Source organism: Actinoplanes sp. NPDC049681 (genome assembly GCF_044465265.1).
In the GTDB taxonomy this organism is placed as follows: Bacteria; Actinomycetota; Actinomycetes; order Mycobacteriales; family Micromonosporaceae; genus Actinoplanes.
In genome coordinates this window covers 1-55580 of the sequence record NZ_JBITLP010000008.1, presented here as the reverse complement: position 1 = coordinate 55580, position 55580 = coordinate 1, and the positions used below count along the sequence as shown (strand labels likewise).

At 73.8% G+C, this 55580-nt stretch carries 56 protein-coding genes and 1 riboswitch (1 of these 57 running past the window's edge); of the genes, 17 read left to right on the top strand and 39 right to left on the bottom strand.

Annotation, left to right across the window (positions count from 1 at the left end; translation table 11 throughout):
- On the bottom strand, positions 1 to 1680 hold the 5' portion of the coding sequence (locus ACIBO8_RS27855; protein ID WP_396118280.1) for a galactose oxidase-like domain-containing protein. Its footprint begins 675 nt before the window's first position; only the first 1680 of its 2355 coding nucleotides appear in the window; it begins with the start codon at positions 1678 to 1680; its stop codon lies beyond the left edge, outside the window.
- Between the two features lie 18 nt (positions 1681 to 1698).
- Positions 1699 to 2496, bottom strand: coding sequence for an MBL fold metallo-hydrolase (locus ACIBO8_RS27850; protein WP_396118279.1), 798 nt, complete (start codon positions 2494 to 2496; stop codon positions 1699 to 1701).
- Positions 2497 to 2614: 118 nt separating this feature from the next.
- Here ACIBO8_RS27850 and ACIBO8_RS27845 point away from each other — a divergent pair, with 118 nt between their 5' ends.
- Positions 2615 to 3379 (top strand): SigB/SigF/SigG family RNA polymerase sigma factor, encoded by a 765-nt coding sequence (locus tag ACIBO8_RS27845; RefSeq protein WP_396118278.1) that lies wholly within the window; start codon positions 2615 to 2617, stop codon positions 3377 to 3379.
- Between the two features lie 10 nt (positions 3380 to 3389).
- Here ACIBO8_RS27845 and ACIBO8_RS27840 read toward each other — a convergent pair whose 3' ends face one another.
- Positions 3390 to 3626, bottom strand: coding sequence for a hypothetical protein (locus ACIBO8_RS27840; RefSeq protein WP_396118277.1), 237 nt, complete (start codon positions 3624 to 3626; stop codon positions 3390 to 3392).
- Positions 3627 to 3673: 47 nt separating this feature from the next.
- Positions 3674 to 5323, bottom strand: coding sequence for a glycosyltransferase family 39 protein (locus ACIBO8_RS27835; protein WP_396118276.1), 1650 nt, complete (start codon positions 5321 to 5323; stop codon positions 3674 to 3676).
- Positions 5324 to 5358: 35 nt separating this feature from the next.
- Between ACIBO8_RS27835 and ACIBO8_RS27830 the strand changes: the two genes are divergently transcribed.
- The gene (locus ACIBO8_RS27830) at positions 5359 to 5628 is read left to right on the top strand and encodes a DUF2277 domain-containing protein (protein ID WP_396118275.1); all 270 of its coding nucleotides are present in this window, start codon (positions 5359 to 5361) and stop codon (positions 5626 to 5628) included.
- Between the two features lie 2 nt (positions 5629 to 5630).
- Here ACIBO8_RS27830 and ACIBO8_RS27825 read toward each other — a convergent pair whose 3' ends face one another.
- Positions 5631 to 6350 (bottom strand): hypothetical protein, encoded by a 720-nt coding sequence (locus ACIBO8_RS27825; protein ID WP_396118274.1) that lies wholly within the window; start codon positions 6348 to 6350, stop codon positions 5631 to 5633.
- An 82-nt stretch (positions 6351 to 6432) separates the two neighbouring features.
- Between ACIBO8_RS27825 and ACIBO8_RS27820 the strand changes: the two genes are divergently transcribed.
- From ACIBO8_RS27820 to ACIBO8_RS27810, 3 genes are all read left to right on the top strand, one after another.
- A complete protein-coding gene (locus tag ACIBO8_RS27820; protein WP_396118273.1) occupies positions 6433 to 6795 on the top strand; it encodes an ArsR/SmtB family transcription factor in 363 nt (120 codons plus the stop codon).
- Entirely contained in the window at positions 6792 to 7427 is a 636-nt protein-coding gene (locus ACIBO8_RS27815) for an SRPBCC family protein (protein WP_396118272.1), read from the top strand. Before ACIBO8_RS27820 ends, ACIBO8_RS27815 begins: the two co-directional genes overlap by 4 nt.
- A 76-nt stretch (positions 7428 to 7503) precedes the next feature.
- Positions 7504 to 7890 carry a VOC family protein gene (locus tag ACIBO8_RS27810; protein WP_396118271.1) on the top strand — a complete coding sequence of 129 codons (387 nt, stop codon included), beginning with the start codon at positions 7504 to 7506 and terminating at the stop codon, positions 7888 to 7890.
- Between the two features lie 7 nt (positions 7891 to 7897).
- Here ACIBO8_RS27810 and ACIBO8_RS27805 read toward each other — a convergent pair whose 3' ends face one another.
- From ACIBO8_RS27805 to ACIBO8_RS27785, 5 genes are all read right to left on the bottom strand, one after another.
- Complete coding sequence (locus tag ACIBO8_RS27805) at positions 7898 to 8674, bottom strand: YcnI family protein (protein WP_396118270.1); 777 nt, start codon at positions 8672 to 8674, stop codon at positions 7898 to 7900.
- A gap of 92 nt (positions 8675 to 8766) precedes the next feature.
- Positions 8767 to 10125, bottom strand: a complete 1359-nt coding sequence (locus ACIBO8_RS27800; RefSeq protein WP_396118269.1) for a sensor histidine kinase — start codon at positions 10123 to 10125, stop codon at positions 8767 to 8769.
- A 2-nt stretch (positions 10126 to 10127) separates the two neighbouring features.
- Positions 10128 to 10787 (bottom strand): response regulator transcription factor, encoded by a 660-nt coding sequence (locus tag ACIBO8_RS27795; protein ID WP_366152209.1) that lies wholly within the window; start codon positions 10785 to 10787, stop codon positions 10128 to 10130.
- Between the two features lie 68 nt (positions 10788 to 10855).
- Positions 10856 to 11137 carry a hypothetical protein gene (locus ACIBO8_RS27790; protein WP_396118268.1) on the bottom strand — a complete coding sequence of 94 codons (282 nt, stop codon included), beginning with the start codon at positions 11135 to 11137 and terminating at the stop codon, positions 10856 to 10858.
- Between the two features lie 104 nt (positions 11138 to 11241).
- Positions 11242 to 12810 carry a methyl-accepting chemotaxis protein gene (locus ACIBO8_RS27785; protein WP_396118267.1) on the bottom strand — a complete coding sequence of 523 codons (1569 nt, stop codon included), beginning with the start codon at positions 12808 to 12810 and terminating at the stop codon, positions 11242 to 11244.
- Between the two features lie 133 nt (positions 12811 to 12943).
- Here ACIBO8_RS27785 and ACIBO8_RS27780 point away from each other — a divergent pair, with 133 nt between their 5' ends.
- From ACIBO8_RS27780 to ACIBO8_RS27770, 3 genes are read left to right on the top strand one after another with little or no spacing between them, the layout of a single operon-like run.
- Entirely contained in the window at positions 12944 to 14086 is a 1143-nt protein-coding gene (locus tag ACIBO8_RS27780; protein ID WP_396118266.1) for an outer membrane lipoprotein carrier protein LolA, read from the top strand.
- Positions 14083 to 15015 (top strand): ATP-binding cassette domain-containing protein, encoded by a 933-nt coding sequence (locus ACIBO8_RS27775; protein WP_396118265.1) that lies wholly within the window; start codon positions 14083 to 14085, stop codon positions 15013 to 15015. The genes ACIBO8_RS27780 and ACIBO8_RS27775 overlap by 4 nt, the downstream gene beginning before the upstream one ends.
- A complete protein-coding gene (locus ACIBO8_RS27770; RefSeq protein WP_396118264.1) occupies positions 15002 to 15841 on the top strand; it encodes an ABC transporter permease in 840 nt (279 codons plus the stop codon). The genes ACIBO8_RS27775 and ACIBO8_RS27770 overlap by 14 nt, the downstream gene beginning before the upstream one ends.
- Before the next feature lie 38 nt (positions 15842 to 15879).
- Here the strand turns inward: ACIBO8_RS27770 and ACIBO8_RS27765 are convergent, their stop codons facing one another.
- Genes ACIBO8_RS27765 through trpB form a run of 4 tightly spaced genes read right to left on the bottom strand, consistent with a single transcriptional unit; the run spans position 15880 to position 19076 of the window.
- The gene (locus ACIBO8_RS27765; RefSeq protein WP_396118263.1) at positions 15880 to 16335 is read right to left on the bottom strand and encodes a hypothetical protein; all 456 of its coding nucleotides are present in this window, start codon (positions 16333 to 16335) and stop codon (positions 15880 to 15882) included.
- A 53-nt stretch (positions 16336 to 16388) separates the two neighbouring features.
- On the bottom strand, positions 16389 to 17195 hold the full coding sequence (locus ACIBO8_RS27760; protein WP_396118262.1) for a GntR family transcriptional regulator: 807 nt from the start codon (positions 17193 to 17195) through the stop codon (positions 16389 to 16391).
- Complete coding sequence (trpA, locus tag ACIBO8_RS27755; RefSeq protein WP_396118261.1) at positions 17098 to 17895, bottom strand: tryptophan synthase subunit alpha; 798 nt, start codon at positions 17893 to 17895, stop codon at positions 17098 to 17100. The genes ACIBO8_RS27760 and trpA overlap by 98 nt, the downstream gene beginning before the upstream one ends.
- Entirely contained in the window at positions 17892 to 19076 is a 1185-nt protein-coding gene (trpB, locus tag ACIBO8_RS27750; protein WP_396118260.1) for a tryptophan synthase subunit beta, read from the bottom strand. The genes trpA and trpB overlap by 4 nt, the downstream gene beginning before the upstream one ends.
- A 103-nt stretch (positions 19077 to 19179) precedes the next feature.
- Here trpB and ACIBO8_RS27745 point away from each other — a divergent pair, with 103 nt between their 5' ends.
- Positions 19180 to 20121, top strand: coding sequence for a hypothetical protein (locus ACIBO8_RS27745; protein ID WP_396118259.1), 942 nt, complete (start codon positions 19180 to 19182; stop codon positions 20119 to 20121).
- On the opposite strand, the gene ACIBO8_RS27740 is transcribed toward ACIBO8_RS27745, so the two are convergent.
- Positions 20118 to 20735: a tyrosine-protein phosphatase gene (locus tag ACIBO8_RS27740; RefSeq protein ID WP_396118258.1), complete on the bottom strand. Its 618-nt coding sequence runs from the start codon at positions 20733 to 20735 to the stop codon at positions 20118 to 20120. The genes ACIBO8_RS27745 and ACIBO8_RS27740 overlap by 4 nt on opposite strands.
- A gap of 144 nt (positions 20736 to 20879) precedes the next feature.
- Between ACIBO8_RS27740 and ACIBO8_RS27735 the strand changes: the two genes are divergently transcribed.
- Positions 20880 to 21272, top strand: a complete 393-nt coding sequence (locus ACIBO8_RS27735; protein ID WP_396118257.1) for an SCO5389 family protein — start codon at positions 20880 to 20882, stop codon at positions 21270 to 21272.
- 190 nt (positions 21273 to 21462) lie between these two features.
- Here ACIBO8_RS27735 and ACIBO8_RS27730 read toward each other — a convergent pair whose 3' ends face one another.
- Positions 21463 to 22500 (bottom strand): tetratricopeptide repeat protein, encoded by a 1038-nt coding sequence (locus ACIBO8_RS27730; RefSeq protein WP_396118256.1) that lies wholly within the window; start codon positions 22498 to 22500, stop codon positions 21463 to 21465.
- Positions 22497 to 23696: an AAA family ATPase gene (locus tag ACIBO8_RS27725; protein ID WP_396118255.1), complete on the bottom strand. Its 1200-nt coding sequence runs from the start codon at positions 23694 to 23696 to the stop codon at positions 22497 to 22499. The genes ACIBO8_RS27730 and ACIBO8_RS27725 overlap by 4 nt, the downstream gene beginning before the upstream one ends.
- 168 nt (positions 23697 to 23864) lie before the next feature.
- On the opposite strand from ACIBO8_RS27725, the gene ACIBO8_RS27720 reads away from it, so the two are divergent.
- Complete coding sequence (locus ACIBO8_RS27720) at positions 23865 to 25310, top strand: diguanylate cyclase domain-containing protein (protein ID WP_396118254.1); 1446 nt, start codon at positions 23865 to 23867, stop codon at positions 25308 to 25310.
- Positions 25311 to 25366: 56 nt separating this feature from the next.
- Positions 25367 to 26707 (top strand): M1 family metallopeptidase, encoded by a 1341-nt coding sequence (locus ACIBO8_RS27715; RefSeq protein ID WP_396118253.1) that lies wholly within the window; start codon positions 25367 to 25369, stop codon positions 26705 to 26707.
- Positions 26708 to 26770: 63 nt separating this feature from the next.
- Here ACIBO8_RS27715 and ACIBO8_RS27710 read toward each other — a convergent pair whose 3' ends face one another.
- The 3 genes from ACIBO8_RS27710 to ACIBO8_RS27700 all read right to left on the bottom strand — a co-directional run bounded on the left by ACIBO8_RS27710 (position 26771) and on the right by ACIBO8_RS27700 (position 29353).
- On the bottom strand, positions 26771 to 27760 hold the full coding sequence (locus ACIBO8_RS27710; protein WP_396118252.1) for an NlpC/P60 family protein: 990 nt from the start codon (positions 27758 to 27760) through the stop codon (positions 26771 to 26773).
- 14 nt (positions 27761 to 27774) lie between these two features.
- Positions 27775 to 27909, bottom strand: a riboswitch (cyclic di-AMP (ydaO/yuaA leader).
- A gap of 158 nt (positions 27910 to 28067) precedes the next feature.
- Positions 28068 to 28988, bottom strand: a complete 921-nt coding sequence (locus tag ACIBO8_RS27705; RefSeq protein ID WP_396118251.1) for a M56 family metallopeptidase — start codon at positions 28986 to 28988, stop codon at positions 28068 to 28070.
- Complete coding sequence (locus tag ACIBO8_RS27700) at positions 28985 to 29353, bottom strand: BlaI/MecI/CopY family transcriptional regulator (RefSeq protein WP_396118250.1); 369 nt, start codon at positions 29351 to 29353, stop codon at positions 28985 to 28987. Before ACIBO8_RS27700 ends, ACIBO8_RS27705 begins: the two co-directional genes overlap by 4 nt.
- Before the next feature lie 76 nt (positions 29354 to 29429).
- Here ACIBO8_RS27700 and ACIBO8_RS27695 point away from each other — a divergent pair, with 76 nt between their 5' ends.
- From ACIBO8_RS27695 to cydC, 3 genes are read left to right on the top strand one after another with little or no spacing between them, the layout of a single operon-like run.
- The gene (locus tag ACIBO8_RS27695) at positions 29430 to 30812 is read left to right on the top strand and encodes a cytochrome ubiquinol oxidase subunit I (RefSeq protein WP_396118249.1); all 1383 of its coding nucleotides are present in this window, start codon (positions 29430 to 29432) and stop codon (positions 30810 to 30812) included.
- Positions 30813 to 30822: 10 nt separating this feature from the next.
- On the top strand, positions 30823 to 31803 hold the full coding sequence (gene cydB / locus ACIBO8_RS27690; RefSeq protein ID WP_396118248.1) for a cytochrome d ubiquinol oxidase subunit II: 981 nt from the start codon (positions 30823 to 30825) through the stop codon (positions 31801 to 31803).
- Positions 31800 to 35093: a thiol reductant ABC exporter subunit CydC gene (gene cydC, locus ACIBO8_RS27685; protein ID WP_396118247.1), complete on the top strand. Its 3294-nt coding sequence runs from the start codon at positions 31800 to 31802 to the stop codon at positions 35091 to 35093. Before cydB ends, cydC begins: the two co-directional genes overlap by 4 nt.
- Positions 35094 to 35124: 31 nt before the next feature.
- On the opposite strand, the gene ACIBO8_RS27680 is transcribed toward cydC, so the two are convergent.
- From ACIBO8_RS27680 to ACIBO8_RS27610, 15 genes are all read right to left on the bottom strand, one after another.
- Positions 35125 to 37128, bottom strand: a complete 2004-nt coding sequence (locus ACIBO8_RS27680; RefSeq protein ID WP_396118246.1) for a protein kinase — start codon at positions 37126 to 37128, stop codon at positions 35125 to 35127.
- Between the two features lie 286 nt (positions 37129 to 37414).
- Positions 37415 to 38014 (bottom strand): HAD-IA family hydrolase, encoded by a 600-nt coding sequence (locus ACIBO8_RS27675; protein WP_396118245.1) that lies wholly within the window; start codon positions 38012 to 38014, stop codon positions 37415 to 37417.
- On the bottom strand, positions 37993 to 38559 hold the full coding sequence (locus ACIBO8_RS27670; RefSeq protein WP_396118244.1) for a GNAT family N-acetyltransferase: 567 nt from the start codon (positions 38557 to 38559) through the stop codon (positions 37993 to 37995). Before ACIBO8_RS27670 ends, ACIBO8_RS27675 begins: the two co-directional genes overlap by 22 nt.
- A complete protein-coding gene (locus ACIBO8_RS27665; protein ID WP_396118243.1) occupies positions 38556 to 39116 on the bottom strand; it encodes a helix-turn-helix domain-containing protein in 561 nt (186 codons plus the stop codon). Before ACIBO8_RS27665 ends, ACIBO8_RS27670 begins: the two co-directional genes overlap by 4 nt.
- A gap of 25 nt (positions 39117 to 39141) precedes the next feature.
- A complete protein-coding gene (locus ACIBO8_RS27660) occupies positions 39142 to 39552 on the bottom strand; it encodes a ChaB family protein (RefSeq protein WP_396118242.1) in 411 nt (136 codons plus the stop codon).
- Positions 39553 to 39581: 29 nt separating this feature from the next.
- Positions 39582 to 40550 carry a DNA topoisomerase IB gene (locus ACIBO8_RS27655; RefSeq protein WP_396118241.1) on the bottom strand — a complete coding sequence of 323 codons (969 nt, stop codon included), beginning with the start codon at positions 40548 to 40550 and terminating at the stop codon, positions 39582 to 39584.
- Complete coding sequence (locus ACIBO8_RS27650) at positions 40534 to 41466, bottom strand: glycosyltransferase family 9 protein (protein ID WP_396118240.1); 933 nt, start codon at positions 41464 to 41466, stop codon at positions 40534 to 40536. The genes ACIBO8_RS27655 and ACIBO8_RS27650 overlap by 17 nt, the downstream gene beginning before the upstream one ends.
- Positions 41463 to 42143 (bottom strand): SDR family oxidoreductase, encoded by a 681-nt coding sequence (locus ACIBO8_RS27645; RefSeq protein WP_396118239.1) that lies wholly within the window; start codon positions 42141 to 42143, stop codon positions 41463 to 41465. The genes ACIBO8_RS27650 and ACIBO8_RS27645 overlap by 4 nt, the downstream gene beginning before the upstream one ends.
- Positions 42144 to 42145: 2 nt before the next feature.
- The gene (locus ACIBO8_RS27640) at positions 42146 to 43543 is read right to left on the bottom strand and encodes a PfkB family carbohydrate kinase (protein ID WP_396118238.1); all 1398 of its coding nucleotides are present in this window, start codon (positions 43541 to 43543) and stop codon (positions 42146 to 42148) included.
- Positions 43540 to 44154, bottom strand: coding sequence for an SIS domain-containing protein (locus ACIBO8_RS27635; protein WP_396118237.1), 615 nt, complete (start codon positions 44152 to 44154; stop codon positions 43540 to 43542). Before ACIBO8_RS27635 ends, ACIBO8_RS27640 begins: the two co-directional genes overlap by 4 nt.
- On the bottom strand, positions 44154 to 45380 hold the full coding sequence (locus ACIBO8_RS27630) for a glycosyltransferase (RefSeq protein ID WP_396118236.1): 1227 nt from the start codon (positions 45378 to 45380) through the stop codon (positions 44154 to 44156). Before ACIBO8_RS27630 ends, ACIBO8_RS27635 begins: the two co-directional genes overlap by 1 nt.
- The gene (locus ACIBO8_RS27625; protein WP_396118235.1) at positions 45365 to 46300 is read right to left on the bottom strand and encodes a glycosyltransferase; all 936 of its coding nucleotides are present in this window, start codon (positions 46298 to 46300) and stop codon (positions 45365 to 45367) included. The genes ACIBO8_RS27630 and ACIBO8_RS27625 overlap by 16 nt, the downstream gene beginning before the upstream one ends.
- Positions 46297 to 47871, bottom strand: a complete 1575-nt coding sequence (locus ACIBO8_RS27620; protein ID WP_396118234.1) for an HAD-IIIA family hydrolase — start codon at positions 47869 to 47871, stop codon at positions 46297 to 46299. The genes ACIBO8_RS27625 and ACIBO8_RS27620 overlap by 4 nt, the downstream gene beginning before the upstream one ends.
- A complete protein-coding gene (locus ACIBO8_RS27615) occupies positions 47868 to 48866 on the bottom strand; it encodes a glycosyltransferase family 2 protein (protein ID WP_396118233.1) in 999 nt (332 codons plus the stop codon). Before ACIBO8_RS27615 ends, ACIBO8_RS27620 begins: the two co-directional genes overlap by 4 nt.
- Positions 48863 to 50506 (bottom strand): carbamoyltransferase, encoded by a 1644-nt coding sequence (locus ACIBO8_RS27610; RefSeq protein ID WP_396118232.1) that lies wholly within the window; start codon positions 50504 to 50506, stop codon positions 48863 to 48865. The genes ACIBO8_RS27615 and ACIBO8_RS27610 overlap by 4 nt, the downstream gene beginning before the upstream one ends.
- A gap of 130 nt (positions 50507 to 50636) precedes the next feature.
- Between ACIBO8_RS27610 and ACIBO8_RS27605 the strand changes: the two genes are divergently transcribed.
- Entirely contained in the window at positions 50637 to 52043 is a 1407-nt protein-coding gene (locus ACIBO8_RS27605) for an aldehyde dehydrogenase family protein (RefSeq protein WP_396118231.1), read from the top strand.
- A gap of 6 nt (positions 52044 to 52049) precedes the next feature.
- Here the strand turns inward: ACIBO8_RS27605 and ACIBO8_RS27600 are convergent, their stop codons facing one another.
- The 3 genes from ACIBO8_RS27600 to ACIBO8_RS27590 form a co-directional block, all read right to left on the bottom strand.
- On the bottom strand, positions 52050 to 52916 hold the full coding sequence (locus ACIBO8_RS27600) for a glycosyltransferase family 2 protein (RefSeq protein ID WP_396118230.1): 867 nt from the start codon (positions 52914 to 52916) through the stop codon (positions 52050 to 52052).
- A gap of 101 nt (positions 52917 to 53017) precedes the next feature.
- Positions 53018 to 53437 carry a hypothetical protein gene (locus tag ACIBO8_RS27595; RefSeq protein WP_396118229.1) on the bottom strand — a complete coding sequence of 140 codons (420 nt, stop codon included), beginning with the start codon at positions 53435 to 53437 and terminating at the stop codon, positions 53018 to 53020.
- A gap of 46 nt (positions 53438 to 53483) precedes the next feature.
- Positions 53484 to 53993 (bottom strand): YbhB/YbcL family Raf kinase inhibitor-like protein, encoded by a 510-nt coding sequence (locus tag ACIBO8_RS27590; protein ID WP_396118228.1) that lies wholly within the window; start codon positions 53991 to 53993, stop codon positions 53484 to 53486.
- A gap of 67 nt (positions 53994 to 54060) precedes the next feature.
- Here ACIBO8_RS27590 and ACIBO8_RS27585 point away from each other — a divergent pair, with 67 nt between their 5' ends.
- Entirely contained in the window at positions 54061 to 54480 is a 420-nt protein-coding gene (locus tag ACIBO8_RS27585; RefSeq protein WP_396118227.1) for a MarR family winged helix-turn-helix transcriptional regulator, read from the top strand.
- Here ACIBO8_RS27585 and ACIBO8_RS27580 read toward each other — a convergent pair whose 3' ends face one another.
- Positions 54481 to 55437: a TIGR03557 family F420-dependent LLM class oxidoreductase gene (locus ACIBO8_RS27580; protein WP_396118226.1), complete on the bottom strand. Its 957-nt coding sequence runs from the start codon at positions 55435 to 55437 to the stop codon at positions 54481 to 54483.
- Positions 55438 to 55580 lie beyond the last annotated feature (143 nt).

The window sequence follows — 55580 nt, the reverse complement described above, 5'->3', positions numbered from 1 at the left end:
CTCGTCGTGCATGTCGGACGGCCCGCCGCCGATCAGCATGACGCGCTGGTCCTGCGCCGGGGGCAGGAGCACGCTCGCCGCCTGGTTGCGCCGGCCCGGGTCGGGCAGCACGCCGGCGACGTCCGTGACGGTGCCGGCCGCGAGGTCCCACAGGGCCGGCCGTACGCCGTTGTTGCCGCCGTACTGACCGCCGCTGTAGTAGATGCGGCCGTCGGCGAGGACGAACAGGTGGGCGTACATCGGCCAGTTCGACGGTGAACGCGGCAGCGCGTTCCAGCCGGACCCGTCGGTGTAGATCTCCGGGACGACGTTGAGCCGGCTGGTCTCGTCCAGGCCGGACACCGCGAGGATCCGGCCGTCCGGCAGGGCCGTCAGGGTGGGATACCAGCGACCGCCCGCCATGGCGGGCTGGGCCGTCCACCCTGCACCCGGGTCGAACGTGACCGCCTGGCGCAGGCCGATGAACGGATCGTATTGTTCCGTGCCCCCGGCCGCCAGCAGGCGGCCGTCGGGCAGGAACGCGTGCCCGCAGCAGAACAGGTCGGCGGGGGTCGGCGGGGTGCTCACCAGCGGCTCCGGATAGTGCCACACCGCGGTCGCATACCGCTGCTCCCGGTGCCGGTCGACGTCGTTGCCCGATCCGGAGAAGAACAAGACGTCTCCGGTACGCAGCAACGCGGCGTGCACCGGGTTGACGCGGGAGTCGGTCTCGAGCAGCCGCCAGACACCCGCCTCCGCGGCCATCGCGAGGTCGGTCATCAGGTCCAGGACGCGGTACCAGGCGTCGTTGCGCCCCGGAGGGTTGTCGACGGTCAGCACCACCAGATGGGGCATCCCGCGGGCGCCGAGCGGTACGACCGCCGCCCCGGCATCCTGTCCCTCCCAGAAGCGCCAGTCCGGTACGGCCTCCCACGGGCCCCACCCGTCGGCGGGCCGTCCGCCGGCCAGCCGCCAGCCGACGCTGTAGTAGCCGCCGTTGCGCCCGGGTGGGCTGTCCACGGCCAGCACCACGAGTTCGGGCGTACCGTCGCCGTCGAGGTCGGCGACCGCGATCCCCGCACCCTGGTTGTCCTCGAACCGCCAGTCGGGCACCGCGGCCCACGGACGCCACTGCGGCACGGTGCCGTCGGCCCGCAGCGGGCCGCTGCGGTAGTAGCCCTGGTTCCGGCCGATCGGCGCGTCCACCATGAGCACCACCAGGTCCGGGCGCCCGTCGCCGTCCACATCGGCCACGGTGATGTCGGCGCCGGCATTCGCCCACGGGAACCAGTCGGGTACGGCCTGCCACGGTGACCATCCGCCGACCCGCCCGTCCACGCCGAGATCCCAGCCGATGCGGTACCAGCCGGCGTTGGCGCCGCCCGGGACACCGTCCACCATGAAGATCACCAGGTCCGGACGCCCGTTGCCGCTCACGTCCGCCACGGCGACGCCGGCGCCCTCGTTGACCCAGGTGGTCCAGTCCGGCACCGCCGCCCACGCGGTCCATGCGCCGACGGTGCCGTCGTCGTCGGTGCCGCGCCCGACGCGGAAGAAGGCGGCGTTGCGCTCCGGCAGGTCGTCCACCCGCAGCACCACGAGATCCGGGAAGCCGTTGCCGTCGAGGTCCGCGACCGCGATCCCGCCACCCGCGTTCTGGTCGGCCGTCCAGTCCGGTACGGCACGGAAGTCGGTGTCCATCACCCCATGCTGGCCGCGTCAGACGCGAACGGGAAGCTCCAGGGTCTCGCCCCGGGTGACCGGCCGGATCCCGGTGAGGCCTTCCTCGCGCGCCCGCTTCAGGTACGTGGACAGCGGCATCTTCTGGACCTTGTAGTCGTCGTTGTGGATGGGCACCGTCAGCCCGGGCCGGATCAGGCGGGTGGTCGCGACCCCCTGCCGGTCGTCCATCGTGAGCAGCATCCCGAGCACCCGGGTGCCGCCGAGGTGGATGAGCATCGCGTCGATCTCGCCGCACCGGCGCGGGATCTCGCTGAGGTGCGGGCCGTGGAGCGTGTCGCCGGTGACGTACAGCCGCAGGCGGCACCGGCCGTCGACCTCCAGTTCGGCCACCGAGCCCATCACGTCGGGCAGCAGCTTGTCGACGATCCCCGGGCCGTGCCTACCGGGCACCGCGGTGACCCGCAGGCGCTGCGTACCGCGACGCCACTCGGTGCTGTCCCAGGTGGGCAGGCCCTGGGCGGCGGTGAAGCGGAAACGCCTCAGCCGGCGCTGCGCCTGGACGGTGGTGACGATCGGGATCTCGTTCGGCAGGTCCCGGCGCGCGACGCGGTCGAAGTGGTCGCCGTGCAGGTGCGACAGGAGGACGGCGTCGAGCGCCCCCGCGTCGACCACCTCCAGCGCCGGGTCCACCAGCCGCCGGGTCCACATGCCCTTGCCGAGGTACACGCGGCTGCCCGCCGGCCCGAACGCCGGGTCGGTGAGCAGGGTGAACTCGCCGAGCCGAAGCACGGTGGTCGCGTTGCCGACGAAGGTGACGCTGGCGCTCACGGTCATGGATCGCGCGTACCCGACCGGCGCCGAATCATGCCCGGCGCGAGTTGCGTCGATTCTTGCGTCGTTTATTGTGTCAGGAGGCGGGTAGACACCGTGCGCGTCGGCGAAAGGATGCGTAATGACGACCATGACCACGCGGGTGCCGCGAAACGGCGGCGAGGTGCTGCAGCAGATGGTCGCGGCTACCGCCGGGCCGCGCCGGGCGGCGCTGCGGGACGAGGCCGTGCGGGCCTGGCTCCCCCTCGCGCAGCACCTGGCCCACCGCTACAGCGGCCGCGGCGAACCGGACGACGACCTGCTCCAGACCGCCACGGTGGGGCTCATCAAGGCGATCGACCGGTTCGACCCGGACCGCGGCGTCGAGTTCGCCGGGTTCGCGATCCCCACCATCCTCGGCGAGATCCGCCGGCACTTCCGCGACCGCACCTGGTCGGTCCGGGTGCCGCGGCGGCTGCAGGAGCTGCGGATGGCGATCACCGAGGCGAGCAACGCCCTCGTGCACACGCTGGGCCGCTCACCCACGGTCGCGGACATCGCGGCTCACCTGAACACCACCGAGGAGGAGGTGCTCGAGGGCCTCGAGGGAGCCCGCGCCTACAGCGCGAAGAGCCTGTCGACGCCGGTCACGGAGGACGGCGCCACCTCGCTGGGCGACATGCTCGGCGAGGACGACCACGACATGGAGCTGGCCGAGCTGCGGGTGGCCCTGGGGCCGGCGATGGCCTCGCTCGACGAGCGCGAGCGCACCATCCTGTCGCTGCGCTTCTTCGGCAACATGACGCAGTCGGACATCGCCGACCGGATCGGCGTCTCGCAGATGCACGTGTCCCGGCTCATCGCCCGGGCCCTGAGCAAGCTGCGGGCGGAGCTCACCGCGGGCTGAGCCGGCCGGCTCAGCGCCGTCCGCGCTCGGGTGCGGGGTCGCCGAGGCCCCGTGCCCGGTCCGCGATGTCCCGCGCCGTGTCGGTCATCGAGTCGGCGAGGCGGTGCAGCCGCTGCGCCGACGCGGGGTCGGCCCGGTCGTCGGCGTTGTCGTGCAGGCTCCGCTCGGTCTCCTCCAGCGCCATGGCGTTGAGGTGCATGAGGTCCGACGCGCGTTCCGTACGATCGCCGGGTCGTTCACCACTCATGCCGGTGGATTACCCGGACGATCTTGCGCCAATCCCACCTGCCGGGATCACGGGCGGCGGAAGATGCTGATCGAGTGACCGACCTCGTCGATCGGCTCGCCGCTGGCGCCCAGCAGCGTCGCCAGCCGGCCGGTCGCCTTGGCGATCGAGCTGTCCGAGACCACGAGCAGGCCGTGCACGTCGCCCGCCGGCACCCGTAGCGGATCGCGGGCCTGGATCCCGTACGCCCGCGGCACCCCGGCGCCCTTGTAGACCAGCCACACCGGCTCGCCCGGATACCTCTCGCGCAGCCGGTCGGCGAGGCGCCCCAGGTCCTGCCCCCAGTCGACGTTCGAGTCGTGCAGCCGCAGGTGGGTCCGGGCCGGACCGCCGAAGGCCTCGTTCGAGTACGGCAGGTAGTAGGGGAACGTCCGCAGCGAGCTGACCGCCACGAAGGCCGCGAGCACCGCCGCGCTGAGGTGCGCCCACCGCCATCGGAGCGCCACCACGGCCGCCGCCGCGACGGCCAGGAAGATCGGCATGAAGATCGCGTACCGGGTGCCGAAGTCGCGGGCGCCGGTCATCGCCACCGCCAGCAGCAGCGCCGGCAGCACGAGCACGTACAGGGCCGCGGTGCGCAGCCGGGGCACCGCGAGCATCGCCACGGCCCCGGCGAGCCACAGGACGAGCATCCCGAGAGGCGTCTTCACCAGCAGCGCGGCGGGCAGGTAATACCAGAGCGAGCCCTGGTAGTGGCGGCCGAACAGGAAGCCGCTGAAGGTCGAGTCCTCGAAGCCGAACTGGATGCGCATGCCGTCGCGGTACGACTCCGGCAGCGGCAGCCAGCCGGTGAGCAGGCCGCGTACGCCGTGCACGACGGGCGTGCCGGCCGGCTCGGTCCACCGCAGCCCGGGATCCACCACCAGGTAGCTGAGCCACACGACGAGCACCGCGGCGACGGCCACCGCGGCCACGAGGGCCACCCCGCGCAGCCGTTCCCGCGCCGGCACCCCGCGCCGCCACGAGGACGTCGCGAGCAGGGCCAGCAGGAGCACCACCGGCACCGCGGGCAGGACGCTCATCCGGGTCGCGACGGCAGCACCCAGCGCGAGGCCCGCGAGCGGCAGATACCGCAGCGGCCGGTCGCGCGCCCGCCAGGTGAGCCAGACGGCGGTCAGCAGAAAACCGATCGCGGGCACGTCCAGCGTCGCCAGCGAGCCGTGCGCGATGACGTCGGGCGAGAAGGCGTAGAGCGCCAGCGCGAGCACTCCCCCGGCGGCGCCGGTGAGGTCGCGCGCGAAGGCGAACACGACCAGCCCGAACAGCAGCGTCAGGATGATCATGGGGAGCCGGGCCAGGAGCATCACCTCGTACGGGTCGTTGCCGGACTCGTACAGCACGTGCCGGCCGAGGGCGGTCTGGTCGCCCCGGAACGCGGGATCCAGGCGGGGCGAGGCGAAGGCCAGCCCGATCGCCATGAACTCCTTGCCCAGCGGCGGATGCTCCGGGTTGTACCGGACGCGGTGCTGCTCGAGGTAGGTGACCGCGGTGCCGACGTACACCGGCTCGTCGATGGTCGGGGTCTGCTGCACCGCGGTGGTGACCATGACGGCCGCCATCTGGCCGAGCAGCACCAGCACGAGCAGCGGCACCACCCAGCGGCGGGGTCGATCGGCGGCCGGCGCGCCGGTCGGGCGCTCCTGGAGGTCGGCGGTCACCGCAGAAACCTACCCGGCGGAGCTACGCTCGGCCCATGTGCCGAAACATCCGCCAGCTGCACAACTTCGAGCCCCCGGCAACGCCCGACGAGGTGCACGCGGCCGCCCTGCAGTACGTCCGCAAGGTCGCCGGTGCGACCAAGCCCTCGCAGCGCAACCAGGCCGCGTTCGACAAGGCGGTCGAGGCGGTGGCGGCCGCGACCGGCGCGCTGCTGGAGGAGCTGGTGACCGCCGCGCCGCCGCGCGACCGGGAGATCGAGGCCGCCAAGGCGCGCGAGCGGGCCCGGCAGCGTTACGCCTCCTGACCTCATCCGCGCCGCAGCGTCGCGCCCTGCAGCGTGAGGTACCAGGGCGAGGACGTGAAGTCCGGCCCGGTCTCCTCGCCGATGTACGCGTCGATGTGCTTGCTGCCGCCCAGCCCGGGCGTGAACTCGTCCGTCACCGTCCACCGGGCGGCGCGCAGCGCGGCGCAGACCTTCGCCGCGGGCCGGGAGCCGTCGTCCGCGTGGCCGCAGTCGGCGATGCGGAACTGCGTGCCCCTGGCCAGCACACCCGGGTCGGCGGCGGCGGAGACGAACGGGCGCAGCGCTCGCCCGCCGGTGTCCCGCGGCCGGGTGTCCAGCCAGAAGCCGACGTCGTGGGACCAGTTCAGGTACGCGCCACCGGCCGTACGCCCCGCGCCTTCCTCCCGTACCGCCGCGACGAAGTCGCTCTTGTAAGCGCCCAGATCCTGATCGCCGTGCGCGCAGTCGATCCGCGGGCATCCGGTGACGGTCTCGGCCTCGCCGGAGTGGTACGCCTCCACGGCGGTGTAGTAGACCGTCACCTCCCAGCCGCTCGTGAGCACCGGGACGGTGACGACCGGCAGCCTCACCGGCGGCGCGGACCTCGGGGCCGGCTTGCTCGGTGTGGCACCGGGCGACGGACTGGGCAACGCTGAGGGCGCCACCGAGGGCACCGCCGGCGGTGCGGCCTCGTCGCATCCCGCCAGCAGCACACCGCAGAGCAGGAGGCCGGCCAGTCGCATGTGCCGAGTTTTCCAAGATTCCCGCCGGCTCAGGGCTGATTCAGAACTGGCTTATATAAGTACGGCTTGATAACGTCGTCCCGTGCACGCGTTCGACGTGCTCGGCGATCCCGTTCGCCGCCGCATCCTGGAGCTGCTCGCCGACGGCGAACGGTCCTCCGGCGCGGTGACCGAGGTGATCCGGGCCGAGTTCGGGATCTCCCAGCCCGCCGTCTCCCAGCATCTGCGGGTGCTGCGCGACAACGGCTTCGCGACCGTGCGCCCCGACGGCGCCCGCCGGCTGTACGCGGTGGACGACACCGCCCTGCGCGAGGCCGACGCCTGGCTGGGCCGGTTCCGGCGATTCTGGACGCCGCACTTCGACGCGCTGGCCACCGAGGTGGCCCGTGGCAAGCGGCAGCGGCGCCTCGCCGGCCGCGACGACGATCCGGGAGCGACCCCATGATGCAGGTGAAGCAGCAGATCAGCGACGTCCGGCGGACGCTGGGCGACCGGCGGCTCGAGGCCGGCGAGGCCAAGGTCACCACGATGAGCCAGGTCTACGACACGGACGCCGAGGACCTGTGGGAGGCGGTGACCAGCGCCGAGCGGATCCCGCGCTGGTTCATGCCGATCACCGGCGACCTGCGCGAGGGCGGCCACTACCAGCTCGAGGGCAACGCCGGCGGCACCATCAGCCGGTGCGAGCGCCCGCACGGCTTCGCCGCCACGTGGGAGTACAACGGCGAGGTGAGCTGGATCGAGGTCCGCCTGACCGCGGAGGGCGACGGGCGCACGCGGCTGGAGCTCGAGCACGTCGCGCACGTCGCCGCGGAGTTCTGGGACAAGTTCGGCCCCTCAGCCACCGGCCTGGGCTGGGACCTGGGGATGTTGGGCCTGGCCGGCCACCTCATCGACCCGGGCTCGGCGATCCGCCCGGAGGACGGCCCGGCCTGGATGATGTCGCCGGAGGGCCAGGAGTTCATGCGGCTCAGCGTCGACGCCTGGGCGCGGGTCGCGGTGGCGGCCGGCGAGGACCCGGACCAGGCCCGGGCCGCCGCCGACCGCACCTTCGCCGCGTACACGGGGGCCGCCTGAGCGCTCGCGCGGGGCCAGGGGGTGTTTCGCGGATCATGACGGCCTGTGACGCCATGATCCGCGAAACACCCCTAGGATGACCAGCGTGATAACGGCGGTGCACACCCTCATCTACGCCGACGATCCCGGCGCCGCCCGGGCCTTCTTCCGCGACGTGCTCGGCTTCCCCGCCACGGACACCGGCAGCGGCTGGCTGATCTTCAAGACGGGGCCCAGCGAGCTCGCCGCGCATCCGCGCACGTGGCAGCACGCCGGCACCTCCGGCACCACCGATCAGCGCTTCGACGTCTCGCTCATGTGCGACGACCTCGACGCCACGGTGGCCGAGCTGACCGCCAAGGGCGCCACCTTCGAGGGCGAGGTCGGCGACCAGGGCTGGGGGCTGACCATCCAGCTCAAGGTGCCGGGCGCGGGCAATATCACGCTCTACGAACCGAAATACGACCCGCCCGCCACGTCCTGAGCGCCGGTCACCTGGTCGCGGCTGACGACGTCGCCGCGCCCGCCGGCGCTGCGGCCGTGCCGCCCGTAGCCGCGCCTCCCCCGGCTGTACCACTGGCGCGCCGGTAGGCCAGCAGGCCCAGCACCAGGCCGGCGAGGCCCAGGACGATCCCGACGATGCCCGCCCACGTGCCGTTGCCGTCACCCTTGCTGTCGCCCGCCGTGGCACTCGTCACGGTCGGGCCGGTCGCGGCGGCCGGCGCGCCCGCGGCGGCAGCCGTCAGCTTCAGCACCGGCGCCGGCTTGTCCGGCTCGGTGCCGTCGGTGGTGGGCTCGTCGATCCACCGCACGACGCTGCCGTCGGAGTACGTCTGCAGGGCCTTGAACACCACCTGGTCGACCTTCGGCAGCGGGCCGAGCGAGACGTCGAACTCCTGGAACTGGCCGGGCTTGATCGCCGCGTCACCGGTGGCGGTCCAGGTGATCTTGCTGACCGCCTCGGTGATCGCCGTGCCGTGCGCCTGCAGCGGCTGGGCCAGCTTGGCCTTCTCGGCGTTCATGGTCCACCCGGCCACCGGCTTGAGCGACACGGAGGCGAAGGGCGTGTCCGCCGGCAGGTTCACCTCCACCTTGGTGGTGCTCGCGGCGTCGGACTCGTTCGGCACCCGGAACGTGACCTTCGTGTAGCCGCCCTGGACGGCGGTGTTCGCATTCACGGTCACGTGCGCGGCGGCGGGCACCGCCAGGGCGAGGGTCAGCGCGGCAACGGCGCCGCCGACCACGGCCGAACGCTTCAACAGGGACATTTCAGGCCTTCCGGTTCGATCTGCTCCGGCGGGTGCCGGGCACGGTCATTGGTCGGTGTCCGCGCCGGGATAGTTCCGGCGGATTTCGCGGCTCAGGCCGCGGGCAGGCGTACCTCGGCGTGCAGGCCCGGCGGCGGGGTGGCGCCCCGCAGGGTCACCGTGCCGTGGTGGCGGCGCACGAGCTCCCGGACGATGGCGAGGCCCAGCCCGGATCCGCCGGCGTCGCGGGCCCGGGCGTCGTCCAGCCGGGTGAAGCGGTCGAAGACCCGCTCGCGGTCGGCCGCCGGGATGCCGGGGCCGTCGTCGACGACCGCGATCCGCTGGTACGCGCCGTCAGACGCCACCTCGAGCCGCACCGCCGAGCGGGCGTGGCGTACGGCGTTGTCCAGCAGGTTCGACACCACCCGGCCGAGCGCGTCCCGCTCGCCGTGCACCAGCAGCGGCACGGCCGGGCGCTCGTACGCCACGTCCGGATAGCGGCCCGCGACCTCGGCGAGCAGCCGGCCCAGCTCGACGTCCTCCAGCACCGGGCGGGCCGGGCGGGTCGTCGCGTCGTCCGCGCGGGCCAGCAGCAGCAGGTCGTCGACGAGGCGGCTCAGCCGGTGCACGTCGGTCAGCAGGTCACCGGCGAGCTCCGGCCAGTCGGTGGTGTCCGGCAGCCGCTGCGCCACCTCCAACTCGGTACGCATGTTGGTGAGCGGGCTGCGCAGCTCGTGGGCCGCGTCGGCGACGAACGCCCGCTGCCGCGCCCGCGCGGCGTCGAGGCGGTGCAGCATGTCGTTGAGCGTAGTGGCGAGACGGTGGATCTCGTCGCGGGAATCGGGAACCGGGAGCATCCCGGGCCGCGCCCCGCCGGTGATCTCCTCGGCGCCGGCCCGCAGCGCCTCGACCGGGCGCAGCGCCGCGCCGACCACCCGCCACGCCACCAGCGCGAGCAGGGCGACCAGCGGCGGGAACGTCACCAGCAGCGTGGTACGCAGCAGGTGGACGCTCTGGATCAGATCGTCGGTCGACCGGGCGACCAGCACCGTGACCCGGGCGTCCGCGGGCCCCGCCGCCAGGGCCACCACCCGCACCCGCCCCGCGAAGCCGATCCGGGCGCCGGGGATGAACATTCCCTCGCCGTCGGGCAGGGACTCGCGCTCCCGCTCGTAGAGGATCGGCACCAGGCGGTCGGCGCCGGCCGAGACCGACAGCACCTGGCCGGCGGCGTTGACGACCTGCACCCGTACGGCCGGAGCAGCCGGCACCGGGTCGGAGAGCGAACCGGTGTCGACCAGCTCGGCCACCGCGCGGGCCGTCTGCAGAGCCTCGGTGTTGGCGGTGCGCAGCAGCGCGAAGTTCATCGTGGCGACGAGCACGACGCCCCCGCCGGCCAGGCCCACGGTCAGCACGACGATCGACACGAGCAGCAGCCGGGCCCGCAGGCTCAACCGGCGCAGCCGCGACACGCTCAGCCCCCGGCGAGCCGGTAGCCCGCGCCCCGGACCGTCTCGAGGCGATCCCGGCCGATCTTGCGGCGCAGGTAGCCGACGTACACCTCGACCGCGTTCGCCGCGGTGTCCAGCGCGGCGTCCCAGACGTGGTCCAGCAGCTCGGTCTTGGAGACCACCTCGCCGGGGCGCCGGATCAGATACTCCAGCAGCGCGAACTCCCGGGCGGTCAGCACCACCTCGGCCCCGCCCACGGTCACCTTGCGCTGCGCGGGGTCGAGCTCCACGTCGCCGTGACGCAGCACGGCCGGGCGCTGGGGGGTGCCGCGGCGCAGCAGGGCACGCAGCCGGGCGAGCAGCACCACGTACGAGAAGGGCTTGGTCAGGTAGTCGTCGGCGCCGCAGTCGAGCCCGTCGGCCTGGTCGTACTCGCCGTCCTTGGCGGAGAGCATGAGCACCGGCAGCCACTTCTGCTCGGCCCGCAGCTGCCGCACGACCCGGTAACCGGACAGGCGGGGCAGCATCACGTCGAGGATCATCGCGTCGTACTCACCGTGCCGCGCCATCTCCAGGCCGTCCGCACCGTCCGCGGCGACGTCCACGGCGAACCCCTCGGCCTGCAGGCCGCGTCGCAGCGCGGTCGCGAGCCGCGCCTCGTCCTCCACCACCAGCAAGCGCACCCGTCCACCTTGGCATGCGGGCGCCGGTGAGCGAATCGGTTCTCAGCAGGGTCACAGCGGCGGACCGCTCAGGCGACGGCGAACAGCTCCCCGACCGCGCTCAGGGCGGTGTAGGCGGTGATCCGGATCGACAGGGCGTTGCCGCACAGGCCGACGATGCCTCCGCTGTTCATCATCGCCCGTGCCATCGACGCCACCGAGCCGGCGTCGGTCTCCTCACCGGTCAGGCCGGTCTCGGTCAGCAACTCCTGCCAGACCGCGGCCGGATCGGCGACGCCCCGGCGCAGGCTCTCACGGGCGTCGGCGAGGGTGGGCCGCCGCAGGCCGTAAACGAGGCGGTCGATCGGCATGTGAGGTCTCCTTAGCGATGCTCCCCGGCGCTGTCACAGGAACTATCGCGACGGACCCTCAGTACGGTCTCAAGGCCGGGTCTGAACCCGGTACGGGCCGGCGCTCAGTGCCGGAAGTCGGCCACGAGCCCGGTCAGGTCGGCGGCCAGCCGGGTCAGCTCGGCCGCCGCCTGCTGGGTCGCCCGGGCGCCGTCGGCGGTGGCCCCGGCGACCTCGGCGACGCCGGAGACCGTACGGGCGACCTCCCCGCTGCTGTGCGCGGCGTCCCCCACCTGCCGGCCCATCTCGCTGGTCGTCGCCGTCTGCTCCTCCACCGCCGAGGCGATCGTGGTGGTGTAGTCGCCGACCAGCCTGATCACCTCGGTGATCTCACCGATCGCCTGGGCCGCCGAGCCGCTGGACGCCTGGATGTTGGCGATCCGGGCGGTGATCTCCTCGGTCGCGCGGGCCGTCTGCTGGGCCAGCTCCTTGACCTCGCCGGCCACCACGGCGAAACCCTTGCCGAGCTCACCGGCCCGGGCCGCCTCGATGGTGGCGTTGAGGGCCAGGAGGTTGGTCTGCTCGGCGATGCTGGTGATCAGCTTGACCACGTCGCCGATCTCGGCGCTGGCCGTGCCGAGCTCGGCGACCTGCCCGTTGGTGCGCTCGGCGACGGTCAGGCCCTGCAGGGTGATCTCGGCGGCCCGCGCGGCGTTCGTGGCGATCTCGCTGATCGAGGCGTTCATCTCCTCGGCCCCGGCGGCGATGGTCTGCACGCCGGCGTTGACCAGCTCGGTGGCGGCGCTGGCGGTGCTCGCCTTCGCCGCGGCCTCCCCGGCGCCCGACTCCAGCTGGGTGCTGACCGCCGACATCTCCTCCGAGGCCGCCGACAACGTCGAGGCGGACCCGCCGATGGTGCTGATGGTCTGGCGCAGCCGGGCCACCGCGGCGTCCAGGGCGGCGCCCATCTGCCCGGTCTCGTCGCGCGAGGTCAGGCCGGTGGAGCGGGTCAGGTCGCCGTCGGCGAGGCTCAGGCAGACCGCCTTCACCCGGTTCAGCGACCGGACGATGCGCCGGGCGACCATCAGGCCGGCGGCGAGGGCCAGCAGCATCCCCACCACCATGAGGACGGTCGAGACCCAGCGGCTCTTCTCGTACGCGGACCTGGCGGACCGGGCCGACTGCGCGGCTTCGTCGGCCTCGGCCTTGCCCAGCTGCTCGAGTTCGCCGTGGATGTCGGTGATGATCGGCTGGATCTTGGTGTCACGCACCATCTGCCACGCCGAGAAGTCGTCGCGGGCCCCGGCCGGCAGCTGCTTCTCCTGCGCGACCTGCACCCAGGCCCGCCAGTTGTTGTCCAGCGCCGTGACGGTGGCCGGATCGCCGGCCGGGCGGCTGGCACGATAGGCGGCGAAGGCGGCGTCAACGGCGCGCAGGTCCCCGGTGAAGGCGTCGGTGTAGTGGGCGGTGGAGGTCTCGTCCTGCGAGATCGCCTGGTTCGCCAGGTCCACCCGGGCCTGCGCCATGGCGGCCTTGAGATCGCCGACCGCGTCGACGCTGGCGACGTTGCTGCGGTAGATCTCCTGGGCGGCGTCGCTGGAGCGGGCCAGCGCCACCAGCCCGACGACCCCGACCGCCAGCGAGACCGCGGTGCCGACCAGGACGGCGGCGAGAATCTTGGCGTTGACGCTCACGTCGGCGAGGGAAAGGCGCACAGGATCCTGTTCGGCACCCGCTGTGCAACCCTGAGTCGCCCTAGGGGACGCTCTCAGCGGCGTCACAGCACACCCGGCGCAGGATGGCTGCAGACAACGGGAGGTGGACATCGTGAGTGTCTTCAGGTCGAGGCCGGCGATGCGCTGGCTGGTTCCGGCGGCCGCGGCGGTCGTCGTCATCGGCGGCGGCGCGGCAGCGGGGACGATCGCAGCGAGCGCGGACCCCACATTGCCGGACCGCAGCGCGGCGCAACTGCTCGTGGACGTGCAGACGGCGAAGATCGACGGGCTCTCCGGGACGATTCAGCAGACCGCGGACCTGGGGCTGCCCGCCCTGCCCGGCATCACGGGCGGTGCCGGTTCCAACGCCGACTTGATCAACCTCGTGGCCGGGAGCAACACGGCGCGGGTCTGGTACGGCGGGGAGGACAAGGTTCGCCTCGCGGTGCAGAGCAAGCTCGGCGAGACGGACGTCATCCGTAACGGCTCCGACGTGTGGCTGTGGCGCAGCAATGACAGCTCGGCCACGCATTTCACGATTCCGGCGGACAAGCAGCACGAGCAGAAGACCCTGCCGCAGGGCGTACCGGCGACGCCGAAGGAGGCCGCGGACGCCGCGCTCGCCGCCGTCGACCCGACCACGGCGGTCACCACGACCGGGGCGGCCAAAGTGGCGGGGCGTGACGCGTACGAGCTGGTCTTGACGCCGCGCGACACGGCTTCCCTCGTCGGCCAGGTGCGCCTGGCGATCGACGCGGAGAAGCACATCCCGCTCGGCGTGGACGTGTACGCCAAGGACGCCACCAAGCCGGCGGTCCGGATCGCGTTCCAGCAGGTCAGCTTCTCCCAGCCGGACCCGGAGCAGTTCGCCTTCAACCCGCCGCCGGGCACGAAGGTGGAGACGCCGAGCGCGGCCGACGTGCAGAAGCAGGCGGAGCGGGCGCAGAAGCAGGCGGAGCACGCCCAGCAGAAGGCGGCGGCCGGCAAGCCGGAGGCCCCCGAGGGCACCCGTGTCGTCGGCAAGGGCTGGACTTCGGTCCTGGTCGCCAAGATGCCGAAGGACCTGGGCGCGAAGGCCGGCGAGGGCAAGCAGCAGCTCGACGCGCTGACCGGCCTCCTGCCGAAGGTCAGCGGCACCTGGGGCAGCGGGCGGCTGCTGCAGAGCGCCCTGTTCAGCGCCCTGCTCACCGACGACGGCCGGATCCTCGTCGGCGCCGTCGCCCCCGAGAAGCTGTACGAGGCAGCGGGTCGGTGACCGACCTCGCGGTCGCCTCGCACGGGCTGACCAAGCGGTTCGGCAGCCAGGTCGCGGTGGACGCCGTCGGCCTGGCTGTCCCGCGCGGGGCGGTGTACGGCTTCCTCGGTCCGAACGGGTCGGGCAAGACGACCACCATTCGGATGCTCCTCGGCCTCATCAGCCCCACCGCCGGCGGGCACGAACTGCTCGGCGAGGCCATGCCGGACCGCGCCGGAGACGTCCTGCCCCGGGTGGGGGCACTGGTCGAAGGGCCGGGCTTCCACCCGTACCTGTCGGGGCGGGACAACCTGCGGCGGCTCGACGCGGCGGACCGCACGGCCCCGCGGCGCACCGCGGAGGCCCGGATCGGGGCGGCGCTGGACCGGGTGGGCCTGTCCGCCGCGGCGGGCAAGCGGTACCGGACCTTCTCGCTCGGCATGAAGCAACGCCTGGCGATCGCGGCCGCTCTGCTCGTGCCCCGGGAGCTGCTCGTGCTGGACGAGCCCACCAACGGCCTCGACCCGCAGGGCACCCGCGAGGTGCGCGCGCTGGTCGGCACGCTCGCCGCCGAGGGGGCGACGGTGTTGCTGAGCACGCACCTGCTGACCGAGGTGGAGCAGATCTGCACCCACGTGGGCGTCATGCACCGGGGCAGGCTGGTGGCCCAGGAACCGCTCGCGCAGCTGCGGTCGGACGCGGCGCCGCGGGCCCGGGTGCTCACCGACCAGCCGGTGGAGGCGGCGCGGGTGCTGCGGACGCTCGGCCTGACCGAGATCGCGGAGACCGCGGCGGAGGCGTCCGGGCGGCTCGGCGCGGCGGCCCCGGAGAAGGTCGTGGCCGCGCTGGTGCACGACGGCGTGGCGGTCCGCGGCTTCGCCGTCGAGGCGCCCAGCCTCGAGGACGTGTTCGTGCAGCTCACCGGGCGGGGTTTCGATGTCTCAGGCTGAGGTGCGGGTGTCGCCGCGGTTCCTGGTGTCGGAGCTTCGGCTCATCGCGGTGCGCCGGCGCAACCAGGTGGGGCTGGCGGCGCTGGCGGCCGTACCGGTCGTGCTGGCCGTGGCGATGAAGGTGGCCACGCCGGACGGGCGCGACGGCGGCCGGGGGCCGGACTTCTTCGCCCAGATCCTGGGCAACGGCTTCTTCGTGGCGCTGGCGGCCCTCGGCGTGGAGCTGGGCCTGTTCCTGCCGATCGCGATCGCCATGCTGGCCGGCGACGCCGTCGCGGGCGAGGCCGCCCAGGGCACGCTGCGCTACCTGCTGACCGTCCCGGTCGGGCGGACCCGGCTGCTCGCGATCAAGTACGCCGGCATCGTCCTGGGCGCCTTCGTCGCGCCGCTGGTGGTGGCGGTCTCCGGCCTGATCGCCGGCCTGCTCCTGTTCGGCGGCGGCGACGTGACGACGCTGTCGGGCACCAGCATCGGCCTCGGGACGGCGTTGCTCCGGCTGCTCGCCGTGTGCCTGTACCTCGGCGTCTGCCTGGCGGCGCTGGGCGCGGTCGGGCTTTTCCTGTCGACGCTCACCGAGCAGCCGATGGGTGCCACGATCGCCCTCACCATGCTGACCGTGGCGAGCTTCGTGCTCGGGCAGGTGCCGCAGCTGGACTGGCTGCACCCGTACCTGCTGACGCGGCATTGGCAGGACTTCGGCGAGCTGTTGCGCGATCCGGTGTCGTGGCGGGCGCTGTGGCCGGGGTTGCTGTCGGCGGGTGGATACATCACGGTGTTCCTGCCGGCGGCCTGGGCACGGTTCGCGGGTCGTGACGTCACCAGCTGACCGGCCCACGACGGCCGCGAGCCGTCCCGTGACGGAGGCTAGTCGATGTCGGTCTCGCGCCGGCTGCGTGCCACCTCCCGGTCGATCTCGGCCTGGGCACGGGCGACCTCCGCCTCGCCGGCGGTCAACGCGGCGTCGGCTCGCTCGAGCCGGGCCCTGGACCGCTGCAATGCTTCGTGTCCCCGTGCGATCGCGTCGCGGCTGGTCCGGAGACGGTCGTCGACGCCCGCCCGAAGCTGGTTCTGGCGTCCGCTGAGCGTCTGCTCCCAGGCGTCGAGCCGCTGCTCCCGGTCGTCCGCGCTCGCATCGCGGGTATCGGCGACGTGGTCGCGGTGATCGGCGATGCGGTCCCGCGCGTCCGCCAGCCGTTCCCGCTCATCGGCGACTTGATCCCGCTCGACGGCGGAACGCTCGCGGGCGTCAAGAGTCCGCTCCCGCCGCTGTTCGTTGTCAGGTTCGCGGCCGGGGCCTTCCGCTGCATCCCCCACATCCACGGACCAACGCTAGGCGACGCCACGCCACGCCACAAACAAACCAAGCTGCGCCGTCAGCGTTCCTGGCGGGTCCATTGGAGGGAGACGCCCGTCGCGGCGCGTTCCGCGCGGATCTCCATGACGGTGCCGAGGATGGTGGCCCGGTCGACGAGGACGGGGCGGTCGTCCAGGCCGAACGTGACCCGGTCCGACACGAACACCGGCAGGCCCGCCGGCTGGTGCATCAGGCCGGCGATCTGCTCGTCGAGCAGCGCCGGGCGCAGCGCCTCGGACGCGCGGTGCACCACCACCCCGTGGGCGGCGAGCACCGCGTAGAGGGAGGCGCCGCTGTAGTCGAGGCCGGCCAGGCCCAGGCCGGCGCGGTCGGGCGCCCAGGACAGCTGGTGCACCGCGGGCCGGCCGGACAGCAGGCGCAGGCGCTCGAGGCGCAGGACGCGGCGGGTCGCCGGCTCGCCCAGGTGGGCGGCCACCCACGCGGGCGGCCGGCGCAGCTCCTGGGCGACGATCAGAGTGGTGACCTCCTGACCCTGGGCCTTCAGGTCCTCGGCCAGCCCGCGCAGGGAATCCAGCCGGTACATCAGCCGGGGCGAGGCTACGAACGTGCCGCGCCCCGGCTCCTGCGAGACCAGGCCCTCGTCCTCGAGCCGCTGCAGTGCCTGGCGCAGCGTCGCGAGCGTCACCCCGTACCGGGAGCTCAGTTCCTTCTGCGGGGGCAGCATCGAACCCGGCGCCAGCTCGCCGGCGCGGATCTTCGCGGTCAGGTCATCGGCGATCGCCTGATACTTCGGCGTACGGCGTTCCAGTGGACACCCCCAGGTCGAGTGCGGCGCGCAGGGCCGCGACGTCGCACCGGAGATCATCGGCCGTGGCCCCGTTGAGCACCCTACGCATGAGCGCGGAGGCGACGACCACACCGTCCCCGGCGCGTCCCGCCTCGGCCGCCTGTGCCGGCGTGGAGATGCCGAACCCGATGAGCACCGGCAGCCGGGAGGAGATGCCGGCTGCTCGTATCCGCCGAACAAGATCCGCGGCTTCGGGCGGGAGCACGTCGCGTTCACCGGTCGTGCCCATGACGCTGACGGCGTACACGAAGCCCCGGCTGCGGGCGCAGATCTCCCGGAGCCGATCGTCCGGGGTGGACGGCGCGGCGAGCAGGACGAGGTCGATGCCCTCGCGGGCCGCCGCGGCCGCCGGCTCCGCCGACTCCTCCAAAGGCAGGTCCGGGACGATCAGCCCGGAGACGCCCGCCTGCGCCAGGCGGTCCATTCCCACGCGCAGAGCGAGGTTGGCGTACGTCATGACGACGATCGGCACGCGTACCCGCCCGGCGACAGCCGTCAGGTCGGCCAGGATCCCGCTGACCGTGGCACCGCGGGCCAGTGCCCGGTCGGACGCCTGCTGGATGGTGCTGCCGTCCAGCATCGGGTCGGAGAACGGCAGGCCCACCTCGATCGCATCCGCACCCGCGTCCCGGTAGGCGAGGAGGTAGTCGGTCCAGTCCGGCGTCAGGCCACCGGTGACGTACGGCACGAGCAGCGGGCGCCGGGCGGCGTCGATCATCGCGAGACCTCCTGGAGCTGCGCCATGTCCTTGTCGCCGCGCCCGGACAATGTCAGCAGCACCGTCGCACCGCGCGGGAGCTCGCCCGTCCCGGCCGCCCTGAGCACCCAGGCCACCGCGTGCGCGGACTCGAGGGCACAGATGATGCCTTCCGCGCGGGCAAGGTGGCGGACGGCGGCCAGCACGTCGTCGTCGGTCACGGTGACGTACTCGGCGCGACCGGCACCACCGAGGTAGGCGTGCTCGGGTCCGACGCCGGGATAGTCCAGACCGGCGGCGACCGAGTGCGCCTCGGCGATCTGACCCTCGTCGTCCTGGAGCACCATCGAGCGCGAGCCGTGCACGATGCCGGGGCGCCCGTCGGTCATCGCCGCACCGCCGGCCGCCTCGACGCCGACCAGGCGCGCGCCGGTGCCGACGAAACCGGCGAACGTGCCCGCCGCGTTGGAGCCGCCGCCCACGCAGGCCACGACGACGTCGGGTACGCCGGCCGGCAGTTCACCCGCGCACTGGCGGCGGGCCTCGTCGCCGATCACCCGCTGGAATTCCCGGACCATCCACGGGTACGGGTGGGGCCCGGTGACCGACCCCAGACAGAAGTGGGTGTCCTCGACCGACGAGACCCAGTGCCGCATCGCCTCGCTGGTGGCATCCTTGAGCGTCCGGCTCCCGCTGGTGACGGGTACGACCTCGGCGCCGAGCACGGTCATCCGGAGGACGTTCAGTGCCTGCCGCTCGATGTCACGCTCGCCCATGAACACCGTCGCGCGCAGGCCGAACAGGGCCGCGGCGGTGGCGGTGGCCACGCCGTGCTGACCGGCTCCGGTCTCGGCGATCAGACGGGTCTTGCCCATCCGCCGGGCCAGCAGCGCCTGGCCGAGGACATTGTTGATCTTGTGCGAGCCGGTGTGCGCGAGGTCCTCGCGCTTGAGCAGCAGCGTGACGCCGAGCTCCGCGGAGAGGTTCCACGCCGGGGTCAGGGCGGTCGGCCGTCCGGCGTAGACCGTCCGGAACATGTCGAGCTGCTGCCGGAACCCAGGATCGGCCCAGGCGTCACGGAACGCGTCCTCCAGGGCAGCGCAGGCGGGGATCAGCGCCTCGGGCACGAACCGCCCGCCGAACGCGCCGAATCGGCCGCCGGCAGCGGGTGGATGCCCGACGGGAGCCGAGACCAGGGTCATGACGCACCTCCAAAGTTCTAGAACTTATTCGGAAGCATGCCATATCTCGGGGCAGAGTTCTAGAACTGTTGGGCGCCTTCGTAACATCAGACATAATCATTTCGTGCAGGCAGCCGAGATCGCGTGCGACGAATCCGGGTACGAGGGCGAGAAGCTCGTCGGCACCACGACGGACGTCTTCGCGCACGCGGGCGTCCACCTGCCCGCCGGCGTCGCCGCCGCCTGCCTCTCCGAGCTGCGGCAACGGATCCGCTCCCCCGCCACGGAGTACAAGGCGACCCACCTGCTGCGCGAGAAGAACCGGGCCGTGCTCGTGTGGTTCCTCGGACCCTCCAGCCCGCTGTTCCGCCACGCCCACGTCTACCTCATCGACAAGGTGTGCTTCGTCCTCGGCAAGCTCACCGACCTCCTGCACGCCGACGCGGACACGCCCGGCCTCAGCACCGACCGGCACGCCCGGGCAGCCTCGGACGAGCTGTACCGCCTGGTCGGCCGCGGACGCGACGGACACGGCCTGCTCGTCGCCGCGAACGACCTCATGCGCGGCAAAAAACGCGAGGACGTCGACGGCCCCGTCGACGCGTTCTTCACCGCGGTCCGGGACGGGGCGGCGGGCATCGCGGGCGGACCGGCCGCGCGGGACAGGGCCGTGGCTCTGCGCGTACGGATGAGGAACGATCCTTCGCTCTCGATCCTCGACCCTTTGATCCCCGCGCTGGTACGGGCGGTCGCGCACTGGGGCCACGACGGGCGGCCGGTGACGATCGTCCACGACCGGCAGACCATGCTCCCCGCCCAGCGGATCGCCGGCGTGCAACGCATCCTGCGGCGCGCCGGGCTGACGCTCGAGCAGGTACGCCTGGCGGCCGCCGAGTCCGAGCCCCGCGTGCAGCTGGCCGACATCCTCGCCGGCACCGTCCGCACGATCGCCCAGAACGAGCTCCACGGGCGCGGCGACCCGGAGCTGACCACGCTCGCCCGGCCGTACCTGGACCCTCTCTCGATCTGGGGCGACCGCCCCAGCTGGACCCGGCTCCGGGGCTAGGCCGGCTCGCGGAGGCGGTGACGGACGGCGTCGATCTCCGCGGGGCTCACGCCGATGGTCTGCAGGTACGCCTCGACGCCGCCGTACTTCTCCTCGGCGTGCGTCAGCGTGTTGAGGATGGCGGCGGGCTTGGTGCCCTCGGTCAGCGCGTAGTCGTCGGCGATCGCTTCCGGCGGGACTCCGGCAACGGCGAGGACCAGGGCGACGAGGGCGCCCGTGCGGTCGCGGCCCGCATTGCAGTGCACGACGACAGCACCCGGCGGGGCGGTGGCTATGGACCGGAAGGCAGCGGCGACGCGGTCCTGGTTGTGGTCGAGCAGCGGGCCGTAGGAATCCTCGGGGATCTCGTACGTGATCGGGTCCATGAGCAGCGGCACGTGCGCGTAGACCGGGTCGCCGGCGAAGGGGCTCGGGTCCTCGGCGAGCTCCCGCGGCCAGCGCAGGTCCAGAACCCGGCCGAGCCCGGTGGCGCGGATGCGTGCCACGGTCCCGGGGCTCATCCGGCCGTGGTGGTCGGAGCGCACGAGCGCGCCGGCGCGGATGCGCGATCCGTCCATGGTGGGCAGTCCGCCCAGGTCGCGGGCGTTGCGGCAGCCGGGCCAGTCGAGGATCACGGTCCCCAGCCCAGCACGGCCGCGCCGGGTCGTCAATCCGGGCGGTGACCGGCGTGCCGCACTTTACAATGAAAATCGTTGCCAACAAGATGGACCGCGTCGCCGGCCGTCCGGCCGGTGACCTCCCGTACGGAAAGGAACCGCATGTCCCTGAACGTCTCCCCCGATCTGCTCGCCGTGGCCGAGCGCGGCGAGGTCTCCGACGCCGAGTTCGTCGACTGTGTCCGCACCTCGCTGCCGTACGCGTGGCAGGTCGTCAGCTCCGTCATGGCCGACCTCGGCCGCGACGGTGCCGATGTCGCCGACCACGAGGTGCCGCCGCCGTCCGAGACCGAGCGCGGCCAGCTCCTGCGGGCCCTGGCCAGCGATGCCATCCGGGGCGGGCTGGAGCGGCACTTCGGTGCCCGGCTCGCGTTCCAGAACTGCCACCGCGTCGCCGCGTTCCGGTTCGGGGCGGTGGGCGGGGAGCGCTACCAGGCCTTCGTCTCGCCGCGGGGTCAGCTGCTGAACCAGTCCCCCGAGCTGCGCAACTGCTGAGCCACCGGGCCGGGGGCGCGGCGGGTGCCGTTCCGCGCGTCCCCGGCCCGGCTACCCGCGGTCCCGGGCGGGCCGCACCGGGCGCAGCTCGCCGATCGTTTCGCTGCCGGCGGCGATCAGCAGGGGCAGCTCGGTGCGGCGCCCGGTACGCCGTGAGCCCGCGGAACCGGGCCGTGCTGGTGTCCGTGGCTCATCGACGCCCCTCCGGCCGCGCCCCGGCCCGTTCTGCCGCGCCGAGGGCCACCAGCGCCGGCACCGCCGCGAGGGCCAGGATCGGCAACCACCACAGACCCGTCATCGCGTACGCCGTCAGCAGTGCCACCATCACGGCGACCGTCGCCGTGCCGCCGAGGGTGGCCCGGCGCAGCCGCCGCGGCACCAGGCGCAGGCAGCGCCACGGGAGCCGGCCGGCGGGGAGCAGCACGCGCAGACCGAAGCCGGCCACCACGGCGGCGAACAGGGCGGCGAGGACGCGGCTCGCCCCGGCGGCGGGCCGCCACCACGTCGCGGCCGGCGCGGCGGCCGCCACCAGCAGCACCGCCGCGGCGAGCCAGCGGCGCAGCGCGCTGAGCAGGCTCCGGACCGGCCAGGTCATCGAGATCACGTCCGGCCGCGCCGGGTCGTCGCGGGCCACGTCGTGCAGGGCCCGCATCGAGCGGCCGACGTGGAGGCGCTCGGCGTCGAGCATCGCCATGAGCCAGCGGCCGTACGGGCTCGCCGGATCGATCGCCAGGGCCTGCCGCGCCGCCTGCTCGGCCTCCTTCCGGCGGCCGGCACCGCGTTCGACGCCGGCGACCGTGAGCAGGGCGTCCACCGACTGGGGCGCGAGGGACAGGCCGTGCCGGGCCGCCGTACGCGCCTCGTCGTGCCGGCCGGCGGAGGCGAGCGCCCGGGCCAGGACGAGGTGGCCGGCGGGCTCGTACGGCGCGAGACGGGCCGCCTCCCCGGCCGCCGCGATCGCGTCCGCGTCCCGGATCAGCGCCATCAGGGACTCGGCGCGTTCGGCGTGGGCGTCGGCGAGCCGGGCGTCGGCCGCGATCGCCGCGTCGCAGGCCTCCAGGGCGGCCTCGTAGTCGTGGTGCCGGCGCAGGACGTATCCGAGGAGGGTGAGCAGGTCGGCGTCGCCCGGCTCCGCGGCGAGGGCCGCACGCAGCTCCGCCTCCGCGTCGGCGTGCCGGCCCAGCTCCGCGAGGTGCCGGGCCCGGCGGTAGGGGTCGTCCCGGGTCACAGGAGCTTGCGCTGCTTCAGGTACGCCGCCAGGTCGTCGTACTCGCCGCCCTGGTTGCCGAACACCGCCACGGTGCGTGCGGTGGCGAACCAGGCACCGGTCGAGGGCCGGACCTCGCGGACCGCCGCCGCCAGATCATCCTGCGTGATCATGCGAACCTCGCCGGTGGCCAGGGAGTCGCGCATCGCGTACTCGGCGGCGGTCTCGCAGACGTGGGCCAGGTCAGCGCCCGAGTACGTGTCGGTGGCGGCCGCCAGCCGGCCCAGGTCGACGCCGGCGATCGGACGGTCCCGCAGGTGGTACTCGAGGACGGCGGCGCGGGCGGGCTCGTCCGGAGGCAGCACCAGCACGGTGCGGTCGAGGCGACCGGGCCGGCGCAGGGCGGCGTCGACGTCCCACGGCGCGTTGGTGGCGGCGAGCACGAAAACCCCGTCGTTGCCGCCGTCGATCCCGTCGAGCTCGGTCAGCAGCTGGTTGACCAGCGTGCGCAGCCCCGACGAGGACAGCTGGCTGCGCTTGTGCCCGAGCGCGTCGATCTCGTCGAGGAACAGCACACAGGGGGCGTGGGCGCGGGCCGCCGCGAACAGGTCGTGCAGGTTGCGCTCGGAGCTGCCGACCCACATCGCCAGCACGTCGACCACCGACAGGGACAGGAAGGCGGCTCCCGCCTCTCCCGCCACGGCGCGGGCGAGGAAGGTCTTGCCGCAGCCCGGTGGGCCGTACAGCAGGAGGCCGCCACGCAGGCTCTTGCCGTACAGGCCGCGCAGCCCGGGGTTGCGCAGTGGGCCGAGGAAGGAGAGCTCGAGCCGCTCCTTGACGTCTTGCATGCCGCCGACGTCGGCCAGGGTGACGCCGGCCCGCTCGACGTCGAACGCCCGGTCCGCGCCGCCCGTGACGAACCGGGGCGGGACGATGCCGCGGAATTCACCTTCGAGAGCCTCCCAGTCCACCCCTGCGGGTGACGGCGAGGGTGCCGGCGGCGCACCGGGCGCCGGGCCCGGGCCGAGAGCCGCCGCCATGATCTGCCGGGCCGCCGCGTCACCCGGGTTGCGAGCCAGGATGTGGGCGGCGTGCCCGACCGCCTCGGCCGGCCGGCCGGCCGCCACCAGCAGCTCGGCCAGGTGCTGGCGCAGCGGCAGGTCGTCGGGCCGGGCGCCGACCGCGGCGGTGAGGCTCTCGATCAGGGCGTCGCTCATGACAGGCGATTATGCCCGCGCCGCCGCGCGCTCCCCGGCGCCCAAGGCCCGGCCGAATCGGACATCACGGTCTTTCCCGCCGGATGATTTGGATTCCGGCGGGGCCTGTCGATGGTCAGGCCGGCGCGCGCCCGGCGCGCAAGGTCCGGCTCGACAGGCGAGGTCGACGTGAGGGACAGTTCGCTGGCTAAGGCGGCACGGTTCGCCCGCAACGGTGTGGAACCGCTGCTCGTGCTGGCCGCCGTCGCCGTGCTGCGCCGCTTCGGGCTGGGCGGGGACGGACCGCTGTGGGCCGTGGCCCTGCCGCTGATCATCACCACGGCCTGGATGCAGCCGCAGGTGCAGCTGCGGATCGCCGGCGGCGACACCGGCCGCCGGCTGTGGCTGCGGATCCCCGTGCACATCCTCGCCAGCACGGCGACGATGTACCTGATCGGGTGGGGCGCCCTGCTGGCCGTCGCCCACCTGCACATCCTCACCGTGCACGTACGCCAGTCCGGGTCGCGGGCGTGGAAACCGGCCGCGGCGGCGAGCGTCGCGGGCCTCGCCACCGGCCAGCTCCTCGTCGCCTGCGGCGTGCTGCCCAGCTATGTCGGCGGCTCCACGTCGCACGGCCTGGCGCTGCTGATGGCGCTCGGCACCGCCACGACGGCGCGCACCCTCGGGCAGTTCGTGGCCGGCCGCGAGCAGGCCGAGGCGGCGAGCCGGATGAGCGAGGAGCGGGTCCGGGCGCTGGTGCGCGACGGCTCCGAGGTCATCACGATGAGCGACGCCGAGGGCGACGTGACGTGGGTCAGCCCGGCCGCCCGCACGATGATGGGCTACCAGCCGGAGGAGCTGCGCGGCAAGGTGATGCGCGGCCTGTTCCACCCCGAGGACGAGACGGCCTCCCGCGAGCTGTTCACCCGGCTGCTGGCCTCGGACAGCACGGTCGAGCACTCGGCGGAGGTGCGGGTCCGGCACGCGAACGGGTCCTGGCACTGGCACGAGATCATCGCGCGCAACATGCTGGCCCACCCCGCGGTGCACGCGATCGTCAGCCACCAGCGCGACATCACCGAGCGCCGGGAGGCCCAGGAGCGGATCGCGTACGCGGCATCGCACGACGGCCTGACCGGGCTGGCGAACGGCCCGACGCTGCACCGGGACCTGGAGCGGGCGCTCGCCCAGGGCACCCGGTACCAGTACCCGGTGGCGATGATCTACTGCGACCTCGACGGCTTCAAGGCCGTCAACGACCTGTACGGCCACGAGGTCGGCGACCGCCTGCTGCAGACGGTCAGCCACGTCCTGAAGCGCATCACCCGCGACACCGACACGGCCGCGCGCATGGGCGGCGACGAGTTCGGGGTGCTGCTGACGCGGGTACGCAACGCCGACGAGGCCCTGCACGTGGCGCGGCGGATCGTCGAGGGCGTGGCGGGCAACGCGGCGGTCGCCGGGGTCCGCATGAACGTCGGCTGCAGCGTGGGGATCGCGCTGGCGTACCCGGGCGGCTCCGATGCGGCGACGATCCTGAGCCACGCGACCACGGCCATGCAACGGTCGAAGCGCCGGGGCCGCAACGGCACGACGCTGTACGTCGAGGAGGAGATCAGCGCGCCCTGGATGTGACCCGACAAGGGTTTCCTCCATTGACCGGCGGGCCCGGCGAGATCCAAGCTCGTCGAATGGTTACCAAACTCCTCACGGGACTGCTGCTGCTGGCCCCGGCGCTCGCCGTGCCGGGCGGTCCGGCGGCGGCCGCGGCCACGGACCCCACCCGTACGCCGGCGACCCCGGCGTACACCGTCTCGCTCTCCAGCGACACGGCCGGCGGGACCTGGACCGGGCATCAGAGCATCTCGTTCACGAACGCCTCCGCCGAGCCCCTGACCGAGATCTACCTGCGCCTGTGGGACAACGCGCACGGCACCTGCGCGGCCATGCCGATCACCGTCAGCAACGTGACGGGCGGGACGGCGGGATCCCTCTCAGTGGCCTGCACCGCGTTGCCGATCACGCTGCCGGCGCCGCTGGCCCAGGGCCGGTCGGCGAGCGTCGGTTTCGACCTGAAGATCGTGATCCCGTCCGGCGTGGACCGCTTCGGGCACGACGGGAGCTACTACTTCATCGGCAACGCGCTGCCCGTGCTGGCCGTGCGCGACGGGGCCGGGTGGCACCTCGACCCGTACACGAACAACGGGGAGTCCTTCTACCAGCTGGCGAGCGACTACGACGTCACGCTCGACCACCCCACCTCGATGGCCGTGCCGGCGACGGGCACCTCCACCGACAGCGCCGGGACCGCCGGGCGGACCGTCACCCACGCGGTCGGCAAGCAGGTGCGCGAGTTCGCCTGGGCGGCGGGCCCGTTCAAGAAGATCTCCGGTACGACCGCGGCCGGCGTCAAGGTGAACGTCTACTCGGTCGCGTCGATCTCCAACCGCAGCGCCTCCTCGATGCTGTCGGTCGCCACCGGTGCCCTGGACGCCCACGCCTCCCGATTCGGCGCGTACCCGTACGGGGAGGCCGACGTGGTCCTCGACAACGGATTCTGGTTCGGCGGGATGGAGTACCCGGGCTTCGTGCTGGACCTGGTCAGCTCGACCGCGCTGGCCCACGAGCTGGCGCACCAGTGGTTCTACGGCATCGTGGGCGACGACGAGTACAGCACGCCGTGGCTGGACGAGGGCTTCACCGACTACGCCACCGATCTGTACTTCAACAAGACCGGCTCCGGGTGCGGCATCACCTGGCAGTCGTCCGCCGAGAAGCTGACGAACTCGATGGCGTACTGGGACGCGCACTCGAGCCGCTACAGCACGGTCGTCTACGGGTACGGCAAGTGCACCCTGCACGACCTGCGCCGGCTGATCGGGAGCACGGCGATGACGCAGCTGCTGCGCTCGTACGCGGCCTCGCACTGGTACGGCGTCTCGACTGTGGCCGACTTCAAGGCGGCCGCTCAGGCCGCCGCCGGCTCGACGGATCTCACGTCCTTCTGGGCGGCGCACCGCGTCGAGGGCTGACCGGCACGCGAAGAGCCGCCACGCGGGACGTGGCGGCTCTTCGGCGTGGTGCGGGTGCCCGGGTCAGCCCGGGCGGCGCATGCCCGTGATGGCACCGCTGCGGTCGATCGGCGCCATGCGCACATGGTCACCCGTGTGGGGTGCATGCACCATGATGCCGCCGCCCACGTAGATGCCCACGTGATGCACCGGACTGCCGTAGAAGATCAGGTCGCCCGGTTGCAGTTCGCTGCGGCTGACGGCCCGGCCCTCGTGGATCTGATCACCCGTGAAGTGCTCCAGGTGCACCCCCACGGAGGCCCATGCCACCTTGGTCAGGCCCGAGCAGTCGTAACCGCGCGGCCCCTCCGCCCCGAAGACGTACGGCATGCCGATCAGGTCGCACGCCTTCTGTGCCGCGCGCCCGCCCTTGTCGTTGGTGTAGTTCACCGGGCAGGGACCGGTGCGCAGCGGGCCGTCGTTCGCACCCGCCGAGCCGTACGCCTGGATCCGCAGTTTCTGCAGGGCGTCGACCTTCTTCTGGATCTCCGCCTTCCGCGCGCCGAGGTCCTTGTCACGGGCCGCCACGGCGTCGGTCAGGGTCACCAGTGCCGCCTTGTCCCGCGCGTACTTGTCGCGGAGCTGCGCCGCGCCGGCCACCTGCTGACGCTGGTGGCGGGCGATCTGGTCGAGGAACGTGAGTTTCTCGGTCAGACCGGTCGGCGAGCCGCTGACCACCATGGCCTCCATCGCGCCGGGCGAGCCCTGCATGTACGCGTCGGCGGCCATGCCGCCCACCTGGGACATGGCCAGATCCACCTCCAGCTGGAGGGGCTCCAGCCGGTCGTTGATCTTCTTGAGCTGTGCACGGTTCTTGATCAGCTGGTTGTGCACGTCGTTGTACTGCTCGATGATCGACTCGAGTTTGTCCCACTGCTCGTCGATCTGCTTCTCGATGGTCGAGGGTGACGGGGTCGCGTGGGCCGCGGTGGGCACCAGCAGGACCCCGACCGCGGCGACGACACCGAGCAGACTGCGCAGAATCGTGGCGCGGCGCGCCCCAATCCGTTTCACGAAGGTGCAGTGTCCTTTCTTCCCTCAGCCGCCGACCGGGTTAGCTGTCGGGTTCGGACGGGAAGAACGCCCGGCCGCGATGGTGCCGCGGCTTCACCCCAGGTCCCTGGGTCCCCGGTTCGTGGTGCACGATCAGGCTCGGTCGAACAGCGCACGATTGAGCGGTGACTCATCGGTTCGCCCGGTTTGGACGAGGGGGGACCGACGAGCCGGGCACCACCGTACTCCCGATCACCGCAGAACTAAACCCGGTGATACCCGGGCACTCACCGCATATCGCACGTGACCCGCTGTGATTAAGAAAGACTTAAAGCGGCCAGGCGGTCAGCGCGCGCCCCAGCCAGGGCACCACCAGGATCACTGTGGGTAACACGATCAAACTCACCGCAATCAGGACGGCCACCACGGTCCACATCGGAGATCCGGCATCCGTCCCGGCGAGCCGCTCGAGGCGGCGGCGCCGCTCCTCGCCGGCGTCGCCACCGGCCTCCGCCGGGACGTCCGGGCTCACCGCGTCGCTCAGGACGGACAGGGCGGTGCGCAGCGGCTCGGCCCCGCAGCGACGCCGGGCCGCGTCGTCGGCGACCATCTCGAGCAGCAGGTGCACGGCGTCCAGCGGCGCCCGGCTGCGCAGCGGCCGCGGCACCGCCCGGTAGAACGCGGTGAAGGACTCGAGCACCAGGTCGTGCCGGTGGCGCAGGTGTGCCTGTTCGTGAGCGATGACGGCGGCCACCTGCGCCCGGTTCAGCACGCGCAGGGCTCCCCCGCTGACCACGACCCGGGGATTGCGGCCCGGCAGGCAGTACGCGAACGGCAGCGGGCCGTCGAGCACCCGCAGGCCGTGCGGCACCTCGGCCGGCAGCTCGCCGTGGCGTTCGGCGTCGTCGAGCAGATCCACGAGCATCCGGTGCCGGGCGCGGCGGGTCCGCGAGCGGTAGGTCACCCCGGCGAGCGACACGAGCAGCCGGACGATGATCACGGTCGCCACCACCAGGGCCGCGACCAGGGCGGCCGCCCCCGCCGGCCGGCCGGAGCCCAGTGCGCCGACCAGCTCCTGGGGGCCGGCGAGCACGACGCCCAGGGCGCAGAGGATGCCGGTCAGGGTGATGCTCTGCCAGAGGGCCACCGCGGCCGCCGGCGCACGGCCGGGCCACCGGGCAGCGGCGAGCGTCCCCGGCACGACCAGCGACAGGGTGAGGCCCAGCGCGCCGAGCAGCAGGGCGGTCACGACCCGGCGGCCGAATCCCTCCGGGCCGCCTCGATGGCGGCGGTCAGCATCGACGGGTCGATGCGCCCGACGAAGTGGGCCAGCGCGGCGTCGCGTACGCCGTCCGGGGCGGTGCTGAGCGCGTCGAGCATCAGCGCCGCCGTCATCTCCTCGCGAGACTGCGCCGGCGCGTAGCGGTAGGCCCGGTCCGCCTTGTGCTGGGTGACCACGCCCTTGCGGGCCAGCCGGTCCAGCACGGTCATCACCGTCGTGTACGCCAGGTCGCGCTCCCGGCTGAGCCGCTCGTGCACCTGCCGGACGGTCAGCGGCTCCGCGGCATCCCACAACTGCTGCATGACCTCCCGCTCGAGGTCCCCCAACGCCATGTGACCCACTCTACTGCACGGCGTCGTACTACACGTCGTAGTATCTACTACGAGATGTCGTAGAGGGGATGCCGACGTGGACGTGCTCGACCTGACCCGGCTCCAGTTCGCGGTCGTGACGATCTACCACTACTTCTTCGTGCCGCTGTCCATCAGCCTCGCCGCCACCGCGGCCGGGCTGCACATCGCCTGGCTGCGTACGGGCAGGGAGACCTACCGCGACCTGACCAAGTTCGTCGGGAAGCTGCTGATCGTCACGTTCGCCGTCGGTGTGGTCACCGGCCTCGTGCAGGAATTCCAGTTCGGCATGGGCTGGAGCAACTTCGCCCGGTTCTACGGCGACGTCTTCGGGCCCACCCTGGCCATCGAGGGGATGCTCGCCTTCTTCCTCGAAGCCACGTTCCTCGCGCTCTGGTACTTCGGCTGGGAGCGGCTGCCGCGCCGGCTGCACGCCGCCACCATCGTCGTGGTGGCCGTCGGCACCGTGCTGTCCGCGTTCATCATCCTGGCCGCGAACTCGTTCATGCAGAACCCGGTCGGGTACTCGCTGGACCCGGTCACCGGCCGCGCCCGCCTCGACGACTTCGGCGCCCTGCTGCTCAACAAGGTGAACCTCGCCGCGTTCCCGCACACCCTCTCCGGAGCGCTGATGGCGGGCGGATCGCTCCTGCTCGCGGTGGGCGCCTGGCGGCTGCGCGCGGCGGGGGAAGCGGCTTTCCGGACGCTGGCCCGCCTCGGCGCCTGGCTGACCGTCGTGGGTGGCGCCCTGACCGCCGTCACGGGCGATCACCTGGGCAAGGTCATCACCGAGGTGCAGCCGATGAAGATGGCCGCCGCCGAGGCCCTCTACGCCACCACCGCGGGCGCACCCTTCTCGGTCTTCGCCGTCGGCGACCCGGGCGGCGGGAAGCCGTTCCTGAGCATCGAGATCCCCCGGCTGCTGTCCATCCTCGCCAAGGGCACCCCGGGCGCGACCGTGCAGGGCATCGACGACCTGCAGGCGCAGTACGCGGCCCAGTTCGGCCCGGGGAGCTACGTGCCGATGATCCCGGTCGCGTTCTGGAGCTTCCGGCTGATGATCGGCATCGGCATGCTCGCGGCCGCCGTCGCGGCGTACTACCTGTGGAGCACGCGCCGGGACCGCCGGACGCACCCGCTGCTGCTGCGGCTCCTGCCGCTGATCCCGCTCCTACCGGCCGCCGCGAACAGCCTCGGCTGGATCTTCACCGAGACCGCCCGCCAGCCCTGGCTCGCCTTCGGTATCTCGCGCGTGGCCGACGGCATCTCCCCCGGCCTCACCCGCGGCGAGGTCGTGGGCTCGCTGGTGGGCTTCGCCGTCGTCTACGGCGTGCTCGCCGTCGTCTGGCTGCGCCTGATCCGCCACCTCGCCCGCCAACCGCTCGCGCCCGAGCACGCACCGGCCGAGCAGACCGACCGCGTCCCGGCGCCCGTCTACTGAGGAGGACCCCTTGGTCACCGTCTGGTTCTCGCTCGTCGTCCTCTGCTGGGTGCTGTTCTTCGTCCTCGAGGGCTTCGACTTCGGCGTCGGCCTCCTCGGGCCCGCGCTCGGCCGCGACGACCACGAACGCGGCGCGATCGTCCGTACCGTCGGACCCTTCTGGGACGGCAACGAGGTCTGGCTCGTCGCGGCCATCGGCCTCACCTTCGCGGCGTTCCCCGACTGGTACGCCGCCCTGCTCTCCGGTCTCTACCTGCCGATGGCGGTGCTGCTGCTCCTGCTCGCCGTCCGGGGCGTGGCCCTCGAGTTCCGCGGCAAGGGCGACGGCCCGGCGTGGCGCCGCCGCTGCGACACCGCCCTGGCAGCGAGCTCGGCCGGCATCGTGGCGCTGTGGGGCGCCGTCCTCGGCGTGCTGACCCACGGTCTCGCGGTCGGGGCCGACGGTCAGGTGACCGGCGCCGGCCCGGGGCGCACCCTCGCCCCGCTGGTCTCCTGGCCGGCCCTCGCCGGTGCCGCCCTCGCCCTGTACGCGGCCCTGCTCATCGGCGCCACGTTCCTGGCCCTGCGCACGACCGGGCCGGTGCACGCCCGGGCCCGCACCTGGAGTTTCCGCCTCGCCACGGCCGGCACCGTGCTGCTCGGCGCGGCCGGATTCCTGAGCACGTCCCGGCTCGTCGTCGCGGCGGCGGTGCTGTGCCTGGGCGTCGCCCTCATCGCCCGGCACGGCCACGAACTCCTCGCGTTCGGCGGCACCGCCCTCGGTATCGCCGGCGCGGTCGTCGCGGTCTTCACCGTCCACGGTGACGTGGTGCTGCGCAGCACGCTCGACCCGGCCTGGTCGCTGACCACGACCGGGGCGGCCGCCACCCCGTCGGCGCTGCGGCTGCTCAGTGTCGTCGGCGTGGTCGTGCTCCCGGGCGTGCTGGTCTACCAGGCCTTCTCCTACTGGGTGTTCCGCAGGCGCGTCGCCAGCGAGCGGGTGCCGTCGTGAGCCGCGGGCCGGTCGATCCCCGGCTGGTGCGGCACGCGCGCTCCGGGCGTACGGGAATCGCAGTTCTGTCCCTGATCGGCGCCGGACAGGCCGCAGCCACGGTGATGGTCGCGGTGTCGCTGGCCCGGATCGTCACCGGCCGCGACGCGGTCGCCCTGCTCGCCGCCGCCTTCGTGCTGCGGGCGGCGCTGACCTGGGCCGAGCAGATCGTCGCCCGGCGCACCGCCGCCCGGGTCACCGACGAGTTGCGCCGCCGCACGCTCGCGGCCGCGCTGCGGCAGGGCCCGGCGAGGGTGGCGTCCTACGGCGGGGGCCGGCTCAGCGCCGTGCTGACCGGCGGCCTCGACGCCGTGCGCCCGTGGTTCTCCGGCTATCTGCCCGCGCTGGTGCTCGGCGTGGCCCTGCCACCCCTGGTGATCGTCACGATGGCGGTCGTGGACCCCGCGTCCGCGCTGATCGCCCTGCTCACCCTGCCGCTGATCCCGCTGCTCGGCGCGCTGATCGGCTGGGCCACGCAGCAGCGGGCCCGGCAGGCCTGGGAGGCGGACGCCCGCTTGGCGGGCCACTTCCTCGACGTCGTGCGCGGGCTGCCGACCCTGCGCCTGTACGGGCGGGCCGGCCGCCAGACCGCCGTCGTGCGCGAGATGACGGACGAGCACCGCAACGCCACCGTACGGGTGCTGCGTCTCGCCTTCCTGTCCTCGACCGCCCTGGACCTCGTCGGCACGTTGTCGGTGGGGCTGATCGCCGTCGAGGCCGGGTTGCGGGTCGCGAGCGGCGCCCTGGACCTGGGCCCGGCCCTGCTGGTGATCCTGCTGGCCCCGGAGGCGTACCGGCCGCTGCGCGAGATGGCCGCCCGCTTCCACGCGAGCGCGGACGCCTCCGCGGTGATCGAAGACGTCGACGAGATGCTGCGCGACGACGCGGCCTACCTGCCGGCCCGCACCGGTGACGACGCCCGCCCGGCGCTGTACGCGTCGGGCCTGCGGGTGCGCCATCCCGGCGCGGCGGCCGACGCGCTGGCGATCGCCGGCCTGGCCGTCCGTGACCACGAGATCGTGGCGGTACGCGGACCGTCCGGCGCCGGCAAGACCACACTCCTGCGGGTTCTGGCCGGCCTGCAACCGGCCACCGAGGGCCGGGTCTCGTGCGCCGGCCCGGGGGTGCTGTACCTCCCCCAGCGGCCCGCGCTGCCCCACGTCCGTACGGTCGCCGACGTCTTCCCCGGCGCGGACCGGGACGAGATCGTGAGGGCGCTGGCGACGGTCGGCCTCGACGAGGAGGTCACGGCGGGCACGGTCCTGGGCGAGCACGGGAGCGGGGTCTCGGCCGGGCAGCGGCAGCGGCTGGCCCTGGCGGCACTGCTGCGGGCCGCGGCCCGCAAACCGGCGGTCCTCCTCCTCGACGAGCCGACGGCGCACCTGGACGCGGTCACCGAGCGAACGGTCGTCAGGCTCGTCCGGGCCGCCGCCACCCGGGGCTGCGCGGTGCTGGTGGTGGCGCACCGCCCGGCGTTGCTGGCGGAGGCGGATCGCGTGGTCGACGTGACCTCGCCGCGTCAGCCGGCATCACCGGAGGCGGACGTCGTCTCTTCTCCGGAGACTCCCCCGGAACCGAAGGCACACCCTCTAGCGCATCCTAGGAAGATAGGTTGGAGTCTGCCGGGGCGGCCCGCGACCGCCGTCGTGCTGGGCGCGGCCTCGTCATCGGCGGGAATCGTGCTGACCGGCGCCGCCGCATGGTTGCTCGTGCGGGCCGCTGACCTCCCGCCCGTGCTGAGCCTCTCGGCCGCTGTCGTGCTGGTCCGCGGGTCCGCCGTCGCCCGGCCCCTGCTGCGCTACCTCGAGCGGCTCGTCGCGCACGACGTCGCGTTCGCCCGGCTGGGCCGGTGGCGATCGAGGGTCTACGCCGACCTGATCCCCCGCGTGCCGGGCCCCCGCCTGCGGCGGCGGGGAGACCTGCTCACCCGCGTCGGCGCGGACGTCGACACCCGGGCGGACGGACTGCTGCGCGGCCGGCTGCCGGCGCTGAGCGCGGCGGTGACCGTACTCCTCACCACGGCCGCGGCGGTCGCGGTGGCTCCCCGGCTGCTGCCGCCCCTCGCCGCCGGGCTGCTCATCGCGGCGGTGCTGGCGCCGGCCCTCGCCACCCGGCTCGCCGGCCGGGTCGAGGCGGCCACCGGGCAGGCCCGCGCCGAGCTGCGGGACGCCGTCGTCGAGACCGTCGAGGGGGTCGAGGAGCTGGCGCTGCGCGGCGGTGACGCGCTCGGCGTGCCGGACCGGCGCAGCCGCGACCTGGCCCGGCTCGAGGCACGGACGGCCCACGCCTCCGGTGTCGCCACGGCGGTGAGCCTGCTGGGCTGGGGCGCCGCGGTCGCCGGCACCGCGGTCGCGCTCCGGCACACCCCCGGCCTCGCCCCCGAGTGGGCCGCCGTCCTGCTGCTCGCGGTGGTCGCGCTGGGCGAGCCCGTCGCCGGCCTGCCGGACGCCGCCGTAGCGCGGGCCCGGGCGGCCGCGGCACGGCGAAGGCTGGCGGAGATTCGTACGCAGCCCCCGTCCGCGACCCGGGTGCCTCAGGAGTCCGCCGGCGTCGTGCTGCACGGTCTGGTGGCGGGCTGGGACCCGCGGCGGCCCCCGGCCGTCCGCGGCGTCGACCTCGAACTCCCGCGCGGCGCGAAGGTGGCGGTGCTGGGCCCGTCCGGCGGCGGGAAGTCGACCCTGGCCGCGGTGCTCGCGGGGCTGCTCGACCCCCGCTCGGGGACGGTACGCCGGCCCGCGCGTACGGCCCTGGTCAGCGACGACGCGGATCACCTGTTCGCTTCGACCGTACGGGAGAACCTGCGCCTGGCGAGCCCGTCGGCGACGGACCCGAAGCTGCACGCGGCCCTGACCCGCGTCGGTCTCGGGCCGTGGCTGGCGGGGCTGCCGCAGGGGCTGGACACGTGGCTCGGTGCCGGCGGAAGCACCGTCTCGGGTGGACAGCAGCGCCGGCTCGCCACCGCCCGGGCCCTGCTCGCGGAGCCCGACCTGCTGGTCCTCGACGAGCCCACCGAAGGCCTCGACGAGGCGGGCGCCGCGGCGCTGATGGCCGACCTCCTGGACGCCGCCGGGGACCGCACGGTGCTCCTGTTCACCCACCGCACCGAGGGGCTCGACCGGGTGGACGCCACGTACGAACTACGGGCCGGAGTTCTTCGCTACGCCGGCAACGTGGAGGACCGATCACCTCGGCCTGCGTGCCGACGACCACCCGGTGGAGATAGTCACCGAGTACGTCGCCCAGCAGCATGACAACGTTCGTCCCGGCAGTGATGAACGCGGTTCAGGGCCGCAGCGGATATCCCGTCGCCGTGAAACCGCTCGAGGTCACCACCATGGTGGCGCCCACGGTCAGCGTCTCCACCGGTCCCGGGGTCGGCGTCGACCACAGGGTGCGTCCCGTCGCCGGATCGAGCTCGTGCAGGATCGAGTCGTAGGATGCCGCGAAGATGCGCCCGTCGCGGCTCGTCGCCACGACCGGGTTCAACAGCGCACGCCGCCAGCGCAGTTTCGCACCGTCCGCGGCGGCCACCCCCGACTCCCCCGCGGTCAGCCGGGCGTCGTTGACGCCGACGAGGGTCATCGCGCCCGCCGACGTGACGACGGAGATCTCGGTCGGCGAGTCGTCGCCCGGGATGTAGGTCGCGACGGGTACGGCGCTGATCACCTTGCCGGTCCGCGCTTCCACGGTGATCAGTCTCCACGCGTCACCGGCCGCGACCGTCACGGAGAGGCGGTCGCCGGTGCACCAGGGACCATCCATCACGCCCTTGGGCGCCACCGCGGTCTTCCAGGCCACTCTGCCGGTGACCGGCTCGATGCCGTACAGCCAGCAGGGGTCCCGCTCGGTCTTCCCCGCCTGACCGTGCAGCAGCCCGCCGCGGCTCATGCAGTACTGGTAGCCGAAGTCGCCGGCCCAACGCAGACGCCACCTCCGGCGGCCCGTGCGGGCGTCGTACCCGAACAGCGTGGACGACCCCTCGAGCGTCAGAAACAGGCCACCCAGTCCCGTCAGGATGCCCTGCGAGCCGGACGGGCGGGCGGCCCGCACCGCGCCGGTGGCCGCGTCGAGCACGCGGAAGGCGTCGCCCGCCTCCACCAGCACCTGGTTGTCGGCGAAGGTCACCAGATCGGTGATCTCGGGCTCCTTACGGCGCCAGCGCTGCTTACCGGTCTCGAGGTCGACGGCGCGGACCGCATCGCCGTCCGTACCGACCGCGACCGGCCCCATGGCGATCGGTTGCCGCAGGTCGTCACGGCGCCAGGCCGGGGCACCCAGTCCGGGCACCGGACTCGGCGGGACCGGTGCCGAGGCCCGGGGCTGCGCCCTGGCAGGAAGCCCTCTCGTGCCCCGCCACAGGGCCGTCCCACCCGCGGCCGCCACCGTGGCGGCGCCCGCGCCGATCACCGCCCGCCGGGAGAGCCCGCGCGTGCGCGCGGGGGCACCGCTGAGCAGCATCTCGCGGGCCTGTTCCGCCGTCGGCCGGCGCGCCGGGTCCGCGGCCAGCAACCGCAGCAGCACCGGGCCGAGGGTCCCGGCGCGCTGCGGCAGCCGGATCTCGTGCCGGGCGTACGCGACCAGCATCGGCAGGTACCCCTCGCGCTGGAAGGGCCCGACGCCCTCGATGGCGTAGTAGAGGGTGGCGCCGAGGCCGAACACGTCGGCGGGCGGTCCGGGGGCCAGACCTCTGGCCTGTTCCGGGGCGAGATAGCCGGGCGTGCCGAGCACGGCGCCGGTCTCGGTGAGCGTCTCGGCGTCCTGCATGGTGGCGATGCCGAAGTCGGTCAACCGCACCACGTCCTCGCCGCAGATCAGGACGTTGGCCGGTTTGACGTCTCGGTGGGTGATCCCGGCGGCATGGGCCACCTGCAGGGCCGAGAGCAGTTGCAGCCCGACAGGGATCGCGCGGTCCACCGGCAGCGGACCCTCACCGGCCACCATCTCCTTCAGCGACCGGCCCGCCACGAACTCCATGACGATCCAGGGCCGCTCGTCGTGGTCGACGATGTCGTACACCGCCACGATGTTCGGGTGGTGCAGGGCAGCCGCGGCGCGAGCCTCGCGCAGGCTGCGCTCACGCCCCTGCGCCACGGTACGGTCGGTGCTTCCCCAGCTGTGGCGCAGTTCCTTGACCGCGACGTGCCGGCGCAGGACCTCGTCGTAGGCGGACCACACCACACCCATCCCGCCGGCCCCGATCCGCTGCAGCAGGCGGTAACGCCCGCCCAGCAGCGCGGCGCCGGGCGTGTCCTCGGGCCGCCCCGGCTGCTCCGCGAAGATCGACACGGCGCACACGCTAGCCGAGCCTCTCCGAGCCCGGGAGGCCGGTCCGCCGGCGAATGCGCAGAACGGGCCGGCGAGCTGGGGCTGACGAGCGGCATCACCCCACGGGAAGGGTCCCGTGGGAGCGGCACAGCCGGCTCAGCTCGCTCAGCCACGCCGGCGGTGGTTCACGTCGAACATGAGCAGCCGTCGCCGGGAAGGGGCCGGTAGGCGTTCCGCTACCGCCGGTTCCGCGCGTGGCCGATGCCGTCGCCGCGCGGGGGTAGGCGGAGCACCGGGCCGCCGGTGATCAGGCCGCCGTCGCGGCCCCGGCGACCAGGGCGAGGCTCTCGGGCGTACCGGTGAAGGTCACCGCCCGCAGGCCGAGGGCCGCCGCGGCCGCGACGTTGTCACCGCGGTCGTCGACGAACACCACGTCGCCCGGGCACGCCCCGAGCGCGTCCAGGGCGATGGCGAAGACGGCCGGGTCCGGCTTGATCCGCGCGAGGTCGGCGCTGAACAGCCGCCGGGCGAAGGGCCTCAGGTCTTCGTGCCGGTCCAGCTCGCGGGCGAGTTCACGGGGGGCGTTGGACAGCAACGACACAGGTACGCCCGCCGCCCGCACCTCCTCCAACATCCGCAACGTGGCAGGGTTCAGGTGCAGCCAGCTGGCCACGTCGAGCTCGACCAGGCGGCGCAGCAGCGCACGACCGGGCGCCGCGCCGAGGACGTCGCCCCAGTACGCCCGGGCGCTGCGGCCGCGGTCGTAGCCGGCCCGGTGGGCCCAGTAGCGGGCGGTGAACTCGGCCACGGGCAGCCCGGCCGCGCCGGCCATGGCGGCCACCTCGGCGGCCGGCTGCGCGACGCTGATGACCTCGCCGAAGTCGATCAGGAGCTGGGTGCGGGGCACACTCCCCCATCGGCCGGGGCGGCCCCGGGGACAAGAGAAACCGGCTTGTAGTAGAAGCTGCAGGCGCGCAGCTCACCGGCCGGGCCCGCCGCGTAGCCGGGGACGAGGCCGTATTGCTGCCAGCCCGCCGACCGGTAGAGGTGGTCGGCGGCGCTGCCGGTCTCGGTGTCCAGCAGCAGCAGGGTGATGCCGGAGACGGCCGCCGCCTGCTCGGCGGCGGCGAGGAGGCGGCGGCCCAGGCCCCGGCCGCGGTGGTCACGGTGGACGGCGAGCTTGACGACCTCGGCGCGGTGGCGGGCGTTGGGTTTGTCCGCGTACGCCAGGCTGACGGTGCCGGCGAGCCCGCCCCTGCCGGCCGCGGTCCAGACCGCGAGGCTGCCGTCGGCAACGGCGCCGGCCCGCTCACGCCACCATGCGGTCGCCTGTTCGTGGTCGAAGCCGGCCAGGAAGCCGACCGAGGCACCGTCCCGCACCGCGTCGACCAGCAGGTCGGCCAGGCCGGGCAGCGCCGCGGCGAAGGTCTCGGGGGTCAGCCGCTCGATCACGGCAGCACCATGACCACGGCGTAGCGGACCGGCTCCGTGCCGGTGTTGCGGAAGCGGGTGGCGCCCCACAGGCGGAATCGCAGGCAGTCGCCGGCGTGCAGCTCGTGCGTCGTGCCGCCGTCGGTGAGCTGGAGCGTGCCGCCGAGAATCCACACGTGCTGCTCGAGGCCGGGGACACCGGGGCCGTCGTACGCGATGTCCGCGCCCGGCTCCAGCACCGCCTCGATCATCTCGCCGCGCAGCCCGGCGTGCGGGGGCGACACGACCCGGCGGGTGAAGCCGGAGGCGTCGTCGTGCCAGATCGCCTGCTCCTGCGCGCGGACGACGGCGGGCGGGGCGGACTCGACGCCGGCCAGCAGGCGCGACATCGTCCACCCGTACGCGGAGCAGAGCTTGCCGAGCAGCGAGGCGGTCGGGCTGATCTCCCCGCGTTCGAGGCGCGACAGCGTCGACCGGCTCACGCCCGTACGCGCGGCCAGGTCGTCCAGCGACCAGCCCTGCTGCACGCGCAGGCCGGCGAGCCGGGCGGCCAGCCTCTCGTCGAGCGCATCTCTCATATCTGGGAATCTATCCCAGATATGGTCAGCTGCGGCGCTCGGCCTCCAGTGATCTGCGACTCGCGGCCGCGTTCGCCTTCCCGATCGCGGTCACCAGCTCCGCCTTGGTCATCCGCGACCGGCCGGGGACGTCGAGGCGCCGGGCCACGTCGAGCAGGTGCTTCTTGCTCGCGTTGGCGTCCACTCCCCCGGCCGTGGGGCGGTCCGTGTCCACGCCGCCCGCCGCCTGGGCGTCGCTGGGGCCGCGGCGCTCCTTGGGCTCCCAGTGGTCGCCGACCTTCTCGAAGGAGTGCTTGAGGGCGGACAGCGCCGTGCGGTGCGCTTGCTCGCCGTCGCCGTACTGCTCGGTCGCGCTGTCCAGGGTCGCGGCGTACGTGTCCTGGGCCTTGCGCGGCGACCGCCGGATCGTGCTGGGCAGATTCTCTCGTGCAGGCATGACACCGGAATTCCCGCCGGGGCCGGCGGTCAATCCGTGAGCAGGTCGACGACCGCTTCCTCGGTCGGCTCGTCGACGGTCTCGCCCTTCTCGTACGCCTCGACGACCCGCGGATCGACGTACGAGCTGCGCGCCACGGCCGGGGTGTTGCCGAGCAGCTCGGCCACCTCCTTCATGGCGTGCGACACGGCCCTCTTACGCGCCGTCGCGCTCTTCTGCGGCCCGGCCTCGGCCAGCTCCTCGGCCGCCTTGACCGTGCCGTGCCACGTCCGGAACACCTTCGCGGTCATCTCGTGCCCGCTGATCTCGCGCAGATACGCGTTGACGTCGTCGGCGCGGATCTCCCGCCACCGCCGCTCCTTGCCGTCCCAGTAGGCGAACAGCCGCTCCTCGCCCTTGCGCCGCCGCCGCAGGTCGCGCAGCACCTGGCACACCTCACCGTCCCGCACCGGGTTGGCGTGCTCCTTGCCGGACTTGCCGACGAACTCCAGCACCACGCACCCGCGGCCGGTCCGGACGTGTTCCGGGCGCAGCGTGGACAGGCCGAACGACGGGTCCTCGTCGCGCTGGGCGTACTGGTCGCTGCCGACGCGGAACATGCCCATGTCCAGCAGCCGGGTGATCGCGGCGAGGACCCGGTCGCGGGTGAGGCCCCGGCCGCTGAGGTCGCTGCAGAGCCGGGACCGGATCTCGGGCAGCCGCTCGGCGACCTCGAGCGCGTGGTCGAACTTCTTCTCGTCGCGGGTGGTACGCCACTGCGGGTGGTAGACGTACTGCTTGCGCCCGGCGTCGTCGACCCCTGTGGCCTGGATGTGCCCGCGCGGGTCGGTGCTGATCCACACGTCGGTCCACGCCGGAGGGATGACGAGGTCCTTGATCCGCGCCACGGCCTCGTCGTCCTTGAGCGGCTTGCCGTCGGTGCCGAGGTAGGTGAAGCCCTTGCCGCTGCGCCGGCGCCCGAAGCCGGGCTTGCCGAGATCGCTACGCCGTAACCGCATGGCGTTCCACCTCGGCCGCCGCGTCCAGCACCTCGTCCACCCCGACGGCGAGCAGCGCCGGGTGGACGTCCGGCCCGGGCAGGTCGCCGCGCTCGGCCCGGGTGCCGTGCCAGATCGCCCGATGGTACGGACGCTCCGGCGGCGGCCCCCAGCGCTGCGGCGGCACCGGGCCGAAGAGGACGACCGAGGGCGTCCGGTACGCCGTCGCCAGGTGCGCGATGCCGGTGTCCCCGCTGACCAGCAGCCGGGCGTGCGCCACGAGGGCGGCGAGCTCCCCCAGCCCGGTCCGCGCGACGGCGTCCGGGCCCAGTCCGGCGAGCCCGGCTACCCGCTGCGCGATCGGCTGCTCGGCGGCGGAACCGGTGATGAGCACCCGGTGCCCGGCCGCCGCCAGGCGTTTCGCCACGGCGGCGTACCGCTGCGGCGGCCAGCGCCGGGACGGCGACTTGGCGCCCGGATGCACGATCGTCGCGCCGCGCGGCACGTCGGCCTCCGGCACGGCCAGGGACAGATCCGTGTGATCGGCTGGCACGCCGTAGTGGCGCAGCAGCCGGCACCAGCGTCGCACCTCGTGTTCCTCCTCGGCCCAGGTCGGACCGTCGAGATGCCCCGCGTCCGGGCTGGCAAACGCCCAGAGCTTCGCCGGCCGCACCGCCTGCAGCAGCCGGTGCGACTCGGGCCCGCTGCCGTGCAGGTTGACGGCGACCTCGACGGGCGGCAGCGCGGGCAGCGGCGCGGTGAGCCCATCGGCGGTCACGACGCGGTCGACGCCGCCGATCAGGTCGATCAGCGGCGTCAGCCAGGCGGGCGCGACGAGGGCGAGGGTCCGGGCCGGGAAGGCGGCCCGGACCGCCCGCAGCGCGGGCACGCCCGCGGCGAGGTCGCCCACGCCGAGGGCACGCAGCACGAGGATCACGGGTACGAGCTCTCCTGCTCGGCGGCGATGACGAGCTCGCGGACCGCGCAGCCGGCGGGCTGGCTGAGCGCGAACATGATCGCGTTCGCCACGTTGGCCGGGTCGTTCAGGATCGCGTCCGGCCCCGGCTTGTACTGCGCGTCGCGGTCGTCGAAGAACTTCGTCCGCATGCCACCCGGGATCACCAGGGTGACGTTGACCTGCCCGGCGAGCTCGGCCGACAGGGCCCGGGTGAAGCCCACGACGCCGAACTTCGCGGCGCAGTACGCCGTGGCGTCGCTGACCGCCTTGACGCCCAGCGTCGACGCGACCGTCACCACGCCGCCGTGGGACCGCTTGAGCGCCGGGATCGCGGCCCGGATGACGGCGGCGGTGGAGAGCAGGTCGATGGTGACGATCCGGTCCCAGGTCTCGCCCGGGACGTCGGCGAGGGCGCCGGGCACGTCCATGCCGGCCGCGGTCACCACGCCGTCGACGCTGCCGCCGGCCCGCTCGATGAGCTCCCGGGTGGCCGCCTCCGCGGCGCGGGTGTCGGCCAGGTCGCACTCGACCCACTCGACGCCCTCCTTCGGCGGCTGACGGTCGATGACGAACGGGCGGCCGCCGGCCTTCACGACGGCGTCGACGACGGCGGCGCCGAGCCCGCTGGACCCGCCGGTGACGATGACTGCGTCCATGCTTACCTCCTGGAAGCGGCGGCCTGGGCCGCGGCGATGGTCTTGGTGGTGGAACGGCCGTCGAGATAGGGGACGATCACGGTCTGCCCGCCCCAGCGGTGCACCAGCTCGGCCTCGGGCAGGTCCGGGCCGCCGTCGGCGTAGTCGCCGCCCTTGACCCACACGTCCGGCCGCAGCCAGGTCAGCACGGCCTCCGGCGTCGGCTCGTCGAAGACGACGACCGCGTCGACGCAGTCGAGGGCGGCGAGCAGCCGGGCCCGGTCGGCCTGGCGGGTCAGCGGCCGGTCGGGGCCCTTGAGCGCCGAGACGCTGCGGTCGGAGTTGAGGCACACCACGAGGCAGTCGCCGAGCTTGCGGGCGGCCTGCAGGGTGGCCAGGTGCCCGATGTGGAGCAGGTCGAAGCAGCCGCCCGTCGCCACCACCGTGCCACCACGGGCCCGCACGTCGGCCACGAGCTTCCCCGCCTCGGCGGCACCGATCCGCTCCGGCTCGGCCGCCGGCTCCCCGGGTGCCAGAGCCGCGGTGACCCCGCCCGCGGCGACGTACGCGGTGGCGGCGGCGACGGCCTCCTGGACCGCCTCCGAGACCAGGGCGCCCCGGGCCAGCGCGAGCGCCGCGGTGGACGCGAACCGGTCCCCCGCCCCGCAGGTGTCCCCGTCGGCATCCTGCGGCGCCGGCACGACCAGCGGCGTCGGCCCGTTGTGGCACAGCACCGCCCCGGCGGCGCCGACGGTGACGACCACCGCGCCGGCCCGCCACCGCTGCCGCAGCTGGTGCCCGGCGCGCTGGACCGTGCTGAGCATCGAGCCACCGCCGGCGTCCCCGGTCAGCTTGCGGACCTCGGCCTGGTTCGGGGTCACCAGCCGCACGTTGGGCACCGGTGCCGGACCGGCGGGATGCGGGTCCCAGACGATCGGTGCCTTCGCGGCCTCCAGCGCCCGGCGCAGTTCCGGGTGCCGGGCGACGCCCCGCCCGTAGTCGCTGACCAGGATGGCGGTGGCGTGCCGCAGGACCTCCAGCGCCGCCTCGGGAGCGGCGCCGGGCGGGACCGGCTCACCGCCGCGGTCCAGGCGGACGAGGACCTGGCCGCCGGCGCGCAGCCGGATCTTCTCCGGGGTGGCGCCCGGCATCGGCAGCGCGTACACCTCGATCCCCGCGGCGGTCAGCAGCTCGCTGAGCCGCGCCCCCGCGGGGTCGTCCGCCAGCGCGGTGACCAGCGCGACGTCGTGGTCCTGGCCGGCGGCGAGCAGCGCGGCGAGACCGGCGCCGCCCGGCCGGTCGGACACGGACCGCTCGTCGAGGACCGGCGCCGGCGCGTCCGGGGCGACCCGGCTGACGGCACCGTCCACATCGCGGTCGAGCAGCGTGTCGCCGACGACGACCAGCAGCGGGCGGCTCATGGGACCAGCACCGCCTCGCGCCGGGCGGCCGGCGCTTTTCCCAGCACCACCGGCAGGTGCGCGTCGACGTACTCGCACATGACGTGCACCGCGACCAGGTGCAGCTCCTGCACGACCTGGGAGTCGTCGGAGGGGCAGCACAGCGCCTCGTCGCAGGCCTCGGCGAGCGGGCTCGGGCCGTTGCCGACCAGCGCCCACGTCCGTACGTCCATCTCCCGGGCGGCGTGCGCGGCCCGGACCAGGTTGGGGCTGCGGCCGCTGGTCGACAGCAGCATGAGCACGTCGCCCGGGCGGCCGTGGGCCCGGACCTGCCGGGCGAAGACCTCGTCGTAGCCGTAGTCGTTGCTGATCGCCGTGACCGCCGAGGAGTCCGGAGTCAGCGCGATCGCCGACAGCGGCATCCGCTCGTCGCGCAGCCGGCCGACCAGCTCGGCGGCCAGGTGCTGCGCCTCGGCGGCACTGCCGCCGTTGCCGGCCACCAGCAGCCGCCCGCCGGTGCCGAGGTGGTCGGCGAGCTGGGCGCCCCAGCGGGCCAGCCGCTCGGACGCCACGGCCCGGAACGGGCCGAGCGCCGCCGCCATGCCACGCAGGTGGGAGTCCAACAGGTCCATCACACAACCGCCTCTCGGGGGGAATCCGTGGTGGTCAGGGTGCCGCCGGCGACGGTCGCGTAGACCGCGGCCAGCCGGGTGGCGATGCGCCGCCAGGAGTACGAGTGGGCGGCCCGGTCGGCCGCCGCCGCCGCGTACGAGACGCGCCGCATGTCGTCGGTGAGCAGCCGGCGCAGGGCGACACCCAGGCCGCGCGGGTCACGGGGCGGGACGAGGTCGCCGGTGATGCCGTCGACGACCGTGTCGGTCAGGCCGCCGACGGCCGTGCCGACCACCGGTACGCCGCACGCCATCGCCTCCAGGGGCGTGAGGCCGAACGGCTCGTACCAGGGTGCGGCGGCGAGCACGTCCGCGGAGCGGTACCAGCGGGGCATGTCCGCCGAGGCGGCCGCGCCGGCCAGCCGTACCCGGTCGCCGACCCGGCAGTGCTGGGCGAGGGCGCGCAGCCGGCGGGCGTACGGGTCGTCGTCGAGGCGGCCGTCGGGCGGACCGCCGACGACGACCAGCTCGGCGCCGGGCACCGAGGGAAGAGCGCGGATCAGGTCCTCGTAGCCCTTGCGCTCGACGAGCCGGCCGACGGTCAGGATGCGCGGGCGGTCGGCGTCGCGGGGCTCGGCCGGTCCCTCGGGGCGGAACAGGTCGGTGTTGACGCCGGACGGCACCAGGGCCATCTGGCTGCGCGGCACGCCCATCGCCAGCAGCTCGCGGATCTCGTCCTGGCACTGCACGACGACCTTGTCGACGACGCGGCCGAGCTGGCGTTCGTACGCGACCCGGTGCTCCGGGCTGGTGTCGGCGGCGCCCTGGTGGCGCCGCTTCACCGAGCCGAGCGCGTGGTACGTGAGCACCACCGGCACGTCGCTGCTGCGGGCGGCGGTGACCGCGGCCAGGCCGCTCATCCAGAAGTGCGCGTGCACCACGTCGGGCAGCCAGGTGCCGCGCCAGTCCGCGGCCGTCCACTCGGCGAAGTCGCCCATGTACGGCAGCAGGTCGTCCTTGGGCAGCGTCACCGCGGGACCGGCGGGGACGTGCACCACCTCGAAGCCCTTCGCGGCCACTACCGGGGGCAGGCCCGGGTCGTCGCGTCGGGTGTAGACCCGGACCTCGTGGCCCTGCTCGGCAAGGGCCGCGGCGAGCTCGGCGACGTGCGCGTTCTGGCCGCCGGCGTCCACCCCGCCGAGGGCGGACAGGGGGCTGGCGTGCTCGGAGATCATCGCGATACGCATGTTTCCTCCTCCAGCAGTCGGTCCCAGTCCGCGAGGAAGCGGTCGAGGCCGTATCGGGCCAGGGCGACCTGACGGGCGCGCGCGCCGAGCCGGCGGGCCGCCTCCGGCTCGTCGATCAGCCACTGCGCCGCCTCGACCAGGGTGTCGACCCGGGTGGAGAGCACACCGGCGTCGGGGGGAACGGCGGCGATCGCCTCCGTGGTGGCCAGCGCGAGCACCGGCATGCCGATCTGCATGGCCTCGATCAGACTCAGTCCCAGCGACGTCCACCGGCACAGGTGCAGGTACGCCCGCCGCTGGGCGATCGCCTCGTGCATCCGCGCCTGCGGCGGATCGTCGTACGCGGTGACCCGGTCGAGGTCCAGTCCGGCGACGCCCATGCCGTACACGTCGAGCGGGGCGACCGCCGCGAACCGCGGCATGAGGTCGGTGCCGGTGACCCGGTTGCGCCGCACGGGTTCGTTGGTGACGACCGCGAACCGCTCGAGCTCGCCGGTCCAGCGCGCGGCGGGCTCGACGATGCCGTGCTCGATCACCGTGGTGCGAGTGGCGCCGGTGTCCCAGAACAGCTCGTTGAAGTGGGTCACGTGGGCGATGACGAGGTCATCGCGGTCGGCCATCGGGTGCCGTGAGTTCGGGACGTCGCCCTTGGGCGTGTTGTGCTCGACGTAGATCTTCGGGGCCCGCAGGTGCGCGATCCGCTCGAGCTCGCCGGGACGCTGGAGGACGATCACGTCGACGTCAGCGGGCCGCAGGGCGCCGACGTCGACCTCCTCGACGGTCTCCGGCCAGTCGAAGGTACGGGCGCGGCCGCGCCCCCACTCGTCGCGTCCGGCGTTGACCGGGACGAGGTAGCGGTGCTTGCCCTGGACGAACGACGTCGTCCAGGAGCCGTGCACGTGCCAGAGCAGGATGTTCACGCGGCTACCTCTTCCGTGTGCTTCGCGGGGGCCGGCACGCCGAGCAGCCGCAGGGCGGCGAGGACGTCGGCGGGCCGGATCGAGGACAGGCAGGGGTGCCCCGCCACCGGGCAGCGTGTGGCGCGGGTGTCCCGGCACGGCGCGGCGGCGTCGCCGAGGCGCACGTGCGGCACCCGGTAGGGGCCCCACTGCCCGAAGGGGACGGTCGGGGCGTAGAGGCTCACGACGGGGGTGCCGACCGCGGCGGCCAGGTGCGCCGGGCCGGTGTTCGCGACCACCACGCAGGCCGCGCCGGCGAGCAGGCGGGCGAGGTCGGCCATGCTGGTCGGTCCCACGTCGGTGGCGTCCGTACCGGCCACGTACGCGGCGAGGTCGCGCTCGTCCGGGCCGCCGGTGACGAGCACCTCGTGCCCCTCGGCGGCGAGGGCGGACACGATCGCCCGGACGTTCTCCGGCGGGCAGGACCGCGCCTCGACGGAGGCGCCCGGATGCACGACGACGTAGGTGCCGGCCCGGACCGGTCCGAGGTCGACGCGCAGGCCACCGTCGTCGGTCGCCGGCAGGGCGAACCCCGCGGCGGCGGCGACCGAGCGGGCCCGTTCCGCCTCCGGCACCCCTGCCGGTACGCGGTGCCGCACGTCGAGCAGCGATCCGGGGTAGTCGTCGCTGATCGCGGTGATCCGGCCGACCCCGGCGGCGCGCAGGAGCAGGGCCAACGGCAGCGCCGACTGGTGGAACGAGGTGAACACGACGGCCTCGTCGGCGCCGATGGCGGCCAGCCGCGCGGTCAGCCCGGCGACGAATCCGGCGTCCACCGGCGACGGTTGCGGGTCGATCCAGGGCAGCCGGGCCTCGATGATCTCGTCGACGCCGGGCAGGAGTTCGGCGGCGGCCCGGCCGCGCGGCCCGCACAGCAGCACCACGCGCTCGGCGCCGGCCGCGACGGCCCGGATGCCGGGGCCGGTCAGCAGGACGTCGCCGGCGGAGTCGGAGCGGACGACCAGCACCGTTCCCGCCCGTTCCCGGGTATCCGCCGGGGTCACCAGCACCTGCCGCTGCAGGATCAGGTCCACGGCTTCGGCCATGTCGGCGGCGCCCGAGGGGGCGGCGGCCACCTCCGGGGCGAGGGTGACCTCGGTGGGCACGATGATGCCGGTCGCACCGGCGGCGCCGGCGGCCACCATGTCGCGGCCGATGTCACCGACGACCACGCAGCGCTGCGGCACCGTGCCGAGGGCGGTCGCCGCGTCCTCGACCAGGCCGGGGGCGGGTTTGCGGCACCGGCAGCCGGCGGTGTCGTCGTGCGGGCAGATCTGCCAGGTGTCGAAGGGTCCCAGCAGCTGCTCGACCCGGGCGTGCACGGCGCGCAGCTGCTCGGCGGTGAACCGGCCCCGGGCCAGGCCGGACTGGTTGGTGACCACGCCCAGCCGCAGACCCGCGGCGCGCAGCCGGTCCAGCGCCGCCCGGGCGCCCGGCATCGGCCGCACCAGCGCGGGGTCGCCGTTGTACGGGACGTCGACGATCAGCGTGCCGTCCCGGTCGAACAGGACTGCGTCGTACAGGCCGCTCACCGTCGCGGCTCCACCGGTACGGCCCCACGCCACCTCGCCCAGCCTCGCAGCCAGTGGACGGTAGCCACGGGCGGGATGGCCGCGCTGGTCAGCACCATCGTGGTGACCTCGCGGGCGTCCCCGGGCCCGGGCTTGATCCGGGCGGCGGCGAACTCCGCGGTCCCGGCGGCCCAGAACGCGGCAGCGGCCGCCGCGGCGGTGACCACCGGCCGCCGCCGGGTCAGTGCCGCCGTGACGGCGAGCGCCACGGCGAGAGCCCCCGCGGCGGTCACCGTCACATGCCGGCGGCGGCGCCCGGGTGGGATCTCGAGGCGCTCACGCCAGTCGCGGCCGTACAGGTGCCGCAGGAGCGCGTCGTCGGCGTTGCCGCGCTGGGTGCGTACGCTGATCCACCGGTCCTCCGGCCGCACCGGATGGGTGACCGTCCGCGCCCCCTTGACCAGCGCGAAGCCGGCCCGCCGCACGCGGTACGCGAGCTCGGCGTCCTCCCGGAACGCACGCGGGAGCCGCTCGTCGAAGCCACCGGTGGCGGCGAGCGCCGACCGCCGGTACGCCATGTCCGCGGTGATCCAGGCGCCGTCGGCCAGCGCGGCGGTGACCCGTTCCCAGTCCGTCGGGCGCCGGTCGCCGGGCAGCGGCACCCGCAGGTTGCCCTGCACTCCCCCGACCTCCGGGCCCGCACCGGTCAGGTCGTCGTGCAACGTGGACAGCCAGTCCGGGTCCGGCAGCACGTCGTCGTCGAGGAAGGCCACCCACTCGTGGGTCGCGGCCTGCCAGCCGACGTTGCGGGCGGCGGCCGGTCCGGCGGCGCGGCCGGTGAGGACCTTCACGTCGATGCCGGCCGGCACCGGCAGCTCCTCGGCCGCCGCCGGCCGGTCGTCGACGACCAGGAACTCCACGGGGCCCGGGGCCGGTTCACCCGCCGCCAGTGCGGTGAGCAACGCGGTGAGGCTCGGCCTGCCGAGGGTGGGGACGACCACGGATATGCCGCTCATCGACCGTCCCCGAAGGCGGACGCACGGTGCACGGCGAAGGGGCCGAGGGCCAGCAGGTCCACCGGCGCCGAACCGAACAGCTCCATCGCCTCGCGCGGAGTGTCCACCATGGGCCGCCCGGCGGTGTTCAGCGAGGTGTTGACCACCACCGGGAGCCCGGTGAGCCGCTCGAACTCGGCCAGCATCTCGGCCACCACCGGCTCGGTCTCGGTGTGGACGGTCTGCACGCGGGCGGTGCCGTCGACGTGCGTGACGGCCGGGATGCGGTCCTTCCATTCCGGCTTGACCTTGTGGACGAACAGCATGTACGGGCTCGGGTAGACGCCCTCGAAGATGTCGGCGAAGCGCTCGGCGCGCACCATCGGCGCGATCGGGCGGAACTGCTCGCGCCCCTTGACGTTGTTCATCCGGGTCTGGGTGTCGGCGTCGCCGGGGTGGGCGAGCAGCGACCGGTGTCCCAACGCGCGCGGGCCGTACTCGCTGCGGCCCTGGTACCAGGCGACGATGCCGTTGCCCGCGAGCACCCGGGCGGCCTCGGCAGCGATCGACTCGGGCCGGGTGTACGGCAGGGCGGCCCGCTTCAGCTCGGCCTCGAGCTCCTCGTCGCTCCAGCCCCGGCCCAGGTCGGCGCCGGCGAACGGGGCGACGGCGCCACCCGCGCGGGCGACCGAGAGGGCGGCGCCGAGCGCGGTGCCGGAGTCGCCGGCCGCGGGCTGCACCCACACCCGGTCGAACGGGCCCTCGGCGGCGATCCGCGCGTTGGCCACGCAGTTGAGCGCCGTGCCGCCGGCCATCGTGAGGGTCTTGACGCCGCCGGAGGCCTCGTACGTCCACCGGGCCAGGTCGAGCAGGACCTCCTCGAGGCGCACCTGCACGCTCGAGGCGAGGTCGGCGTGGGCGTCGGTCATCTCGCCGTCGGCCGTACGCGCCTTGGCCAGCGCCGACCAGTCGATCCGCTCGACCGTGAAGCCGCCGTCGTCGTTGGCGTGCACCCATTCCCGGAACAGGTCGAGGTACCGCGGCCGGCCGTACGAGGCCAGCGCCATCACCTTGTACTCGTCCGAGGAGTGCATGAAGCCGAGGTGGCGGGTGAGGTCCTCGTAGAGCAGCCCGAGCGAGTGCGGCAGCTGCTGGCTGGCGAGTGTGGTGAGCTGCCCGTCGCGGTACACGCCCGCGAGGTGGCTCGCGATCTCGCCGCGGCCGTCGAGCACCAGCACGGCGCTGTCCTCGGGGACCGAGAGCCCGGCCGACGCGGCGTGCGCGACGTGGTGCGGCACGAAGCGGACCTGCTCCGGGTCGAGGCCGGGCAGGGCACCGGCGAGGAACTGCGGTGCCCGCCGGGCGTAGTCGACGCGCAGGTGGTCCCACGGGTCGTTGAGGCCGAGGCTCTCGGCGTCCCGCGACAGCCCCGGGTCGAAGGAGTAGGCGACCGCGTCGAGGTCGCCCGGCTTCAGGCCGGCCTCCTCCAGGCACCAGGCGGCGGACAGCTCCGGCAGCTCCCAGGCCGAGAACGGTACGGGACGCTTGCCGTGCTTGCGCCGGCTGAACCGTTCCTCCTCCGCGGCGGCGACCACCTGACCGTCGACGATCAGCGCGGCGGCCGGATCGTGGAAGATCGCATTGATTCCCAGGACTCGCATGGGGCCGCGGATACCCGCCTCCCGCGGAAGTACTCACATGATCATCGACTTCTTCGAAACTTCTTTATTCGCGCAGTGAGCTGCACTGATAGTCCGTTTGAAACAGCCCGGCCAGGGCACCCGCCCACCCATGTATGACATCGAACAGCTCATCGGTGGAGTCTGGGGAACCGGCAGCGGTACACGCAATTTGACCGTTTTGAACCCTATGGACGGTCAGCCCGTCACCACCGTGCCGGTCGCCTCCGAGTCGGATGTCCCGGCGGCGGTGAAGGCTGCCCGCGACGCCGCGCCCGGCTGGGCGCGGACCGCACCGGCGGCCCGGGCCGCGGCGTTGCATGCGGCGGCGAACGCGGTCGAGGCGGCGGCGGACGAGCTCGCCACCATCATGAACGCGGAGATGGGCAAGCCCGTGGACGGGGCGAAGGACTCGATCGGCGCGGGCGTCGCCACGCTGCGCCAGTACGCCGAGCTCGGCCCGACGCACCGCGGCCGCAGCCTGGCCGGCAACGACGAGGCGATCGACCTGATGGCGTACGGACCACGCGGTGTCGTCGCCGCCATCACTCCGTGGAACGACCCCGTCGCCGTGTCCTGCGGCCTGATCGGCGCGGCTCTGGTCACCGGGAACACCGTTATCTACAAGCCCAGCGAGCGCACCCCGGCGACGGGCTGGCGGCTCGCCCGAATCCTCGCGCCGCACTTCCCCGGCGGCGTGCTCTCGCTGCTCAACGGCGACGGCCCGGTCGGCGCCGCACTCGCCGGGTCCGAGGTGGACGTGGTGGCGCACGTCGGCTCCACCACCACCGGGCGGGCCATCGCGGCGGCGTGCGCGCGTACCGGGGCCAAGGCCCTGCTGGAGAACGGCGGCAGCGACCCGCTGGTCGTCGACGCCGATGTGGACCCGGTGTGGGCGGCGCAGCAGGCGGCCCTCGGCGCGTTCGTGAACTCGGGCCAGATCTGCGTGGCGGTCGAACGGATCTACGTGCACCGGGACATCGCCGGGCCGTTCCTCGAGGCGCTGACCGCCGAGGCCGGGACGTGGGCCGGGCAGATCGGCCCGCTGGTCGACACCCGGCTGCGCGACGCCGTGCACGCCCAGGTCAGCGCCGCCGTCGAGGCGGGCGCCCGGGTGCTGACCGGCGGCGCCGTGCCGGACGGGCCGGGCGCGTTCTACCCGCCGACCGTCCTGGCCGACTGCACCGACGACATGGCGGTCGTGCGCGAGGAGACGTTCGGCCCGGTCGCCCCGGTGGTCGTGGTCGACTCGTTCACCGAGGCGCTGGCCCGCGCGGCCGACTCGCCGTACGGGCTGGCCGCCACCGTCCTCACCGGCTCGATGAGCCACGCGCAGCAGGCCTGGCGGGAGCTGCCGGCAGGCACGGTGAAGATCAACGCCGTCTTCGGCGGAGCTCCGGGCGGCGCCGCCCACCCGCGCCGCGGCAGCGGCCAGGGCTTCGGGTACGGCCCCGAGCTGCTCGACGAGCTGACGGTCACCAAGGCCGTCCACATCGAGGCACCGCCGGCCGGCTGGTGAGCCGGCTCAGCCGCCGATCGTGACGAGATCCCGCTCGACGTCCTGGGGCAGCGCCCGCCGCTGCCTCAGGGCCCAGGGCGCCATCCGCACCGCGTCGGTCACCCCGGCGCGGTCCTGCCTCCAGGCCGCCGCCACGGTACGCCGTACCACCCCCGGCGGCCGCCGCAGCATCGCGGTCAGCACCCGGTTGCGCACCTCGAGGCGGCGCCGGGCCCCGGGGTCGCGGCCGCCGGGAAGGGGCAGGTGCCGCACGGTCAGCGTCGGCGCGTAGGCCAGCCGGTGCCCGGCGGCGGCGAGGTCCATCGCGAGCAGCGCCTCCTCGCCGTACACGTGCAGAGCCGGCTCGAAACCGCCGGCCGCCAGGAAGGCGTCCCGCCGGACCACGACGGCGCAGGCCAGGAAGCCGAGGATGGCCGGGCCGGGTGCGTCGGCGGGCACGCCGAGCTGCGCGCCGGCCATGGCCACCGAGATCGGATCCTCCCGCCCTTCCGGCCCGACCAGCACCCGGGCGGAGAGCAACGCCGTCCGGGGGTACGCGTCGAGCAGCGCCGCGGCGCACGCCAGCGACCCGGGCTCCCAGTACGAGTCGTCGTCGGCGAACGCTACGTACTTCGTCCCCGCCCGCTCCACCCCGACGTTGCGGGCCGCCGCTCCCCGGTTCTCCCCCAGCCGGACCACGTCGACGCCGGGATGGTCGTCCGGGCCGCCGTCGTCGGAGCCGTTGTCCACGAGGACGACCGGGGCGGCGTGCCGGGGGATGGTCTCCCGCAGCCGGTCACGGCGGTTGCGGGTCGCGACCACCACGGTCACGTCGCCGGTCTCGGGCACGGCGCGGCGCCCCGGTGCCGCGGCTCGGTCGATCTGGATCGTCATGGCCCCGCCTGTACCCCGAGCATGCGTGTCGAAGCCATCACATCGGGTGAACGGCGCCCATTCGCCAGCACGGCGTGAGCGGGTTGCGCCTCGGACCCGGCTCAGCGGCGGGTGGCGGCCCCCGCCAGGGTGAGCGCGGCACCGTCCTCGGCGAGAGCCGCGGGAACGGCGAGCCCGTGACGCGCGCCGACGGCACGCCAGCGCGCTCCCGCCCAGCTCGCGGCGGCGGCCGCGGCGGCCGCGGTCACGGCCGGCACGACCACGGACTGTCCGCGGCGACGGGCGTACCAGCCGCCGGCGACGGCACCCAGGAGGAGCCGGCCGGCGAGCGGTCCGGGCAGTAGCCGGCTGGGCGTCCCGGGAAGCTTGTCGGCGACGAGCTCGCCACCTGCGGCGGCCAGCGTGAGGACGCGCACCCAGCGGCCGCCGCCGTCCTGGGCCAGCGTCGCCAGCGGGGTCACACTGCGGGCACCGGCGGAGGCGCCGAGCACGGCGGCGCGCAACAGGACGTCTGGACGCATGCACCACCGCTACCCGGAGCGCCTCCCGCGGAAACGCGATCGTCCATCAAGGAGCGACGCTGGTGCCGACCAGGACCCCGCGGCCGACGGTGTGCGGGACCATGAGGATGTGCAGCATGGCGAGGCTCGCGCCGGCCGGGACCTCCAGGACCTCGACATCCAGGGCGGTGACCGCGAGGAACATGCGGTGGGTGCCGGTTCCCGGCGGCGGCTTCGCCCCGGAGTACGCGGCGCGGCCCAGGTCGTTGGCGAGGTGGCAGGCACCCGCCGGCAGCCGGTCGGCAGCGCCCCGGGGCAGGCCGCCGACCGAGGCCGGGATGTCCTTGACCACCCAGTGCCAGAGCCCGCCGGGAATCGGGGCGTCCGCGTCGAAGGCGGTGACCACCACGCTGCGGGCGGCCTGCGGCAGGGGCCCCCAGGACAGCGCCGGCGACTCACCGGGACCGTCCACGGTCGCGCAGGCGGACGGCGGCAGCGGCCCGCCGGGCGCGAAGTCGGTGCTGGCCAGCGGGAACGCCGGGACGGGGAAGGCCTTGGCGTACGGGTCGTGATCCATGACGGCTCCTCAAAAATACAGGCTTGCTGTAGTTTTCGAACGTACAGCAAGGCTGTATTGTTGGGCCATGGACCATGACGCGGATCTCACCGACCTGGCCGAGGAGCTGCGGACGGCCGTGGGTGACTTCGTGCGGCGGGTGCGGGCGTACGACACGATGCCGCGCAGCCAGGTCGCGGTGCTGGGACACCTCGCCCGGACGGGGCCGCTGTCCATCGCCGACCTCGCGCGGCGCGAGCGGGTGAAGCACCAGTCCATGACCCGGACGATCAACCTGCTCAACGATCAGGGCCTGGTGAGCCTCGGTGCCGCCGAGGACGACCGGCGGCGGGTCGTCGTGACGCTCAACGGTACGGGCACCCGGCGGCTGACCGAAGAACGGCGGCAGCGGTCCGCCCGGATCGCCGCCGCCCTGCAGACGCTCGACGGCGAGGAACGGGCCCTGATCGCCCGGCTCCCCGCCGTCCTGGACAAGCTCGTGGACTGATTACAGGGCGCGCAGCCTGTCACCGAGGTCCTTGTGGAAGAAGTCGATGAAGCCTTCCGGATCCGGGCCGGCGTTCTGCAGGACGATGTGGTCGTAGCCCGCATCGGCGTACTTCCGCACCGCCTCCACGTACGGCTCGGGATGCGGGCCGACGGCGAACTGCCCGCGGATGTCCTCCTCGCGGACGGTCTGCGACGCGGCCTCGAAGTTGGCGGGATTGGGCAGCTCGCTCATCACCTTCCAGCCGGTCAGCGCCCAGCGGGTGGTCCGCAGCGCCTCCTGCACGCCGGCCTCCTCGGTGGTCGCCCAGGCCATCGGTACCTCGGCGTAGCGCGGCCCGGCGCCGCCCGCCCCGCGGTAGGCCTCGACGAGGTCCGCTCGCGGCTCGGTGACGAACAGGCCGTCGCCCAGCTCCGCCGCCAGGGTGGCCGCATTCCTGCCGCCCGCGGCGACGGCGATGACGGGCAACTCGTCCGGCAGGTCGAAGACGCGGGCGTCCTCGAGCTGCAGGTGCTTGCCCTCGTACGACTGGTAGCCGCCCTGCCACAGCAGCTTGATGATCTCCAGGGCCTCACGCAGGCGCTCGTGCCGGCCGCGGACGCTCGGGAAGCCCTGGCCGACGACGTGCTCGTTGAGCCGCTCCCCCGCGCCGATGCCGAGGGTGAAGCGGTTGTCGGAGGTGATCGCCAGGGTGGCGGCGGCCTGCGCGATGATCGCCGGGTGGTAGCGGACCGTGGGGCAGGTGACGCCGGTGGCCAGGCCGATGCGTTCCGTGCGGGCGGCGATGGCGCCGAGGACCGTCCACGCGAACGGGGAATGGCCTTGGGTGTCGAGCCAGGGGTGGTAGTGGTCGCTGATCTCGACGAAGTCGAAGCCGGCTCGTTCCGCTTTTTGCGCCTGGTCGATCAGCTCTTTGGGGCCGAAGCCCTCGGCTGACAGTTTGTATCCGAGCTTCATGGTTTTCGGGGTGCCCCTGGGGTGTTGTCGCAAACCATTGCGGGATTTCTTGCGGTTGACGGTGGGGGGCCGGGGTGACCAAGACGGCTGGTGGGGCGGTTTTTTGGTTGTTTGTGAACCCCGCCCCCCCCCCTTGATAGGGG

Bases quoted from the DNA above. Each gene is read 5' to 3' on its own strand.
- ACIBO8_RS27580 (WP_396118226.1), bottom strand. From the start codon at position 55,437: ATGAAGCTCGGATACAAACTGTCAGCCGAGGGCTTCGGCCCCAAAGAG.
- ACIBO8_RS27615 (WP_396118233.1), bottom strand. From the start codon at position 48,866: ATGAGCGGCATATCCGTGGTCGTCCCCACCCTCGGCAGGCCGAGCCTC.
- ACIBO8_RS27830 (WP_396118275.1), top strand. From the start codon at position 5,359: ATGTGCCGAAACATCCGCCAGCTGCACAACTTCGAGCCCCCGGCAACG.
- ACIBO8_RS27640 (WP_396118238.1), bottom strand. From the start codon at position 43,543: ATGAGCCGCCCGCTGCTGGTCGTCGTCGGCGACACGCTGCTCGACCGC.
- trpB (WP_396118260.1), bottom strand. From the start codon at position 19,076: ATGACCCTGGTCTCGGCTCCCGTCGGGCATCCACCCGCTGCCGGCGGC.
- ACIBO8_RS27700 (WP_396118250.1), bottom strand. From the start codon at position 29,353: ATGGCGTTGGGGGACCTCGAGCGGGAGGTCATGCAGCAGTTGTGGGAT.
- ACIBO8_RS27660 (WP_396118242.1), bottom strand. From the start codon at position 39,552: ATGCCTGCACGAGAGAATCTGCCCAGCACGATCCGGCGGTCGCCGCGC.
- ACIBO8_RS27815 (WP_396118272.1), top strand. From the start codon at position 6,792: ATGATGCAGGTGAAGCAGCAGATCAGCGACGTCCGGCGGACGCTGGGC.
- ACIBO8_RS27605 (WP_396118231.1), top strand. From the start codon at position 50,637: ATGTATGACATCGAACAGCTCATCGGTGGAGTCTGGGGAACCGGCAGC.
- ACIBO8_RS27635 (WP_396118237.1), bottom strand. From the start codon at position 44,154: ATGGACCTGTTGGACTCCCACCTGCGTGGCATGGCGGCGGCGCTCGGC.
- ACIBO8_RS27735 (WP_396118257.1), top strand. From the start codon at position 20,880: ATGTCCCTGAACGTCTCCCCCGATCTGCTCGCCGTGGCCGAGCGCGGC.
- ACIBO8_RS27590 (WP_396118228.1), bottom strand. From the start codon at position 53,993: ATGGATCACGACCCGTACGCCAAGGCCTTCCCCGTCCCGGCGTTCCCG.
- ACIBO8_RS27715 (WP_396118253.1), top strand. From the start codon at position 25,367: ATGGTTACCAAACTCCTCACGGGACTGCTGCTGCTGGCCCCGGCGCTC.
- ACIBO8_RS27805 (WP_396118270.1), bottom strand. From the start codon at position 8,674: ATGTCCCTGTTGAAGCGTTCGGCCGTGGTCGGCGGCGCCGTTGCCGCG.
- ACIBO8_RS27725 (WP_396118255.1), bottom strand. From the start codon at position 23,696: ATGAGCGACGCCCTGATCGAGAGCCTCACCGCCGCGGTCGGCGCCCGG.
- ACIBO8_RS27790 (WP_396118268.1), bottom strand. From the start codon at position 11,137: ATGCCGATCGACCGCCTCGTTTACGGCCTGCGGCGGCCCACCCTCGCC.
- ACIBO8_RS27610 (WP_396118232.1), bottom strand. From the start codon at position 50,506: ATGCGAGTCCTGGGAATCAATGCGATCTTCCACGATCCGGCCGCCGCG.
- ACIBO8_RS27585 (WP_396118227.1), top strand. From the start codon at position 54,061: ATGGACCATGACGCGGATCTCACCGACCTGGCCGAGGAGCTGCGGACG.
- ACIBO8_RS27645 (WP_396118239.1), bottom strand. From the start codon at position 42,143: ATGGACGCAGTCATCGTCACCGGCGGGTCCAGCGGGCTCGGCGCCGCC.
- ACIBO8_RS27850 (WP_396118279.1), bottom strand. From the start codon at position 2,496: ATGACCGTGAGCGCCAGCGTCACCTTCGTCGGCAACGCGACCACCGTG.
- ACIBO8_RS27810 (WP_396118271.1), top strand. From the start codon at position 7,504: ATGACCAGCGTGATAACGGCGGTGCACACCCTCATCTACGCCGACGAT.
- ACIBO8_RS27770 (WP_396118264.1), top strand. From the start codon at position 15,002: ATGTCTCAGGCTGAGGTGCGGGTGTCGCCGCGGTTCCTGGTGTCGGAG.
- ACIBO8_RS27840 (WP_396118277.1), bottom strand. From the start codon at position 3,626: ATGAGTGGTGAACGACCCGGCGATCGTACGGAACGCGCGTCGGACCTC.
- ACIBO8_RS27845 (WP_396118278.1), top strand. From the start codon at position 2,615: ATGACGACCATGACCACGCGGGTGCCGCGAAACGGCGGCGAGGTGCTG.
- ACIBO8_RS27600 (WP_396118230.1), bottom strand. From the start codon at position 52,916: ATGACGATCCAGATCGACCGAGCCGCGGCACCGGGGCGCCGCGCCGTG.
- ACIBO8_RS27595 (WP_396118229.1), bottom strand. From the start codon at position 53,437: ATGCGTCCAGACGTCCTGTTGCGCGCCGCCGTGCTCGGCGCCTCCGCC.
- trpA (WP_396118261.1), bottom strand. From the start codon at position 17,895: ATGATCGACGCCGCCCGGCGCCCGCTGCTCGTGCCGTACGTCACCGGT.
- ACIBO8_RS27630 (WP_396118236.1), bottom strand. From the start codon at position 45,380: ATGCGTATCGCGATGATCTCCGAGCACGCCAGCCCCCTGTCCGCCCTC.
- ACIBO8_RS27825 (WP_396118274.1), bottom strand. From the start codon at position 6,350: ATGCGACTGGCCGGCCTCCTGCTCTGCGGTGTGCTGCTGGCGGGATGC.
- ACIBO8_RS27665 (WP_396118243.1), bottom strand. From the start codon at position 39,116: ATGAGAGATGCGCTCGACGAGAGGCTGGCCGCCCGGCTCGCCGGCCTG.
- ACIBO8_RS27655 (WP_396118241.1), bottom strand. From the start codon at position 40,550: ATGCGGTTACGGCGTAGCGATCTCGGCAAGCCCGGCTTCGGGCGCCGG.
- ACIBO8_RS27760 (WP_396118262.1), bottom strand. From the start codon at position 17,195: ATGATCTCCGGTGCGACGTCGCGGCCCTGCGCGCCGCACTCGACCTGG.